Genomic DNA, 57,522 nt, shown 5'->3' with positions numbered 1-57,522 from the left:
GATGCCCCGCAGCAATATTCCCATTCATCGCTGGATAGCAGCCCCATGCCATCTTTCTCCAATTGCTTGCGCATTTCTGCATAAGTTGTCTGGTAAGGCGCGTATACGGTGTACGTATCCAAATCTTCATTCTGCCTCAGGAAGAAGGCATCGTTTTGGACCAGATGCGCCGGAAAATCCGCAAATACCGAGGATCCCGTAGCGCTTGGCATCAAGGCCTGGTGGATGTCTTTCTCGTGTATGCTGAACCAATCGGCCTGGCCTTCAAATTTCCCGTTTATGACTGCATAATTCCCGACTTTCGTCATTCCCGCATAAGTCGGACTGACCTCGACCAATAACGGAGGAATCTCTGTCGTCCGGAGCTGCGACATTTGGCTGTTGACCAATTCTTCCAATTCATCCAAAGAATGGATCGGTTCGATTTTCTGCTTCATCCAATGATCGTCATGCAAAAACTCGGCGCCTTGAACAGATAGTTTCAGGCAATTTTCGATGGCGAGGTACATCTCTTTCCTGTCGGAGCTGATGTCCAACGGGTCCAGGCCATTGATTCCGCTGTCCCATCCGAGGACGGCTTCCTTATGCCCAGGCACAAAAACAAACGGGGCACCGTTGATCTCCACTGTAAACGTCTCGGTCTTGATTCCTCCCATCTGGTAATACGCCGGACGGATATCCGCGACAGGCAACAGGGGATTCACAAAATAACGGACAACGCTGCTGGCCAGAACAAGCTTGTGATCCATCGGGATGTTCTTCCAGTTCGGATTCATCAATTGATCAAATAGTTCCATGATACCACTCTCTTCTTGTAGCTGTATTGGAAAACCAGTAAATTGCTTTACTGTCAGTATAGCAGAATATTGAGTCGGCGAGTAGCTTATTTCTTTTGCCGAATCGGCCGGCTTTGGATGGGACCTTGATTGGAGCATTCTGCGCTGATTGATTTTCTGACAGCAGAAAAGTCCGCAGACAAATTCTTCATTGTCTGCGGACTTCTCCCGGATTATTTTTCATTCATGAAAGTTTCCGGTGTTATATTTCCCATGCCGATCATTGGATCGATACTTCCATCCGAGATCTGTCCGATCGTCAAATGGTAGACGGGTATTATTTTTGGAGACTCTTTGTTTTCTGGATTTCGGGTTGCGGATTCGGTATTCGACCCACCGACTTCATTCCCGGCGCTGGGTGCCTTCGTTTCCTTGCTCTCGGCGGGTTCTTCCGCAGTGAAGACTTTTTCATTGTTTAGGTTGCGTTCCAGTTTTTCATGCAGCATCGTTTTCCGGATATCGCCGGTGCTTACGACTGCCGTTTCGAAAGCTTCGTAATCCCCGCACAAAATCAATTTGCTTTTGCTCCTGGTGATGGCTGTGTAAAGCAGATTGCGGCGCAGCATCCGCCCGTACTGTTTCACCATCGGCAGAATGACCATCGTAAATTCGCTGCCTTGCGATTTATGGATGGAACAACAGTACGCCAGCACGAACTTGTTCCAATTATTACGATTATAGGTAACCTCGACGGTATCGAACAGGATCGTGATCTGGTCGACTTTCTCTTCCGTTTCCTTGGCGAATTGGATGGCAGTGATTTCACCCATGTCCCCGTTGAAGACATTATTTTCCGGTTGGTTCACCAACTGAAGCACCTTGTCGCCTACCCGATAGACGACATCAAAAAAAGCGACTTCCCGTCTTTTCTTGTTCCCTTTCGGATTGAAGATTTCCTGCATCATCGTATTGATGGCATCAATGCCGGCAGCGCCTTTGTACATCGGCGCCAGAATCTGGATATCCTTTGCGGTGAAACCTTTTGACTTCGCCTTTTCGACGACTTGGCGGATCACCAGTTCGATCTGGTGCGTTTGGCACGGCAGAAACGACCGGTCCGCTTGATTGTTCCGGAAATCGCGCGGGAGGATGCCGTTCTTGATTTCGTGAGCCAATGGGATGATCGATGAATCGCCGGATTGCCTGAATATCTCATTCAGCTCGACCTGCGGCAACGCTTTGCAGTTCAGAAGATCGAACAACACTTGGCCTGGACCGACCGACGGCAACTGGTCCTTGTCCCCCACAAACAGCACTTGCATGCCCGGCGGCACGGACTTCAGGAGCCTGTGCATCAACCACGTATCCACCATCGAAACTTCGTCGATGATCAACAGCTTACCTTCCAACTCTTGGGTATAAAGCTCCTCGGATTCCTTTTCTTGGCCCGTCAAGCCCAGCAAGCGATGAATCGTGCTGCCGGGCAGCCCGGTCGTTTCCTGCATCCGTTTTGCAGCCCGTCCGGTCGGAGCGGCAAGCAATATCGGGAAAAGTCCGTCTTTGTAATCGTGAGGGTCTTCCGGCAGATCGTTCAATTCGGAGAACATGCGCACGATCCCTTTCAGAACGGTCGTTTTGCCGGTACCGGGTCCCCCGGTCAGGATGAAGAACGGTGAAAGCAAAGCTGCTTTTATCGCTTCAATTTGGGAGGCGCCGTAGCGGATCTGCAAGTTTGATTGTAGCTGCTCGATTTCCAGATCCAAATCCACTCCCGGATAAGCAATGTTCGTCTTTCGTTTCAGAAGCCTATCGATCGATGATGCGATGCCCTCTTCTGCGAAATAAAGGGATGGGATGGCAAACCGACTGTGATCCTCGACCACTTTCATGTCCATCACCATCTCCATCAGCGCCTCGATGACGGGCGCATCCTCGATGATGAAGCGCCGGCTTTGTTCAAGCAAGTGGATCGTCCGCTCAAGCAAAACGGTCCCGTCGGCATAGGTGTCCCCGTTCGAGAGGCAAAGTTCCTGCAATGTCGCAAACAAGCCACCCTTCAGCCGGCTTGTGTGATCCGGAGCGAAATTCAACTCCTCCGCCAATTGATCGGCCTTCTTGAAGCCGATGCCTTCAATGTCCTCAAGCAGTCGGTAAGGATTTTCATTAAGGACAGTCAGCGTTTCGGTGCGGTAAAAATGGAAAATATTCGCTGCCTGATTATTGGAGAAACCATAGTTCCCCAAAGCGATCAGGATCTTCTCGGTCCCTTGCGTCTGCATCAGGACATCGCGCATCATTTCCCTTTTTTTGGGTGTCATACCGCTGATGTTTTTCAGCGCCTCCGGGTCATCGAGGATGACGTCGACCGCTTCCTCGCCAAAAGTCTCGACGATTTTTTCGGCTGTCCGTTTACCGATGCCCGGGAACCGTTCCCCCGACAAGAAAGCAATCAACCCATTCTTGGAGGTGGGTTTTTCCTGTTGATAGGAATTGGCTTGGAATTGGACGCCGTATTTTGGATGCTCCACGACCTCACCGAAAAAGCGGTAGGCTGTATCTTCGGTTATCTGCCCGAAGCTTCCGGTGACAACAATTTCATCATTATTTTGCGGGAGATTTGATTCACTGACTGAAATCAGCATGACTTTGTAGAAATTACTCGCGTTTTCATAGAAAATCGCTTTGATTTCTCCAACGATATAGCCTTGTTCTGTATCCATCCGGATGTTCCCCTCCCTTTTTCTCAATTATTCAGACTTGTTACAAGATTCCTTAAGAACGATACCACAATTCCCGCCCAAATTAAAGAGAGGCCGGAGAAAAAACCGGCCTCTCACTTTGTATTCAGATGTACTGCAGGACGCGCTCGGCTTGATAAGCCTTGTCGATCGTTCCCCCACCCAGACACTCCATGCCGTCATAAAATACGACTGCTTGGCCTGGCGTGATGGCGCGGACCGGTTCAGCAAATTCCACACGGGCGGTCGTTTGGTCTTCGTTCAGGTAGACAGTGACCGCAGTATCTTGTTGGCGGTAACGGAATTTAGCCGTGCAGGTGAAGACGGATGGTTTCTTGCCTTCGGAGGTGAAATGGATATCGGTCGCATCCAGACTGTCGGCATACAGGTTCTCATGATGGTAGCCTTGGCCCACGTAGAGCGTATTGGTTGCCAGATCCTTGCCGATTACGAACCAAGGATCATCGGATTCCCCGCCGCCGCCGATTCCCAAACCTTTTCTTTGCCCGATTGTATAGTACATCAATCCGGCATGCTCACCCATCACATCACCGCTCAAAGTGACCATTTTGCCCGGGATCGCCGGCAGAAAGTTCGTCAAAAACTCTTTGAAGTTCTTCTCACCGATGAAACAGATGCCTGTCGAATCTTTTTTCTTGGCTGTCGCCAAACCCGCTTCTTCAGCGATGCGGCGCACTTCCGGCTTTTTGATTCCGCCCAGCGGAAACATCGTTTTGGAAAGTTGCTCTTGGGAAAGTTGATTCAGGAAATAGGTTTGGTCCTTGTTGTCGTCCACGCCTCTGAGCAGATGAGCAGTGCCATCTTCGTCACGGATGACTTGCGCATAGTGCCCGGTTGCAACATAATCCGCCCCCAGTTCCATCGCATAATCCAAGAAAGCCTTGAATTTGATTTCCTTATTGCACATGACATCCGGATTCGGCGTCCGCCCCTTCTTATATTCGTCCAGGAAGTATTGGAAGACCTTATCCCAGTATTCCTTTTCGAAATTGACGGAATAGTAGGGAACACCGACCTGCTGTGCAACGGCTTGCACATCCTTGTAATCTTCGGTTGCCGTACAGAATCCGAATTCATCCGTATCATCCCAATTCTTCATGAAAATGCCGATGACGTCGTAGCCTTGTTCCTTCAAAAGCAATGCTGTGACAGAAGAGTCAACACCACCGCTCATTCCGACCACCACGCGTATTTTTGAATTGTCTTGCATGCCTATCACACCCTTACTTGATTTGTGTATTTAATCACTTCTTACAATATATAAGTTAAACCCGATACAAAAAAACAGTTTACACCATCCCGGCGCATATTTCAAGCTTTCCTGCTCATCAGCAAACTACCTGCCCTTTACATCAGCCTGGCGATAAGCATCAAGATAACTTGATGGATAGGATAATAGGCATAACCGGCCCATTTCGGCAGCGGTCTGATCTGGAAATTGACCGGCAGAAGCATGGGAATGAGCGCCACTGCAGCGAGTGCCTGCAACGAGGGGAATTGCAAGGCATTCACCAACAAAAACAGGGCAATTCCCGCTGCGACATGTTTTTCCGACAGCACATAGATGGTCCATCCCATCAACAAGCCATACAAGCCGTATTCCGTAAACTGGACCAAAAAGATTGCCGGCAAGATGAAACGGTAGTCTTTGATCGATAAGGCAAAAAGTGCCAAGGTAAAAAGGATATTGAATACATTCCCTGTTTGGGCGGTTATCGGCATGCTGATGACCCCGGTAAGGACCAGCCGAAGCAGATACTTGCGGAAATCACGCGTTTCCCTTACCCCTTTTACCGTTGTGTACAAAAAGCAAGGAAAGGCGATCCGCCCGATGACACGCAGAAAGAGGAGCGAAGGGAACGGATAATAACCGATATGATCGATCGTCATAGTGAGGATCGCAATCCATTTGATGAGTGCCGTTTTGTTGTTGTACGCCATTCCGTCACTTCCGATCTTATTGAATTGTGTGCGTTTCAAAAAAATTCTGCAATAAAGAAAACAAAGCAGAAAACCTTGGAAGGATTTCTGCTTCATTCTCAGGGAAACTTTCGATCAGACTGTATAAGGCTTCGCATCCATATTCAGGTGTGCCAAAGCTTGCTCGATGTCTTCGATGATGTCTTCCACGTTTTCAAGCCCTACTGAAAAGCGGATCAGGCCTGGTGTGATGCCTGCTGCCGCCAATTGTTCATCGGTCAGCTGTCTGTGGGTAGAACTTGCCGGATGGAGCACACAAGTCCGGATGTCGGCCACATGGACTTCATTGGACGCCAACTTCAGGCTGTCCATGAATTGGATGGCATTTTCTCTGCTTCCTTCGATCGAAAGCGAAATGACACCGCACGTTCCGAGCGGCAGATATTTATTTGCCAATTCGTGGTACTTGTCTCCTTCTAAGCCAGGATAATTCACAAATTCGACTTTTTCGGATTGCTTGAAATATTCAGCGACTTTCAAGGCATTGCTGCAATGTCTGTCCATCCTCACAGGCAGCGTTTCAAGCCCCAGATTCAACAAGAAGGCAGCATTGGCGCTTGGGTATGCCCCCATGTCCCTCATCATCTGCACCCGTGCTTTTGTGATGTACGCAGCTTTCTCGAAGCTTTCCGTATAGACGATGCCGTGGTAGGATTCATCCGGTTCGGTGAATTCCGGGAAATTGCCGTTCTTCCAGTCAAAATTGCCGCTGTCGACAATGACCCCACCCATCTGCACAGCATGGCCATCCATGTATTTCGAGGTGGAATGGACCACGATGTCTGCTCCAAACTCGAACGGTCGGCAAAGGTACGGCGTCGGGAACGTGTTGTCCACGATCAAAGGCACGTTGTTTTTGTGCGCGATCGCTGCCCATTTTTCGATGTCCAGGACAGACAAAGCGGGGTTTGCGATGGTTTCGCCGAATACAGCTTTCGTGTTCGGTTTGAACATTTTTTGGATTTCTTCCTCAGGCAGTTCTTGATCGACAAATGTGCATTCGATTCCGAATCGCTTCAAAGTTACGGCAAACAGATTGATGGTTCCGCCATAAATGGAGGCGGTGCTGATGAAATGATCGCCTTCCTTGAGGATATTCATCAAGCTGATCATGGTGGCTGCCTGTCCGGAAGTTGTGCATAAAGCCCCTACGCCACCCTCCATCGCCGCAATTTTCTCTTCCACGGCCGCAACAGTAGGATTGGAGATGCGCGAATACATGTGTCCGGCCGCCGTCAAGTCGAATAATTTACCGATATGCTCCGTCGAGTCATATCTGTACGTGGTGCTTTGGTAAATCGGAAGCGCACTTGGCTCACCGTTCCCTGGGTGATACCCTTCGTGTAAACATTGTGTTTCAATTCTCATCATTGACCCTCCTCATTAAGATAACGCTCATAATCTCATGTATATTTAACATTTTACCACAATTCCAAAAGGCTTTGTGGAGATATTGAGACGAAATTGAAAGATCCTGAGGAACAAAAAAAGACAGAGGGTGTCTGTCTTCCGGACTTGCTATTCTTCGATGAACTGTACCGTACCGTTTTCAAAAGCCTTGATGCGCGCCAATGAATAGACATCCATGCCTTGCTCTTCCAGAATTTTTCTGCCTTTTTGGAAGGATTTCTCGATGACGATGCCGACACCGGCAATCTCCGCTCCAGCCTGCTTGCAGATCTCCATCAAGCCGTTGGTGGCTTGTCCGTTCGCCAAAAAGTCATCAATGATAAGGACAGAATCGTTCTCATCTAGATATTGTTTGGAGATTGTGATTTCGTTGGTGACATCTTTCGTGAAAGAGTACACGGTGGCCGAATACAAATTATCTTTCATCGTCAGACTCTTTTGTTTTCTAGCAAAAACAACTTTCACTCCCAGTGCCAAGCCCGTAAATACCGCGGGCACAATGCCGGATGTCTCCACCGTCAGAATCTTGGTGATTTTCTTGTCGGCAAAATACCTTGCGAATTCATCCCCCAATTGTTGCATCAATACCGGGTCGATCTGATGGTTCAAGAAATTGTCCACCTTCAACACGTTGTCCCCCAAAACGATGCCGTCCTTCAATATGCGTTCTTCAAGTAATTTCATAAAAAGTCCTCCTTAATCACATTTCGTTCTATCTATCAGCCGCTTGCGACAGTCGGCTGGCATGACTTATTTCCGTTAACAAATAACAGTAAAACAATACAGATAATCTTCGCTTTTGTCAACCATCCGTAGGCGTTGTCGCCGGTGGGGGCAAGCATCCACCCGGAAAAACGAACAAATTTCAATTCGGACAGTTTTTTATCCGCAGACGAAAAAACGAGAAGGATCCGGCTATCGGACCCTTCTCGTCTTCAGTTGTGAAGCTTAGTCAACGTACACTTCGGAATCTTTGTTCATCCATGCGTACAGTAAACCGATGATCAATCCGCCGCCGATGTAATTGCCGATCATAGCGAAGAACCAGTTCGTCAGAACGCTGCCGACTGTCATTCCTGGCAAAGCGCCGCCGAATGCGAAAAACGCAAGGCTGAAGGACGAGAAGTTGGCGATAACGTGCTCAAAGCCTAAAAATGCAAAGATGAAGATGATGAAAATGGTCGAGAAAAGCTTGCCGGCGTCATCCTTCATATGCGCGCTCACAAATACAGTCGTATTTACGATGACGTTTGCGAAAATACCTTCGGCTACCATCTGGATAGGTGTTTTGAGCAACTTGCCTTCAACTGCATGGAAAAGGAAGTGCTCAGCCGGTAAATCTTGGAAAATATTCGTGAATGACATGACGAATGATGCGATTGTGCCACCGATAAGGTTAAATAGGATACAAGCGAATAAAATTGCTAAAGCTCTTTTTGGTGCCAGCACCTTGCGGTAAACGGCTGCTGTCATGTACATCATGTTGGATGTACCCAATTCTGTGTTCATGTAATTGATCATGACCAAAGACCATGCAAACATGAATGAGTAGAAAAATTTCCCGCTACCGGGCAGCATGTGTTCTGCTTTTTCAGCGACCATAACAGCGATTGATGTACCCAACGTCAAAAACATACCAGCAAGCATACATCTGATGAAATATTTTACTTGTGAAGTCTCAAATAAATGTGACTTCTTGAGGGCGCTTTTATCAACTGTAGTCATGGCTGCGCCTTGATATTTTTGTTCCACTTTCTTCATCTCCCGAATTGTTTGTGCGATTCTGAATAAGTATATCATATTTCATAAGAATTGGAATGAAAAAAACAGTGGATTGTATAATTATATTAATGCACTTATAGTGTGCATCGTGTTCTTTTGATGCACATGGATCTAAGCAGGTTACGTTTTTCAATTGGATGCAAAAAAAACCGGCCGTAAGATTAACTCTTACAGTACCGGTCCGTTGTTTTCAGATATCACAAATAAGTTTGGATCACTCCGACACTTCAGCCAGGACGCCATTTTCTACCAGGCTGTCCAAAATGTATTCCAGCTGCTCTTTCGCAGCCGACATGGTTTCCTTGCCATAGACCTCCACTGTCTGCAATCCGTTGCTCGTCGTTGTGGAAACTTTCAATGTTTTCAGATCGGCAGCGACGACAATTTTCACTTTGATCCCTTGTTTATGCAGCACGCTGTTGTCCAAATCGCGGACCATTTGGAAATTTCCGTTTTTGGTTTCTTCAAAACCATTGTCGCGCAAAGTGTAGCGTTTCACCTGTTCATTCAAATGAAAGGTTTTTCTGGATCCCTTTAAAGATACATTTTTTTCGAATGCCATATGCAGTCCTCCAAGATAACGTTTTCTCTATCATAACACATTTTTTTCTTTCGTTCAGCCGTTCTTGTATTGCTTATTGTGGATCTTTTCCAGCAATGCGATCAGTGTGTCCGCTTCATCGGTAGAGTTATCCGGTCCGAACGAAATGCGCAGAGATTCGGTTGCGCGTGGGTTACCTTTTCCGTACATCGCTGCCAATACGTGACTCGGTTCAAGACTGCCGGCAGTACAGGCGGATCCGGCCGCCAGCATGATTCCTTTGAGATCGCACTGGATCAGCATTTTATCGGAGCGCATGCCAGGTAGCCAAATGTTCAAGATGTGCGGTACCCCGTCAGTGTATACACCGTTGCATTCGAATGGGATACCGCTCTTTTCAAGTCCGCTCAGGAAATAATCGCCTAATTCACGCTTCTTACGGTTGCTTTCTTTGCGTTCTGCTTCCATCAGAGTGACTGCCTCAGCAAACCCCCTGATGTAGGGCGTATTTTCCGTACCGCCACGGTGGTCGTTCTCTTGGCTGCCGCCATGGATGAAATTAGGCAGATGCAGGCTATTTTTGCGGTATAAAAATCCGATTCCTTTTGGGCCATTGATTTTATGTGCGGAAACGGATAAGAGGTCGATATGTTGTTGCCCGACATCAATCTGCTCGCTGCCGTATGCCTGAACGGCATCGGTATGGAAAAGGATGTTCTTCTCGGCCAAAAATGCGCCGATTTCGGCAATCGGATTGATGCTTCCAACCTCATTGTTGGCATACATCAATGAGACTAGGATTGTATCCTCGCGAATCGCAGCCTCCACGGATTGAAGCGACACTTTCCCGGTATCGTCCACCGGCAGATAGGTCACCTCAAAACCTAATGTTTCCAGATAATGCATCGGATGCAGGACTGCGTGGTGTTCCGCTGCAGAAGTGATAAGATGTTTGCCCTTTTCCTTCAGAGCCAACGCAGTCGGTATGATCGCTGTATTGTTGGATTCGGAACCGCAGCTTGTGATGATTATATCAGCCGGGTCTGCTTGGATGGAAGCCGCAAAAATTCTGCGCGACTGGTCGATATGCTGTCTTGTTCGTCTTCCCAGAGCATAGGTGCTGGAAGGATTCCCGTAATCTTCGATAAGCGATTCCTGAATGACCGACACAACTTCAGGTCGCACCGGAGTCGTAGCGGCATGGTCGAAATAAATCAATTTGGTACCTTCTTTCTTTGACAAGTCTTTCTAGTGTTCAAAATAACTGTTCAGCCAACGGATTACAAGCATTTCTATATTGTTATCCATTCCCTCGGGGGGATTTTCTGCGCCTGCTGAAACCTGTTTCAGTAATTTCTTCGCTTCTTCAATATCTACACGACAGAAAAACGCATAGGCCGCCCTTATTCTGTTGTTTGCATACCAGTACCTTTTCAACAATGGGTGGGCTTGTATTTGGATGTATTTTTCCTCAGCGTTAGTGAGCCGACCGAACAGCGCATCGCAAAACAAAGATTCCATCACATAAATGGGCCAATAGACCGACTCTTTGACTGGACGATGGGCTGAAAAAGCCCGCAACAATGAATCGGCTTCTTCAAATTCCAGTTCCCCCAAAGCGCGGACATACGCGACCATGTAGAAGTAGTCAACCAGGAAGGTTTTTTGATACTGAGCATCTTTTAAGTCTTCGAAATAGGCGTCCGGCAAGTCCGCAAAAGGGACTTTGCCTTCGATAAGCCGCGCCATTTCCAATTGTTGGAACAGGAGCCTGCGCGCGGGCAAAGATCGGCTAACTTCCCTCAGCACGGCTCCATCATTCTGCCCTTTCGGCAGCAGGTTCGATAAAGCCATCCAGACAGGCACAAAACTCAACAAAACGAACAGGGAGCCTACTTTCGGCTCCATCAAAAAAGCCGAGCTGTACAAGGCTGCCCCCGTCAGAGCATTTGCCAAAATCCCACCCAGCAGATAACCGCGGTATGGCAATTCCGCATAGTCCCCGTTCGGTGGCGCCATCAAGCATTGGCCCGCCAGCAAAGGGGAAGCAGCCTGCATATGATGCAGGCTGTGATCCGCTTGGCTGTACTTGAAACGTCTGACTTGAAAGCTGACCAGCCGATAACCGCTCAGTTTTCCGAAGAGAAAATGTCCCCCTTCATGAAGAAAAATGTGCACATAGATGGATAAGAACAGGCCGGCCAACAATATGGGAATGAGGATCGGATCAAACGACAACAGTTGCCCCAAATTGTCGAATCCCTTCGCAATCATGTACCTGTATAGCATGATGAAGGCAATTGTAATATGGATGGCAATTCTCAGAAATGACTTTTTCATGAAGTTCCCCCTACTCTTCCTCCAGCTGCATTTCCGGGAACAATAAGCGCAGGATTTCCATCGTCAAACGTCGGCTTTTCCCTTGGTACGGATAAATGTGGATCAGCATGGCTGGGTTGAAGTTCGCCTCGATCACCCCGTAGTTCGGCTCCACTTTCGTGGCCGGGACTGAATGGTCCGGGATGATGATGTCCACTCCACAGACTGCAACACCCAGTGAGGCTGCCATCTGCACAGCCAATTGCTTGTAACTGTCGTCCATCTGATCCGTAAAATCAATCGAATCGCCGCCGGTACTGATGTTTGAATTATCCCGCAGACGGACAGTCGTGCCTGCAGGCGGGATACTGTCGAAAGTATACCCTTGTCCCTGGATCGTCAATTTTTCGAGCTCACCGGTCGCTATCAGTTCCAATGGGGAACGGTGATTTTTCCCGCGGAGACTGTCTTTATTCTTCTCCTCGACCAATTGACGGATCGTGTGGCTGCCATCGCCTACCACATTGGCCGGCACACGCAGCAATACGGCTTTTGTTTCATTGCCGATGACAAAGAATCGGTATTCGGTTCCGGCCAAGAAATCCTCGACCAATATATCTTCGTCCTCTTCAAATGCGATGCGTACCGCTTTTTCGTAGTTTTCAAATGTTGCGCCGTCCTTGAAGATGGAAATTCCTAAACCGTAGTTCGTTGACTTTGGTTTGACGACGATGCCTTTCCCGGCAAAGATAGAATAATCGCGCAGGGCTGCTGCCACAGAATGATACTCGCCGCTGTCCGGCACCGCGAATCCGTTCTCCGCCAGTATTTTTTTGGTGACGACTTTGTTTTCCATAATGAGCGGGCCGATATAGCTGTCCTTTGCCGTCATATTGCCGTTCTTTACGTATTCGCGATGGTTCTTGTAGGTCAGCGAGATGAATTGGTCATAACGGTCAAGCATGTTGATCTTCAAACCTTTTTGGATGGCATCGAACATCAGAATCTGCGTGGAGAGTTCCATGTCCTCAAAGCCCCTCAAGGCATACGGCCGTTTCCAGGCAGCTTCTTTGTACTTTTTAGCCAATGATGCGGCCCAGGTAGTTTTGTCTTCCCCGGCTCCCAATGCGTTGACCATCTGGCCCGCCACTGTTTTCTCTGGATTGTGGAATGCTTCGATTTTTTCTTTGACGATTGCGCTGATTTTCGCTTCTGCGCCGATCGCTTCCAGCATTTGCAGCATCCCTTCCATGACGGCTAGCCCTTCCGCTTGGAATGCGGATGGCTGCAAAGGATTCTCCAAAGCTGTGCTGTAATTCATTTCTTTCCCAATTTTCATCTCGTCTTCGCTGGCATCCTTCTCGATCCACAATAAATAGAGAAGGAAATAATGAATAAAATACATATCCTCTTTATGCATGCCGAACTCAGCAAATGGGTTCAGATCGAACAACCTGAATTCGAGATAGGCGATTCCGTTCGTCAGCAAATCACGCGCTTTGTTAGCCCCTCTGAAACGGACAGTGGAATAAAATTCTTTTTCGGCAATGAGCTTGCCGGTTGTCACCATTTCTTCGATATCCTGCACGTAGGCATCAATCGATTCAAAAGAAACATGCACGTCCGCTTTATTGACGTATCCGTACTTGCTGCTGCGGATGCTTCTTGTGTACCTGTCCAGAGGCAAATCGTGCTGTGTTTCTTTTTCAAAGTAGGAGCTGCCGGCGGATATGGATCCTCCCATAAGATAGGTCATGATCCATTGGTGACGGATGAAGTTATGCGCCATCTTCAAGTAGACATCCGATTGGAACGACTTAAGCGTCCCGGCAGACCCGGAAAGCTGATGAAGTTCTTTGATGAGAGCAGGATTCAACTCGAAGTTGAAGTGGATGCCGCTGACCATCTGTTTCTTGTTCCCGTAAACAGAGACCAAGTACTCCCGGTATGCCACATCATCCCCACTGTCCAACTTGGCTACTTTAATTTCTTCGCTCGCTGGCATGGTCGGCGGGATGCTGCAAGGCAACAGATATTCATCTTCCGGCAAGGAACGTAGCACGACATCATGGATAGCCGTCAGCCATTCATGCGTTTCCTCGATCGACTGCATCGGCGGTGTGATCAATTCAGGTTGGCTTTCCGCAAAGTCAGTCTGTATGTAAGGATGGAAACTGCGATTCCCGAATATGGTCGGATGGTTTGTCTTGGCGATCGTGCCTGCACCCGTTATACGTTGGCTTTCTTTTTCGATTCCAAAAGAGGCTTTCGAAAATAATGCCGATAATTTATGTGTTAAAATAATCTCTTTGAAATCTGTCATCATATACGCTCACTTTCTGTTTCCAATTTTCAATGTATTCATTATAGCTTTTCTGCTTGTAAATAGTAAAGATGTTGCCTGCCTTTCTTTTCAATCAATTTTCACGAATCCGCAAAAAATAACCGGGCGAATGTTTGTTCTTTTTTATCAGATGGCATATAATGGATAGAGAAAAAGGAGCGGAGATCAATGAAACAACCTTTAGCATACCGTATGCGTCCCGTCCATATCGACGAAGTCATCGGCCAAAGCCATCTGGTCGGCGAAAATAAAATCATCCGCCGCATGGTCGATGCCAAGATGCTTTCTTCCATGATACTGTACGGCCCACCGGGAATCGGCAAAACCAGCATTGCGAGCGCCATCGCCGGATCGACGCATTCGGCATTCCGGCAACTGAACGCCGCCACCGACACAAAAAAAGACCTGCAGATCGTCGTGGAAGAAGCCAAATTTTCCGGCCAGGTCATCCTTTTGTTGGATGAGGTGCATCGGTTGGACAAACCCAAGCAGGATTTTCTCTTGCCGCACCTTGAAAGCGGCCAAGTCATCCTGATCGGCGCCACCACCGAAAATCCATACATCAGCATCAGTCCCGCTATCCGGAGCCGGACCCAAATTTTCGAATTGAAGTCCCTTACCACCCAGGATGTCATATTGGCGCTGGAACGGGCCATTGCGGATGAAAAACGCGGTTTGGGGAAAGAAAAGATCGTGATCGACGAAGATGCCTTGCTTCATTTCGCAAGAAGCACGATGGGTGACGTGCGTGGCTCGCTGAACGCCTTGGAGTTGGCAGCCCTATCCACCAAACCGGATGCAGATGGCACCATCCATATCACCTTGGAAATCGCTGAGGAGTGTGTCCAAAAGAAGGCATTGGTCCACGATAAGAACGGCGATGCCCATTACGATGTCATATCAGCCTTCCAAAAATCGATCCGCGGCAGCGATGTCGATGCGGCTATGCATTATCTGGCCAGGCTGCTGGAAGCAGGCGAATTGCTGATCGCCTGCAGACGTTTGATGGTCTGTGCCTACGAAGACATCGGCTTAGGCAATCCGCAGGCAGTATCCCGGACCGTTTTGGCCGTTCAGGCTGCTGAAAAATTGGGCTTACCGGAAGCCCGCATTCCCTTGGCCAACGCTGTCGTCGATCTGGCCCTTTCGCCGAAATCCAATTCGGCCTATCTTGCCTTGGACAGCGCTCTGGCCGACGTGCGCGCCGGTAAGTCCGGCGACATACCGGATAGCCTGCGCGATGCCCATTACAGCGGCGCAAATAAGCTGGGCCGCGGCATCGGTTATCAATACCCGCACGATTTCCCGGATCACTGGATCAAACAACAATATTTGCCTGATTCGCTGAAAAATCGCCGCTACTACGAGCCCGCTTCGACCGGAAAATATGAACAAGCCTTGGCCAGCCAATTGCAGCACCGCTTCAATAAAGATTCCTAAGGATTGTTTGGCAGCGTTTAACCTGTTGCTGCTATACTGTTTCCGGATTGAAACTCTTGTGTTTTGCTTGCCAACGATTGATTAGTATGCTACTATACGTATATAGATTTCTGAGGTGTTCGACATATTCTCAATGTGTTGACCGAACAATTTATTACTACCTTGGGATCCTGTTTATTCCGGTGGATAACACGCCTTATCATTTGGTAGTTAGAGACTGGATATTGGAGCCCACCTGCTTATATGCGGGTTCAAAACTAGTAGAATATAACTCACCGGCACCATCGGATTTCTAATAAAGTTTTATACTTTTGGAGCTGCTCTTTGAGCAGCTTTTTTTGCAGACTAAAATATACGGGAAAGTACTTCTTGATCCATTATCCCGCAATTTCCTTGAGGAGGACGCACTTTGGTTGAATTGTTGATTGCCTTTTTTTCATTATTATTGGTTTCGACCGGACTTTTCATGACATTGAAAGGACCCACTGTCTTCGTGTTGGCTCCGGACCGGATCACCGAACAGCAACGCCATCAGATCTGGCTCTTTTTCCGTAACGGTGGAGCCCTGTACATGTTGATCGGTTTTCTCTGCCTGCTGACGATTTTCTTCAGGAGTACCCTGCTTTATGCATTTGCCGTTCTGATTGCCTCAGGGTATACAGCACTCTTCAGCATCCGGCTGGCCGGCATGATGAAAGATCAGGGCCACTGACCAAGAAATTCCCGGAAAGAATCGCATACGCTTTCATTTTTATGGAAAGTGAAGTAAAATAAACTTGTAAGCGATACTAGTTTAGAGGAGTGGTTAATATGTTTCAAGAGTATAAGAAAATTTTGATACCGGTTGACGGATCGAGAGAATCAGAATTATCCTTCCGTAAAGCAGTGGAAGTGGCCAAACGGAATAAAGCAGCCATCATCATCACTCATATTATCGATACAAGAGCCATACAAACCCCGACAGGTTTTGAAGGCAGCTTCACGGATGAAATCGTCCGCCAATCCAAAACGTTGATGGAAGAATACAAAACCTATGCTACGAATGAAGGCATAACCGATGTTCATACCGTCATCGAATATGGTTCACCAAAAGCCATCATCGCAAAAGATTTGCCTGCCGAATACGGCGTGGATCTGATCATGATCGGTGCGACCGGCCTTAATGCCGTCGAAAGACTGTTCATCGGCTCCGTATCCGAGTACGTCATCCGCAACGCACCCTGCGATGTGCTGGTCGTCCGGACCGACCTCGAGAATAAACCAAAAGCTAAAAAATGATAGGCAGCAGCTTCCCCCCTGCCTCAGAAAAAATTCAAAATAAAAATTCCGTTATGCCAGTAGTTGGCATAACGGAATTTTTATTTTGAATGAATATTTTTAGCTGAAGCGTACGACGTCGCGAGCGATCATCATCTCTTCATCTGTAGGGATCAACAATACTTTAACTTTTGAATCGTCGGTTGAAATGATTCTTTCAACGCCGCGGACATTGTTCTTTTCGTCGTCGATTTCGCAACCGAACCAAGAAATGCCATCGATGATGATTTTACGTGTCTCTGCAGAATTTTCACCAACGCCGGCAGTGAAGACGATCGCATCCACACCGTTCATAATTGCAACGTATTGTCCGATGTATTTTTGAATACGGTTGTAGAAGATATCCAATGCAATTTGAGCTTGCTCGTTGCCTTTTTCTGCGGCTGTCTCAACATCGCGCATATCGCTTGATACGCCGGAAAGTCCCAACAGTCCAGATTTTTTGTTCAGGATGTCAACAAATTCATTGATATCCGTGATGCCCAATTTGCCCATCAAATAAGCGATCAAAGATGCATCGATGTCCCCTGAACGTGTTCCCATCGTGATGCCTGCCAATGGCGTGAAGCCCATGGATGTGTCGATTGATTTTCCGCCTTGGACAGCAGTGATGGAGCCGCCGTTACCGATATGGCACGTAACGATCTTCAACTCTTCGATCGGTCTGCCCAGCATTTCGGCAGCGCGTTCAGCTACGTATTTGTGGCTTGTTCCGTGTGCGCCATATTTTCTGGCAGCATATTTTTCGTAGTAATCCATCGGGATGCTGTAAAGGTAATTTACTTTCGGCATCGTTGTATGGAAAGATGTATCGAATACGGCAACACTTGTGATCTCAGGCAACAATTTCTTGAATGCACGGATACCGGTAGCGTTCGCTGGGTTATGCAGCGGCGCCAATTCAGCCAATTCTTCGATTTGTTCCAGGACAAGATCATCCACTCGCGCAGAATCTTTGAAGATTTCGCCACCGGCAACGACACGGTGGCCGACGCCTGTGATCTCATCGTAGCTTGAAATGATGTTTAGTGCTAATAATTGATCCAGTAAGTTATGCACCGCGATCTCATGGTTCGCAATATCTTCCGTTACTTGGAATTTTTCGCCTTCTCCGTGTTTGATTGTGAAGACGGAATCGTTCAAACCGATTCTTTCGATAATTCCTGTTGCAAGAACTTCCTGATCAGGCATAGCGTATAATGTAAATTTCAAGCTTGAGCTACCAGCATTGATAGCGATGATTTTTGACATTTTTTTCTCTCCTTTAAATTGACTGATTTTTCTTATATCTCCAATAAATATTATATCATCTTTGCGCTCCAATTGTGGAAAATATCCAGGAAAGATTGCATCTTTTGTGCGTTTTTAAGATCTGGAATTTCCCCCAAAAGCACTTGTTCGGCTTGTATCGATTTTTCACCATTTTTTTGAACAATAATGATTGATTTTTTCATTCCATTTTTATGGAACAGACCTTCCGGAAGGCTCAAAAACGCCTGTATATGAACGGTTTCCTTCAGCCACCCCATTAATACAGATGTTTTATCTGTTTCAAAAATGTCAGATGGTACGATAAAAACCCCCCAACCGGATTCTTTCAAATAGTTCACATTTTGTTCAAACATTAGGAAATGCGCAAAAGAATTTCCTTCCGAAAAAGCCGTTTTGTAGTTTTTTGCGCGTTCATTTACCGGATAATATCCGATTGGAAAATCGGATACCATGATATCCGAAGGCGCAACCAACAGTTCCTGCAGGCTGTCTGAATGGGTATAATGGATTTTTTCGGACAATCCCATCAAGGAGCCGCTGTTGGCCGCGACACTGATCAACAGGTCGTCGTTGTCAACTGCTTCCGCAGTCACTTCATTGCCACGGCTTGCCAAATGCGCCAAAACGATATTGAGAAGATTCCCTGTTCCTGCTGCCAGGTCTGAAACATGCAGTTTTTCTGTCTTATCTTTTTTTATTTCTCCGATGAAATAAGCGATCAGATACGCAATCGTGTCCGGAGTCATTTGATGATTCATCTGGAGCTTGTCTGCTTTCGTAGCTTTGATGAAAGTCAGTTGTATGCTCTTGCGGATGATTTCTTTGTCCAATGCTTCCAAATTCATCTTTTTGTAGAGGCTGTTCAGGCGTTCGATTGCCTCATTTGAGGGCAAACCTTCCACTTGTTGTGCTTTCCCTTCAAAGGAAAGATTTTCCAGCGTTTCGGACAACGCTTCTACATATGAAAGTTCAGCTTCCGTTTGAAGTAATTTGATGGCTTCATCCATTAAACCGAAAAGACTCTCAACATTTGTTGCTTTCAAGTCGTTCACCGTCCCTTACTTTTTGTTGTTCTGTAAAATACAAAAAAACCTGCGAAGGAAGTGACTGATCATTTGCCCCCGCAAGGTTTTTTGTGTGTATGTAATTGGTTGATCGGCAAAAGTACAAGTATTATTTAGCTGTAGGGTATACAGAAACTTGTTTTTTGTCACGGCCTAAACGTTCGAAACGAACGACACCGTCAACTTTTGCAAATAGAGTGTCATCTCCACCGATACCGACGTTAGTACCTGGATGGATTTTTGTTCCGCGTTGACGGTACAAAATCGATCCGCCAGTTACTGTTTGTCCGTCTGCACGTTTAGCGCCTAAACGTTTAGATTGGGACTCACGTCCGTTGGTAGTAGATCCGCCCCCTTTTTTGTGGGCGAACAATTGTAGATTCAATTTCAACATGTGGTTTGCACCTCCTTATTAAGTAGTACAGTTTTTATTGCATTTTTATGGTCACATAATCTGGATATGTCTGAGCGACATCTTCCAGCGAATAGAATAGATGCTTCAGTAAAATCTGCGTAATGTATTGCTGTTCCGCTTCCCTTTCAGAAAGTATTTCCGCATAGAGATACCCGCCTTCATCATTTGCTTCATCAACAAGCATCTGGTAACCGGCTAAACGTTCAACGCTATTCACAGTTTCGATGGCCAGTACAGAAACAGCGGCACAGATAATATCTTCACCTGCTACCCCATACCCGGCATGTCCCGTAATCTCGAAAGAAAGCAGGTTGCCATGGTCATCTTCTTTAAATTTCACTTCAATCATGTTTATTCACACTCTTATGCTTTGATTGCGTCAATGATTACTTTTGTATAAGGTTGACGATGACCTTGCTTGCGGTGTGTATCTTTTCTTCTCTTGTATTTGAAAGTAGTTACTTTCTTTTCTTTGCCCTGTTTTTCAACAGTGCCTTCTACAGAAGCACCTGTTACGAATGGAGCGCCAATTTTGGTTTCTTCTCCACCTACAAATACGATTTCATCAAAAGTTACTTTATCACCAGCTTCAGCATCTAATTTTTCAATGTAGATTGCTTGTCCAACTTCAACTTTTAATTGTTTACCACCTGTTACGATAATTGCGTACATATTCTCTGCACCTCCTTATTTTACTTAGACTCGCCAAACGAAGTGCCCTTTAAGGTCTTATGACTCCCATTCGTGCGGTTGTAGCTGTGGTGCGCACATTTACAACATTAATAGTTTATCAAAAACCAAGCCTCAAGTCAACCCAAATCAAAACATTCGTCAAATAAGGCGCCATTTGCCCCACTGATACCCCACCGAGGAGCAAAAATGGTAAAACAAAAAACAAGGCAGCTGCCCTGTTTCTTGTTCGGACTGTCCAATTTTCTGTGAACATGCCCTAATATCTAAACTGTTTTTAACGGTTCATGACGAATTCGCTTGAGGAAACAATCCGGGTGCCGTATTGTTGCCCGAACTCGGTATCATGCGTAACAATCAGGATACCGGTTCCTCCAGCAGCAATTTCCTGGATCAGCTTACCGATGCTGTCGGAAGATTCGCGATCAAGCGCAGAAGTCGGTTCGTCAAAACAAAGCACGCGCGGATTCAGCATCATCGCCCGGGCGATCGCAACCCTTTGCTTCTGGCCTCCGGATAAAGTCGACGGCATCGCATTCAGTTTGTCTTCCAATCCCATTTGCTCCAATAATCCAGCTGCCTTCGCCGCCAACTCTTCACGGCTGCCCAATTTTTGGGCAAGCGGCGCTTCCAGCAGATTTTCCAGCACAGTAAGGTTCGGGAACAAAGCGTAATCCTGAAACACCATGCCGATTTTATTTTGGTAAAGGCGCCTTTTTTTGCGGTCCGCATATTCTGCGCCCTTCAATCCTTGTTTGCACAAGATGGCATCCTCGATCGAAATGGTGCCTTGGTCTGCTTTTTCCAGATTGTTGAGCAAGCGCATCAAAGTTGTTTTACCCGTTCCGGAACGTCCCACAAGCACAACGATTTCGTTGGAATCGATGTGGAATGAAAAATCATCGATAACGGTTATGTCATGGTAAGACTTATTTATATTCATCGCATTTAATAACATGATTGCCGCTCCCCCCTAAAAGTTCCCTTTGGATTCAAGTTTATTCAGCAGCACCGTAATGACAGCCGTAACGGATAAATAGACGATGCCCACTGCCAGGAAAGGCACTAACGAGGCATACGTATTCGCAGCAATCTGCCCTGCGCGCAAGAGCTCCCCGAGGCCGATGACATAAACCAAAGATGTATCTTTTACCAGCGCAATCACTTCATTCCCTACAGATGGCAATACGATCTTGGTGACCTGCGGAATGATGATTTTGAAAAACCCTCTGACCTTACCGATACCCAACACCGAAATGGCCTCGAACTGTCCTTTCGGAACAGCCGTAATACCTCCACGGAAGATTTCCGCATAATAGGCAGCATAGTTGATCATATATGCCAAAATCGCGGCCGAAAAACGATCCAACGTAATGCCTATCAGCGGCAAACCGAAGAAAACAAACATCAATTGCAACAGCAATGGCGTTCCCCTCATGATGAAGACATATATCTGGATCAGAAAACCCAGCCACTTAGGTCCGTAAACCCGGATGACGGCAATCAGAAATCCTAACGGAATGCTGGAGATTCCTATGATGAAGAACAACTTAAGTGTCATCTTCAAGCCGTCAAGCAATGATGGCAGTATCGTCTGTATCAAGTCCATTTCATAAACCTCTTTCTTACCCTATATTTTCATTATTCACTATAAAACCATTTGTCGTATATTTCATCGAAGGTTCCGTCTTCCTTCATTTCGGCCAAAGCTGCATCGACACGCTCCTGCAAGTCCGTGTTGCCCTTTTTGAAGGCAACCGCCATCTCGTCTTCCCCGAAATTATCCTCCAGTACACGGTAGATGTCTTTGCCGGTCTGCTTCATGTAGTAACGCCCGTAGACTTCACCGACGACGATTGCATCCACGCGGCCTGATTCCAAATCGCTGAAGGAATTATTATTGGAAGGATAAAGCACCAGATCCCCACCCAACTTTTCAAATATCCCTGATGCATCTTCCATGATCTTATCCACTGAGCTGGAAGATTGTTGTGTCGAAACCAACTTCCCTTCCAAGTCGGCTTTCGTTTGGATGTCGCTGTCCTTCAAAACGATGATGGATTGCGCATCCACGATGTACGGCTTGCTCAAGAGAACTTTTTCAGCCCTTTCCGGCGTGATGGCATAGCCATTCCAGATCATGTCGATGTTCCCGGAATCCAATTCGGTTTCTTTCATTGCCCAATCAATCGGCTGAAAAACCATTTCGGCCCCGATCCGTTCACCGACCTCTTTCGCCAGATCGACATCGAATCCGATGATTTCATTATTGTCATCACGGAATCCCATCGGCGCAAACGTGTCATCCAAACCCACGACCAGCGTTTCCTCTGCAAGAGCTTCCGAGCTGGCGGAAGCGTCATCAGCAGCCCCGCTGCATCCAACCAACAACAATAAACCCATTCCGATCAAGGCAGCTTTTTTTAGTTTATCCAACATGCGGCTTTCCCCCTCAACAAACAATTTTATTATTCAGCGAACCAAGTTGCGTAGATTTCATCGTATGTTCCATCTTCACGCATTTCATTCAACGCTTTGTCAATCGCTTCTTTCAGTGCGACATCTTCTTTGCGGACACCCACACCATATTCTTCATCGCCAAAATTATCGCTAAGGACGGTATACTTTCCCTCGCCTTTTTGTTTCATAGTGTAACGGCCCAACACTTCATCAACAACGATTGCATCACTGCGGCCGCTTTCCAGGTCGTTGAACACATCATTGAAGGTAGGGTACAAGATTGGCGTGCCCCCATCAAACTTAGCAGCAATTCCCGTTTCATCGGCGTTGATGGCATCGAATGCTGCGGATCCTTGTTGCGTCGCGACGACTTTCCCGGCCAAATCGGCTTTTGTCTTGATAGCACTGTCTGCCATTGTGACGATGATTTGGCTGTTGTTCAGATAAGGTTCTGTGAAGAGCACTTTTTCCTTGCGCTCATCCGTGATGGAATAGCCATTCCAGATCATGTCGATGTTACCGGAAGCCAATTCGGTTTCCTTCATTGCCCAATCAATCGGCTGGAAAGTGATTTCAACATCCAAGCGTTCAGCGACTTCTTTCGCCAAGTCGACGTCAAAGCCGACGATTTCGCCGCTCTCATCTTTGAAGCCCATCGGTGCAAAAGTGTCATCCAACCCCATCACCAATGTTTCTTTGATCCCTGAATCTTCCGATCCGGTTGCAGCAGAATCCTCAGCAGCTCCTCCACCGCATGCAGCCAAAAAACTTGTAGATGCCAACAACATTAATGCTAACTTTTTCATATTCTTCTCCTCCATATATGTGTACTTTTTTATTACCGTATTTTGTGGTGGCTCCTCATCAATCCGTTTCCAATAAAAAAAGCCCTCTAACTTCCTGCTGAAAGTTAAAGGACGATTGAAGTCGTGGTTCCACCTTTGTTTGCGGCATCTTCACAGAAACCGCCTCATAACGTTCCATTCGAAACGTCAGTGCTGTAACGGGCACAACCGAGTCAACCTACTGAGAACAGCAGCTGCTGTCTTTTCGGCATTCTTGCTCAGAGACGTGATTTCACTGCATGCTATTGTTTGCTCACACCACCCGCAAACTCTCTGGAAATAGGCAAAAGTTACTTTTTCTCTTCATTGCATTTAGAATTTAAGACAATAATACCACAGCGTTCGTTAAATGCAAGCATTTCATTAAAAAAAATCTCATTCATTTCTCATCATGTTCAGTCGTACATCCAGCCCACAAGTTTAAACAATGGGTAATAAATGACAATGAACAGCACAATGTTCAACACGATGGTCGGTCCCAGACGTTCTGAAGCGAATGCGCTGAAATCAAGCTGCGTAATGTCAATCAAGCTGTAAAAGCCAAAAACGAATGAATCAACCATAACGATCGCTAAGATGAACAATAGGGCCAACACGAAAACATTTTCCGTCAAATATTTCTGCATTTTCTTCACGAAGTACACGATCACCGCAAAAGCGACTGCGTAAACGCCCAAAATGCCGCTGTAATAACTGTCGAACAACAGCCCGAACAGAACTGCGTACAACTGCATCGGCTGTTTGGGGAAGTAGTAGGAAAAAATCACGAATCCGAACAACGCCAAGTGCGGCACAAGGATATACTCTTCACTGACGAACTGGCCCGGGAAGGCATTAATCAAAAACCCATCCAAAATCAAAAGCAAGTAAAGCATCACGGGGATGAAATAAGTGTGATGCAAAGATCTGTTCTGCACCATCACTCACCACTCCCGCTCAGCCGTTTGATGACCGTCACAAAGCGGATATTATAAACCTCTCCGGCAGGCTCGATCGTCACCTGTTTGAACAGGCCATAGCTGTCCATGGATACTTCTTTGACGGTTCCGATCAACAAGGCGCTTGGCGAAACGCCGCCCAATCCTGATGTGATCACACTGTCGCCAGGATTGATCACTGCGTCCGGGGCAATCTGGGACATGGAAAGCATCTTCGTGTTCTCATCATAGCCATTGACAATGCCATGAACAGGTCCGGATTCCGTTTGGATTTCAGCTGACACACGGTTAGTCGTATCGTTTGAAGTGGTCAACAAAAGCACTTTCGCGCTGGTCGAATTGACTTCGGATACACGACCGATCAGACCGTTTCCAGCCATCACCGACATGTCGACCTCTACCCCGTCCTGGGATCCTTTATCGATGACGATCTGGTTCAGCCAACTGTCCGGGTTGCGGGATACCACAGAAGCATTGATTTGTTCATATTCTGACAAAGTGCTTTTCAGTTCAAGTTCTTCCTGCATCCGGGCATTTTCTTGCTCCAGATTATAGACTTTCACTTGCAGTTCATAAACGGTATCAATTTTACTTTTTAAAGATTGGTTTTCTTCATACGTATTCATCAGGTTATCGACTGAATCAACAAAATTCGCCACTACTTCCGCTGGCTTAGAAAATATTCTCGCAACGGAGCCTGTCACATCGTTCCCTACTTGTTGCGGTATCGATGTGTCTTCCCTGTTGTTTGTAAGAGAATATGCTATCAAGCTGATAAAGGTGATCACACTGATCAATAGGATAATCAATTTTTTATTGTTAAAAAACTGATTCACATTGACACCTCATTTCGCACATCACTTTCAATTACATTCATTATCTTAATGCCTTAAATTTTTACGTTTGTACACGTTGATATTCTTCAATGTTTCGCCTGTCCCGATGGAAACGCAATCCAATGGATCGTTGGCGATAAATACAGGTACTTCCGCTTCCGCCGAAATGACTTCAGCAATGTTCTTCAACAAAGCCCCGCCGCCTGTCAAAACGATGCCATGATCGATGACGTCAGCAGATATTTCGGGAGGCGTCTCTTCCAGCACTTCCCTCACGGAAAGGATGATGTTCTCGACCACATCATGGATCGCAATCGCTACATCCTCGGCATGGATCTCCAAAGTCTTGGGCAGGCCGTTGACCATATCCCGGCCCCTTATTTCCATGGAGCCGTAGGAAGCTGCCTTTTCGATGTCGGCACAACCGATTGTTATTTTGATGTTCTCGGCAGTCCGCTCGCCGATCAACAGACCGTACTTTTTGCGTATGAACTGAATGATTGCCTCATCCATACGATCGCCAGCGGCTGTGCTGGAACGGCTCGTAACGATTCCTCCGAGCGAAATTGTCGCGACATCCGTCGTCCCGCCACCGATGTCCACCACCATATTGCCTGTAGGCGCATGCACCGGAAGTCCGGCACCCACCGCGGCAGCAAAAGGCTCCTCTATGATGAAAGCTTCTTTGGCGCCGGCTGTCCGGGTGGCATCAAGAACTGCCCGTTTCTCGACTTCCGTCACACCACTTGGTACGCAGACCATCACGTATGGTTTGACGAATGCATTTCCAGTCGCTTTTTTGATGAAATATTTCATCATTGCGACAGTTGTATCATAATCCGCAATGACGCCTTCCTTCATCGGGCGGGATGCCACAATGGTGCCGGGTGTCCTGCCAAGCATCTGGAAAGCCTCTTCCCCAACGGACAGAATCTCCCCCGTATGGATATTTTTGGCGACGACAGAAGGTTCTCTGATCACAATGCCCTTGCCGGCTATGAAGACGATCGTATTGGCCGTACCTAAATCAATTCCGATGTTTTTACCCTTAAAATTCAAACTTACCAAGTACTTCTCATCCTTCCGTCTGATTGACTACAAACTCTCCCACAAACAAATTCTTTTCTATTTTACCACAAACCGGAACAAGAAAAACATCAATGTAACAAACAAAAGAAAGAATTAATCTATTTGACAGGAATGCCGTCGATCGGTAATGCTGACGTAAATAATTCACCCTAATTGACACAATATGTCTACACGAACCACAGCGACTCCTCCAGCAGGTCGGCATTTAAAAAGGGTCCGAGACAGTGTCCCGGACCCTTTGATCGTTTAAGTTAAGGAAAATTAGATTTTTTCTACGTTAGAAGCTTGCGGTCCACGGTTTCCATCAACGATTTCGAATGAAACTGCTTGTCCTTCTTCTAATGATTTGAATCCGTCGCCTGAGATAGCTGAAAAATGTACGAATACGTCGTCTCCGCTTTCGCGTTCGATAAATCCAAAACCTTTTTCTGCGTTAAACCATTTTACTGTTCCTTTTTCCATGAAAAATTCCTCCTCGTGCAAAGCACTGAAAATGTGATTCTTGCTTGTGGTACGATAGGAATGTTCAAGACAATCTTTTCTTTACCAAACAAAAACACTAATATAATGATATATCAGGTTTTCCGATATTGCAAGTTTTTTGCCATCAGATTTTCATTTTGCTTTGCGGAAATGGAGACTAAATGATGCCGTATTCCCGCAGACTGAGATAATCATCGACCCCGATGATGAAGTGATCGAGGATCTCAATCCCCATCATTTCTCCGCATTCCACCATCCTGCGGGTAAAAACCAAATCAGCTTCCGATGGATCGGGGTTCCCGGAAGGATGATTGTGCGCAAGGATGATCCGCGCCGCCGCAAACCTTACCGCCTCCCGGAAAATTTCGCGCGGATGCGCAACCGAACTGTTCAGGCTGCCGATGAATATTGTCTTCTTCTTGATGATTTCGTTCTTTGTGTTCAGATAGACAGCCACCACGTGTTCCTGCTGGAGATCGCGCATCTCTTTCTGCAGGAGTGTTCCGGCGCTTTGCGTCGAGGTGATCGTACCGCTCTTCAACTGCGTCGCATTGGCTACGCGGACACCCAATTCGACACAGGCTTTGATTTCGATCGCTTTGGTTCGGCCGATTCCGTGGATTGAAGTCAGCTCTTCCAACGATGCCATCTTCAAGGAATGCAGATCTTCGAACTCGTTCAGCACCCGTAACGCTAGCTGCATGACATTGCTGTCCCTGGGGCCTGTCCGAAGAATGATCGCCAATAATTCATGCGTCGCCAGGGCTTTTTCTCCAAATTGATCCAATCTTTCACGCGGGCGTGAGGCCTTCGGAACCTCCATCAGCAGATTTGTTTCTTGCACCATCCTGTTTTACCCCTTTCCTTCCGTCTACTCAATAGATACGCAGGAAGGAGCGGAACAGGTTATTTCTCTTTCAGCCAATCCATGACCGCATGCAGGTCCGGCATAATGGCAATCGTTTTTGCTTTCGCTTCGTCATCCGGAACGATCAGATCCGGAATCATGATCACTTCAATGCCCGCATCATACGCCGCGCGGATGCCGTTGAGCGAATCTTCCAGGATCAGACAGTCCTCTTTCGGAATGTCGAGGGGTTTCCAGGCGCTCAGGAAAATTTCCGGATCCGGTTTGGCGAAGGATACTTCATCTCCGCAGACTTGGTAGCGGAAATATTGCGAAATATCAGCCAATTCGAGGTAGAAGCTCACTTCTCTCCTCCGGCTGCTGGAAGCAACGACGCACACCACGCCTTCATCCTTCAGAAAGCCAAGCAGATCATAAAGGCCTTTTTTGATCGGAAGCCCTTGCTCGGAGGCGATGGCTGTCTGTCTCTTCTTCATTTTTCTCAGGAATCGCTCCGCCAGTTCAGCGTCGCCGAAGTCGGATGCCAATTCAGGCATCACATCCTTATCGGATCGCCCTACTTGTTTCAGGTAATAATCGAAGTCGAACGCTATCGGCAAGGCCAGCTCTTCCGCCAACTCACGTTGTGCCTGATAGCCCAACGTTTCCGTATCGAACATCAATCCATCCATATCAAAAATGACCGCTTTTTTACGCATCTCAAAACCCCTTATTCTTTAATAAATAATGTCTCACTTCGGAAAGAAAATACAGTGAGCCGGTAATCAATAACATGCCCTCTTCGGATTGCTTCGCCTTCAAATCATCGATAGCAAAGCGCCAATCTTCATAGGCCGCAGCTTCTGGTACGCTCATCCGCTCGCACAATTCCTTGACAGATGCAGCCCTTGGGAAATCGAAACTGGTCACGTACAGCTTGCTGTCCGGGATCGACTTGATCAACTGGCCCATTTCCTCCAAGTCCTTATCCGCCAACGCCGCCAACAGAATGGTGATATCTTTATCAGAAAATTTCTTCTTGACCGCTTCAGTCAGCACTTCCATAGCCGGGATATTATGGGCACCATCCAGCATGACAAACGGTTTTTGCGAAACGATCTCCATCCGGACTGGCCAAGCTGTCCCCAGAAGTCCTGCTTTGATTGTGGTCTCCGAGTAGCTTAAAGCGTATTTTTTGCAGAACAGCAAGTAGGTCTGCAGCGCAGTGGCCGCATTATCGACTTGATGGCCACCCATCAATGCAATTTCAAGGTTTTCAAAAGTGCCCAATGGAGAGGCAAAATCAAAGACTTCATGGTAATCGGAACCTTCATGCCAATTGGTGACGCTGAAGTCCGGTCCGAATGCATACAAAGGCGCTGCCTGTTTTTCCGCAGTGTTCCGCATCACCGACAAAGCCTCTTCAGGCAGTCTTCCGATGACGACAGGTGTCCCTTTCTTGATGATGCCCGCTTTCTGATAGGCGATCTCCGCTAGGGTATCCCCGAGAATATTGCTGTGGTCTTTGCCTATCGTTGTGATGAGCGCCAAATCCGGCTCGGCAACATTCGTGCTGTCGTACAAACCACCCAGACCGACTTCCAACAAAACGACATCGCACGGATAGGAGCCAAAATAGGAGAACATCATGGCGGTCACTACTTCAAATTCCGTCAACGGCCCCATATCCGTCCGGCCGATTTCCTCATAGAGTGCGTAAAGGATGTTCGCTTGCTCCAATACGTCTTCATCGGGGATGTTCGCTCCATTCACGCTGATCCTTTCATTGAAACTGACGATATGCGGAGAGGTGAAGGTTCCCACCGTATAGCCAGCCGCCATGAACAGGCTTCTTAAGTAAGCGACATTCGACCCTTTTCCATTCGTTCCGGCAATATGGATGGATCTGAATTTACGTTCCGGGTGATCCAGTTTTTCCATCAACCATTTCATCCGGACGATTCCCGGTTTAGGGCCCATGCCTTTGCGGGTATGGATCCATTCCATCGCTTCTTCATAAGTTGCAAACATCTACCACTTCACTCCATTTCCATTTAAGAAGAACCCTATCTACAAAGGAACTTGCCAATAGGGTTCTTCTTGTTCAATTCGATTCACTCATTAAGCTAACTGTTCTTTTAAGGCAGCAATGCGTTCTTTCACAGCCGCCAATTTTTCGCGGTATTCCGTTCCTTTTTGTTTTTCCCCGTCGATTACAGCCTGCGGGGCTTTGCTGACGAATTTTTCGTTATTCAATTTGCTTTCCACCCGATCGACTTCTTTGGTCAATTTCTCCGCTTCCTTTTCGAGACGGGAAATCTCATCTTCCAATTTGATCAGACCGGCTAACGGCATGTAAACCTCTCCGCCTGAGAAAACTGCGGTGACAGCGTCGCTGGCCGCCTGGATATGTAGACCGATTTCCAGCGTATCCGGATTGCAGAAGCGGAAGATGTACGATTCGTTGGCGCGGAAAATCGCCTCGGTCGCCTCGTCATTCACTTTCAGCTGCATCGGAACTTTCTTGGACAACGGTGTGTTCATTTCAGCTCGGACATTGCGGACGCCGCGGATCAATTCAATCAGTTTTTCCATCGCTTCCTCAGCTGCCTCATCGATATAGCTGTGATCCGCTTCCGGATAGGCTGCCGTCACGATGGAATCGCCTTGATGCGGTACATTCTGCCAAATCTCTTCGGTGACGAACGGCATGACCGGATGCAATAAGCGCAACACATTATCCAAAACATACGCCAAGATGCTGCGGGTTGTCTGTTTTGCCGCTTCATTTTCCCCTTGCAGAACTTCTTTGGACATTTCGATATACCAGTCGCAGTAATCATCCCAGATGAAACGGTACAACAAGCGGCCGGCTTCACCGAATTCAAATTTCTCGAACAGGTCCGTCACTTTAGTGATGGTCTTGTTCAGGCTGGAAAGGATCCATTTATCGGCGATCGTCTTTTCCCCTGAAATGTCGATAGCGTCGAATGTCAGATCTTCCAAATTGAGCAGCACGTAACGGCTGGCATTCCAGATTTTGTTGATGAAGTTCCAGGATGCATCCATCTTCTCATAGCTGAAGCGGACATCCTGACCAGGTGCGGAACCGTTCGCCAAGAACCAACGCAAAGCATCCGCCCCGTATTTTTCGACCACATCCATCGGGTCGATCCCGTTTCCGAGCGATTTGCTCATTTTGCGGCCTTGCTCGTCACGGATCAGACCATGGATCAGCACATTCTCAAACGGACGCTTTTCGGTGAACTCCAGACTCTGGAAGATCATCCGGCTTACCCAGAAGAAGATGATGTCATATCCGGTAACCAACGTGCTGGTAGGGAAATAGCGTTTGAAATCTTCCGCCTCTTCATCCGGCCAACCCATCGTCGAGAACGGCCAAAGTGCTGAACTGAACCACGTATCCAGAACATCCTCATCCTGCGTCCAGTTTTCGCTGTCGCTCGGAGCTTCCATGCCTACGTACATTTCGCCGGTTTCGTTATGGTACCAAGCCGGGATTTGATGTCCCCACCATAATTGGCGAGAAATAACCCAGTCATGGACGTTGCCCATCCAAGTCAGGAAAGTATTCTCAAATCGTTCAGGATAGAAGGAAACTTTTTCTTCTGCCGATTGATTTTCGACCGCACGCTCAGCCAATGGTTGCATTTTGACGAACCATTGCGTCGAGATGCGCGGTTCCACAATGACGTTTGTGCGTTCCGAATGTCCGACGCTGTGGGTCATTTCTTCAATTTTGACCAAATAGCCCAGTTCTTCCATATCTTTTATGATCGCTTTGCGCGCTGCAAAACGGTCCATTCCTGCATATTTTCCGGCTGCTTCGTTCATCGTCGCATCATCGTTCATGACGTTCACTTGCGGTAAATCATGGCGCAAACCGACTTCAAAGTCGTTCGGGTCATGAGCGGGTGTGATTTTTACGACCCCGGTACCGAAGTCCATCTCGACATAATCATCAGCGATGACTGGGATTTCCCGATTCACCAGCGGCAACGTCACGGTCTTACCGATGAACTGCTGATATCTTGCATCTTCCGGATGAACCGCGATGGCAGTATCGCCCAACATGGTTTCTGGACGGGTAGTCGCCAACTCCAGGAAGCCTGAGCCATCCGTCATCGGATAGCGGAAGTGATAGAAGGCGCCCTGAACGTCCTTGTGGATGACTTCGATATCGGATAAGGCTGTTTTCGCTTTGGGATCCCAGTTGATGATGTATGCGCCGCGGTAGATCAAGTCTTTTTCGTACAAGCCGACGAAGACTTTGCGGACCGCATCCGACAGACCCTCATCCAGCGTGAATCGCTCGCGGTCATAATCAACGGAAATACCCATTTTTCCCCATTGCTCGCGGATGACACTTGCGTAATCCTCTTTCCATTCCCATACCTTGTCGACAAAGGCTTCGCGGCCCAGGTCATAACGGGTAAGTCCATCCTCGGCTAATTTCGCTTCAACCTTGGCTTGGGTGGCGATGCCGGCGTGGTCCATCCCTGGCAACCACAGTGTATCGAATCCTTGCATGCGTTTTTGGCGGATCAACATATCCTGCAGCGTCACATCCCAGGCATGGCCCAAGTGCAGTCTGCCGGTTACGTTCGGAGGCGGAATCACGATCGAATAAGGTTTTTTGCTCTTGTCGCCGCTAGGTTTGAACAGCCCCGCTTCCACCCATTTTTGATATTTCCCTGATTCCACTTGCTGGGGTTGATACTTTGTCGGCATTGCGTCTGCTTTAGACATTCAGCCACTTCCTCTCTCTTTTACATTGATTTGTTGCGAAAAAAAATCGCCCTGCATACGAATATGCAGGACGATATGAATCGCGGTACCACCTAAATTACAGGAATCGGATCCCTGTCTCTCTTTTTGATAACGGAGAATACTCCGAGCTGCGCTACCCAGTCCATGGACCTTCACGCAACTTGCTCACAAGCTACTTCACTTTCCTTCCCCAAAAAAGCTTTCACCAAATGCTTTTCTCTCTTATGTGGTTCCGGGTAAGCTACTCTTCTTGATCGACGCTTATTTATACTTCACTAGTTTAGCACCTTTTGATTGAAATCTCAATGCGCTTAAAGCAATTTTTTTGCAGCCGCCAATGCTGCCGCTTCATCCGGTTCCGTCGCGATTTCAGGGACAATTTCACTGTAGGAAAGAACCCCTTCTTTGTCTATGACAAAGACACTGCGGGCCAACTTATTGTCCATTTTCGGAATTTTAAGTCCATAAACTTCTCCAAATTCGCCTGCATCATCATGCAGCATCTGCATATCGATGCCGTTCGCCGAGCACCAGCCGGCTAATTCTTCTTTTGTATTTTTCGAAACCGACAACAAGGTCAAGCCTTCGATATTCGCTGCCGTCTCGTTGAATGTGCGTGTTTGTTTATCACAAACGCTCGTGTTGATGTCCGGGAATACGCTGATCAAAACAACCGATCCGCGCAAATCATCCAAAGATACCTTTTCGTCTTCAATGTTGTACAAAGAAAATGCCGGTGCCTTCTCCCCAACTGTTGGTTGTGTCCCTAAAACTTCAACCGGTTCACCCTTTAATGTCACTTGCATAAAAACATTCCCCCTTATCCGATAGTACTCTCATTATACAGATAAGCGGTGATTTATGGTAAGGATACGCTCTTGCAGGGCGGGTTAAAGCAAATCCGAAAACAGAGCTTCATCTTGGCTCGCGGTGTCCTCCCGGCCGGTTATGCTCGTCACGACAATGCCCGCAACCGCGCGTGCCACGAGCGGTTCCACATCGAGGATCGCTTCGAAACGTCTGGCCTTGTCCAAATGCGGTTTCGTTTTGGGTGATGGTGGCGCAAAAATCGTACAGCAGTCTTCGAACGGTTGCACCGATAGATCAAAGGTATCGATTTTCTGCGCCAAGTCGATGATTTCCAATTTGTCCATCGTTGCGACAGGACGAATGATCGGCGTCGTTGTGACATCGTTGATGGCAATCATGCTCTCCAGCGTCTGGGAAGCGACTTGGGCCAAAGATTCCCCATTAAAGATGGCCAGCCCCTTGCGTTCGGCTCTGATGGCATCGGTAATCCGCAGCATCATCCGGCGCGTGATCGTCATCAGATAATCCGCCGGCACTTTCTCTTTGATTTCTTCTTGGATTTCCGTGAACGGCACTTCGATGAACTGGATTTCACCGCCGAATTTAGTCAATTTGGCGGCCAGATCTTTGGCTTTCTGCAATGCTTGCGGACTCGTGTACGGTGGGCTGTGGAAGTGAACCGCCTCGATCTTCACGCCGCGCTTCATGGCAAGATAACCGGCCACCGGCGAATCGATGCCTCCGGAAAGCATAAGCATGCCTCTGCCGCTGGAACCGACAGGCAATCCGCCAGCCCCTTGGTAGGTTTGCGTGCTGAGCATGATGCCATTGGTCTTGATGTCTACGCGCACAAGGATGTCCGGCTGCTTCATTTTGACCGAAATGCCCGGGAAAGCCTCCAGTACGGTTGCCCCCAGCTCGGCATTCATGAAGGTCGTGTCATGCTCGTAGGCGTGATCCGCGCGACGCGTGGCGATCTTGAATGTCTTTCCGGCAGTCTCCATTTTGGCAAGCAACTCCACCAATACCCGTTTCACTTCATCGAGATCACGCGAAACGAGATAGACCGGTGAAAAGTTTTGGATACCGAACACATGCTGCAGACGCTCGATAATGATGGCTTCGTCAGCTCCGTTCAGATTCAACAACATAGAATCGTGCTCGGGTTTGATTTTGATCTGCGGATGATCCTTTGTGACCATCCTGACATTTTGCGCCAACTGCTGGACAAAACGTTTTTTGTTTTTCCCTTTGGTCGACATTTCGCCAAAGCGGATTTGAATGTGCGTTTCCATTTATGTTCTCTTCCTATCTGTCAGTTATTCTACTGTATTTTTTTGAACTGTTCATGCAGCGTCCGGAAATGTTCAATGAAGGCTTCCGCTTCCGACTCCGTATTTTCGCCGGAAAGGCTTATCCTGACAGCACACTGGCTCCAGGAAACGGGCACACCCATCGACCCCAACGTATAAGGCGTGCCTTTCTTTCTGCTCGAGCAGGCGCTGGTTGTTGAAATGAGAATGTCATGGCTTTCGAAAGCATGGACCATCACTTCGCCCCTGACGCCTTTCATGGCAAAACAGAGGATATGGCCGGCGCCATCTTCAGGTGAAAAGATTCGGACATCCTCATATTCCGAAAGGGCTGCAACCAACTTACTCCGGACTATCCGTTCTTGTTTTCGGCTTGATTCGCTGCTTTCAAGATTCATGCGCAAGGCTTTTGCCATCGCTGCGACTCCCCCGACATTCTCCGTCGTGCTGCGCATGCCGGCTTCTTGCCCGCCTCCCGTCAACAACGGTGCAATCCGTTTGCCATGTTTCTTGTAGAGAATGCCTACGCCTTTGGGGCCGTGGAATTTATGCGCTGAAAGCGACAGGAGATCCACTCGTGGGTGTCGGATCAGCGGCTCGCATTCACCGACAGCCTGCACGGCATCCACATGGAAATGGACCCAAGGATAATTTTCCAGCAGCTCTCCGATAGCCTCGATTGGCTGGATGCTGCCGACTTCATTATTGATGGCCATGACGCTCAGCAGGATCGTATCTTTCCTTATGGCTTTCGCTAGCTCCTTGATAGATACGATTCCGTTCGCGTCGACAGGCAAGTAGCTGATTTCAAACCCTAACTTTTCCAGTTGCTCCAATGATTTGGTGACCGCCGGATGTTCAACCGAAGAAGCGATCATGTGCTTCCCTGCAGCGAACTTCTCAATCGCAGTGCCTTTGATTGCCCAGTTGTCGCTCTCCGTACCGCCGCCCGTGAAGAAAATTTCATCCGGCTGGGCACCCAGTAAGTGTGCAATCTGTTTGCGCGATTGCTGAAGCAGAGCATCGGCTTCATTGCCTAATCTGTGCAGACTGGAAGGATTGCCAAAAAATTGTTCATTGACCTTCCGGTAAGTATCCAAAGCTTCCGGATACATTTTTGTCGTTGCACTGTTGTCAAAATAAATCATCTTTATCTACACTTCCTTACTAACTTTGCACTCTCATCGGGACATCCTATCCATTATATAGAAAATGCCTGACCATTAAAAGCATGCGGCTGAATTTTATTCTTTTCTCATAAAAGATGGTCCAAAAAAGGGCCGAGACAATGTCCCGACCCTTGCGTTTTGTTTGTTCTGTATTTAATAGTAGCGACGATTTTTTTCTTCTTGATAGGATTCTTCCACTTTGCGGGAAGCACCTGCTTCGACGCGATTCAGCGGAATTTTGACAGCCTCCAACGCACCTTCGTAGTCATATTCGCGATGGAAAAGCACCAAAGCTTTGTTGATGGCATTTTCGATTTCCACATGCGAATGACGGAAACGGTTTGCGTACTGGATCATATACTCCGTCAGCATCGCATTGTCCACGATCGCTTGCGTTTGGTTATCCAACATTTCGATGTCCTCTTCGCACATCTTGGAAATGGCATCGATTTCGTCCATGTCGATCTTCACGCGGTTCAGCTTGGAAGCCAAATCCTCGATGCGATCCGTGACTGAGAAGAATAGATCTAAATAGATTTTCGGCAAACCCGGCAGATGGTATTTCTCGATGGTCCGTTTCATGTTGCGCATATCCAACTCGTACAGATCGATGCTGTCCTTGATTTCTTTTTCGCGGTTGCGCAGATCACTGAGATTGCTGACCAATTCAGACTGTTCCTTGTCGATTTCGGAAAGGCGTTGGCTGATTTTTTCGTAATATTCGCGGACAACCGAGTAGGAAATTTCGTGTTCCTTCATCATCTTATCGTAATAACGCAAAGCTTCATTTTCCTTCAGCAACTGCTCTTCGAACTCTTGTGCACGGCCCAATTCATTCTTGTTCAAGAAATAATTCTGGGAAACGCGGTCGATTTCAAGCAGCACATAGCGGTTGCTCTGCAGGACATGATCCATTTTCTTCTGCAGATTCGCCGTATGACGGCCCACAAAATCCTTGGCTTCCATTTCTTTTTCCATGATGGCATAGACCGCTTCGATATCGCGTTCGACCTTATCCATCTTTTTGCCTGCTTCATTGATATCAGCAAGGCCGATGGAATCTTTTGCTTCCTGGATTTCTTTTTCGACAGCAGCTATCTCAACGGACACATCCACACCTTCGAAAATGTACTTCTCATCCAACAGGCGTTGGTAGCCGTCTTTCAGATCATTCACTTGTTCTTCATACTCTGTTTTGATTTTTTCGTTCAGCTGAGGGATCTTTTCAACGACTTCTTCCATAACTAGCAAATCCTGCTCGATACGCGACAAGATTTCTTTGGCTTCCATATGATCGCCTTCGTTCGTCAATGAATTGAATTTCGTGAAATCCAACTCCATGTAATTCAGGTTCTTCTCCAACGTTTCGATGGCTGGACCGAATGTAAAGCTGTGCGCCAATAATTGTTTGCGGATTTTATTATAGCGTTCCTGGATTTCTTCCAACTCTTTGCGGTTTTCCTGGGCACTTTCCAATAGTTTTTCGAGTGCCTTGTTCACTTTTTCGACGCTGTTTTTTGTTTCGTCGATCAGTTGATCCGCTTGCGAAATGGCTTGCTTCGCCTTGATGAAATTCATGCGTTGGATGTATTGTTCGGCACTGACCAGCGCCGCCTCGATTTCAGGATACTGAAAACGCGTGATGGTCTGCCATGTAGCTTGCCAACTTTCATAGGTGCGCTTCGTTTGGCCTGTCAAATTCATATTTTTCAATGTGAACAGGTTATCAGCCACAGGGATGGCCATCGCTTTTTGTTTCTTCTCATCAATCGCCTTGATCCGATTCGCTTGTTGCCTCGTCAAATACATGATCGCACCGTACCCGATCAATACTAACAATATTATCGCTACTAACCAGTATATAAACTCCATCAATAAATCCTCCACCTATTCCGACAATTTCGTTTATTTGATCTTAAAATTGAAAACGCCCAATATATCTCATTTTTTAGTATAACATAGAAAGAACCAATCAGAAACCAGAAAATAATAAGGGAACTGAATTCCTTTACTTGGGACAGTGAAAGCGTTCCGCTGCTGGGCAAAGTCCGTCAAATATCACCTTTCCATTGCATTAACTGCTGTTGTTTGGTACAATAACCTTTGTGTAAAATAATGCAGCGAGAAAGAAGCACCCGCGTCAACAGTTCATCGCCATCGTTAGATGGTTCAATTGCGTACCCTTGCGGCTGCATAAGGTGAAGATTGAAGGATCAACTGCACGCATTGCTGACTTATCATTCTTATTTTACTCCAAAAATCAAACATTTATTGGAGGAATTTTATTATGTCACGTTATACAGGACCAAGTTGGAAACAGGCTCGTCGTTTAGGCATCTCCCTATTGGGAACAGGTAAAGAATTGGAGCGTCGTCCATACGTTCCAGGTCAACACGGCCCTAACAACCGTAAAAAATTATCTGAATATGCTATGCAATTGCAAGAAAAACAAAAATTGCGTCACATGTACGGCATGAACGAACGTCAATTCGCAACTTTATTCAAAAAAGCTGGTAAAATCAAAGAAGGTAAACAAGGTGTTAACTTCATGATCTTATTGGAACAACGTTTGGATAACGTAGTTTACCGTTTAGGTTTAGCTTCTACTCGTCGTCAAGCACGTCAATTAGTTAACCACGGTCACGTAACTGTCGATGGCAAACGTGTTGATATCCCTTCATACGAAGTGGCTGTTGGCCAAGTAATCGGCTTGCGCGAAAAATCTAAAAACTTGGTAGTTGTTAAAGCTGCTGCTGAAGCTTTGTTCGGACGTCCGGACTTCATCACCTTCGACACAGAAACATTCGAAGGTTCATTGAACCGTCTGCCAGTTCGCGAAGAATTGCCAGCTGAAATCGATGAGTCATTCGTAGTAGAATACTACAACAAATTAGGCTAATCTCCCCGGAGATCAGCTTCAAGGAAACGGCAAAGCAATTTGCCGTTTTTTTGTATAAGGAAAAGGACTGAACAGCGATCACAATCCCGCTGTTCAGTCCTTTTTAGTTTGTATTGGGTTACGCGATTAGCGGTAGTGTTTCATGCAGGCCTGGTAGATCGGCAGCAGTTCACGGAAAGTGTCCTCCATAACCGCCAGTGTACCTGCTTCAGTCGCTAAGCGCAGATCGGCTGGCGCCAACTTGCGGCCGATCAACAGCTCAGCTTTCTTTACATCCCGCAATCGGATCAGTACAGACTCCCAATTGACTGCCTCAATCGGAAGCACATCCGGCACGGTATGATCGACCGAAACGACGTAATCACGCGGCAATCTTTCCAGTTCTGGAATCCGTTCCAATAAAGCGGCCGCCATTTCTTTCTCTTTGACGGGTTGGTCGATCAGACAAAGGTAGAAGCTGACCCCTTCCTTCGCAATGCCGATCTGGAAGTGCGGATATTTCTTGTAGCCCCTCGCATCTCCACCGATGGCGCACCAGGTATTCTCGGGCGCATATTTTGTGCGGCGCAGATGTTTGGCGACATGTACAGGCACCGACTCGGGACCTGCTTCCGAAACGATGAGGTGGGCACCTACTTCCGCAAAATGCCGGAACTTGGGCTGAATCCGGTCGCGGATGCCTGCCATCCTTTCATCGAGTCCCTGAATGTCAAAAACGTTGAAGTCTGCCTTATCGAAATGATAACCTGCCAAATTGTGCACCTCTTTCTGATTTGCTTCCATCATTATAGACAAAAAATCAGAAGCTGGACAATTTTTTGCTTACTGGTAGCCCCCTGCGATCTCTTCGACCATCAGATGGATCGATTCTATCCCGCCGCCGGAGAGGTACCACAAATCGGAGGACAGGTTGATGATTTTGTTCTGTTTGTAAGCATCCGTTTGATAGACGAAATCATTCTCCAATAGCGCCGCGTTTTCATCGGATGCTGTCCCGATCGCCGCTGTGCGGTCGACAACAAACAAGATCTGCGGATTGATTTCCAGCAACCCTTCATACCCGACTGACTGCCCATGCGTGGAATCCTCGATTGCCGCATCAACAGGCGTGAAGCCCAATGTATCATAGATGAATCCGAAACGCGATCCAGTGCTGAAAGCGGACATGCTGCCATCGTTCAAGAGCAACGTTACTGTTTTCTCGCTGATTCCGGCTGTCTTCGCTTGCACGGCCTCAATCTCTTCGTTCAAGGCAGCGACGGCTTCATCGGCTGCAGACTCTTCGTCAAAGATCGTCCCTAAGGTAGTGATGTTCTTTTGGACCGAACCCCAATAATCCGTGTAATCGACATTGAGCACGACTACAGGCGCGATTTCCTCCAATTGTTCCGCAAAGTCCACCAATCGGTTCGAAATGATGATAAGCTCCGGCGCCAAATTCGCCAACGCCTCCACATTCGGTTCCTTAAGTGTCCCTACATTCTCGAATTGATCTGCCGTATCCGCCAGATAAGCCGGAATGTTTTCGGTCGCCGTACCCGTGACTGCATCCTCTTTACCCAATGCGATCAATGTGTCCAAATGTCCAAAATCCAAAACAGCCACGTTTTTCGGGTCTTTAGGCACTTCTACGGAGCCGCGTGCATCCTCGATGGTCACCGTCGCTTCGGATTCCGTAGTCGAAGTCACTGTTGTTGCATCTGCCGCATCGGCAGCCCCTTCTTGGGCGCCGCAAGCCGCCAGGGTAAAGATTGAAGCCAAACTTAAGATTGATTTTTGCCATTTTTTCATTTCTCATTCTCCTCTATGTCAAATTGCTTGATAGGTGCAATGTTTTTTTCCATCCGCAGTCGTGATGACTTCCAATGGCACTTCATATAATTCCTGCAAAACTTGTGTCCGAATGACTTCCTCGACTGTACCGCTCCGGAACACCTTTCCGTTTTTCATGGCGATGATGTTGTCAGAAAACACGGAAGCGAAATTGACGTCGTGGATGACGACCAGAATGGTTTTCCCCAATTCATCCGCCAAATTCCGGATGGTCTGCATCGTCACGATGCTTTGTTTCAGGTCGAGATTGTTCAGCGGTTCATCCAATAAGATGTACTCAGTATCCTGCACCAGTATCATCGCGATGGCCGCCCGCTGGAGTTGCCCCCCAGACAACGTATCCAAATAGCGGTTGGAGAATTCTACCAGGTTCAGATAGCCCAAAACCTTATCGATCATAGCATGATCTTCATTGTTCAACCTGCCCTTCGTATAGGGGAACCTGCCGAACGAGACTAGTTCACGGACCGTCATACGCACTTGATAGGCATTCTGTTGTTTCAGGATCGAAAGTTCCCTCGCCAGTTCATCGGATTGCCATGCCTCGATTTCTTTCCCGTGTATAGTCAATATGCCCTCGTCCTTTGTCAACAGACGGCTGATAACCGATAGGAGCGTGCTTTTGCCTGCCCCATTCGGACCGATGAAAGCCGTGATTTTGCCTTTCTCGATCGCCAAAGAGATGTCATCCAATACTTTTTCATCCTCGTAGGCTTTGCTGACGTTAGTGATTTTCATAGTTTGCCCCTTTCCTTCCATAATAACCAAAAGAAATAGATTCCTCCGAACAGTTCGACCAGAATGCTTAAATTCGTCTGCAGCTTGAAGATTTCTTCTGCCACGAATTGTCCGGCCACGACCATCACAAAACTGAGTAGACTCGCACCAGGCAACAGGTAGTTCAGGCAATACGTTCTGAATAGCCGATAAGCGATGTTCGCCGCCACAAAACCGAGAAACATCATCGGTCCGACGAGCGCTGCGGAGACTGTCATCAATAGGATGACATGCATGAAGGTGAGTTTCGTCTCCTTTTCAACGGCGACCCCTAAATTTTTGGCCGTTTGTGTACCCAGTCCCAAAACTTCCAATACCTTCCGCTTGCGCCACAAACTGAGGATCGAAAACACGGCGATCGGAACAGCTAAAATAAGTACGGAATCATTGATGTTCTGAAAACTGGCATACAGCTTCGTCTGCAGTTTGTCGTACTCATTCGGGTCCATCAGCACTTGCATGAAGGAACTAATGCTGTTGAAGAAGGTCCCCATGACGAGTCCGATCATCAGGATGACCTGCATATCATAATTTTTTCGGTTCCAAGAAAGCCGGTACAGCAAAAAGTAACTGCCCAGCATCAGTAACAGCAGGAAAATGAACTGCCATTCCGCATTCAACTGGCTGCCCAACAGCGAGAAACTGAAAAACATCAACACTGTCTGCAGGAGGCGATAGAAGGATTCGACCCCTAGAATGCTGGGGGTCAAAAAATTGCTGTGCACGACAGTCTGAAAGCTGACCGTTGCAAAGGCAGTGCTGATGCTGATGACCGCAAACGTCAAAAGCTTCGTGCTCCGCAACTTCATGATGAACATATTACCGTTTCCTTGGTTCCAGAAAAAATAAACGAAAGCCAAAGCCACTGCAATCATAGCCAACCGTTTCATGATGATGCGGTTATTCAACACGTTTTTCATGCTGTCCGCCCTCCCTTCAGCAACAGCCACAGGAACAAGCCCCCGCCGAAAACTCCCAGCACCGTTTCCACCGGAATTTCGTACGGTGGAATGACCGATCGCGCAAAGACGTCGCACAGCAACAAGAAAATTGCTCCGAACAGCGCAACCTTACCGTGTGTATTGCGGATATTGTCGCCGAAGCGCAACGACACGAGGTTCGGGATGATGACGCCCAAAAATGGCAGATTTCCGACCGTGCTCAGGATGACCGCCACAGTCAATGAGACGAACAGTGTCCCGATGAACAAGACAGCTTCAAAAGGCAGACCGAGGTTTTTGGCCGCGTCTTTCCCGAAGCGGGCAATCGTAAAATGATCGGCAAAAAAATAAAGTGCCAAAAACAACAGGAAAATGAGGTACATCCCCTCATATTGTCCTTTGATGACCAATGAAAAATCCCCTTGCATCCAGGCGGAAAGATTTTGCGTAACGTTGAAGCGGAAGGCAAAAAAATTGGCGATCCCTCCCAAAATATTTCCGTACATCAGCCCCAGCAAAGGGATCGTCATCTGGCTCTTGAAAGGCAAGCGATTCACGACCACCAAAAACAGGAAGGTCCCGGCCGCCGCAAAGAGGAAGGAAAGAGTCATCTTCCCCACAACCGATAAGCCAGGAAAGAAAATCATCCCGAACAGCATGCCTACCCTTGCCGCATCCACCGTACCCACTGTATCGGGAGCGGCAAATCGGTTCTGTGTCAATGATTGCATGATCAGCCCGGATAAAGACAAGCCCGCTCCAGCCAAGAGAACCGTAATCGTCCTAGGCAGCCTTGACGACAATAGTATCAGACGGTCCGTGTTGCTCCCGACAAGAAACTGTTCCACCGAAAATGCAGCGGTCCCCACTCCGAGGGAAAGCCCGATCACTCCTGCCAACGCCAGAACAAGCAGTAATTTCTTCAACATCTATTCACCATCTTCCAAAAGCAACTCCTTAATGATAACGATTCTAATTGAGAATCATTCTCAATTAATGGTATAGGTGCTATTCTACTTGATGCGGAAATAAAACACAATACCAAATATGAGATTTTCATGAAAAAAAGTAAGTGTCTTTAGAGGAAGCGTTTTCGTTTTTTCGGATCATCCGAAAAAACGAAAACAAAAAGATCAGCCCTTGTGGGACTGATCTTTTTGGTCTGTCTTCATTTTTTCAGGATACCCAAAATACCGCGGGAAATGACCCGACCGACTTCCCTGCCTACTTGTGACATCAAATTTTTCGTGAATCTGTCCATCGTCGAATCGCGGGAACTGCTCGACCTTTTTTGCTGAGTCTGTTCTTTTTTGGGCTCTTTTTCGAGCTGCTTCAACTGTTCGGCTTTTTCCCTGTCCCTTGCGGCAAGCTCTTCATTTTCCTCCAACTCAATCGCCTTGATTTCCGACAGTCGTTGCAGTTGTTCGTAGGAGGATTCCCTGTCGATTGTCTCGCTGTATTTATAATACAGCAAGGAACGGTTGATTTTTTCTTCTTTGATGAGCGGATCCAGGATGCCCATTTTGCTCTCCGGAGGATAAATCATGACTTGTTGAACATAGCCGGGAATCCCTTCCGGATCGAGAAAGGAAACCAACGCTTCACCGACCTTCAGCTCCGTCAATTTCTTGTCCAATTCTTCCCCTTCCTGCTGCCGGAACGTTTCGGCGACCGCTTTGACGGTCTTCTGCTCCTTAGGCGTAAAGGCTCGCAAAGCATGTTGAATTTTGTTGCCCAATTGGCTCAAGATAGCATTCGGCAGATCGGTGGGATTTTGAGTCACAAAATAAACCCCGACTCCCTTGGAACGGATCAGCCGGACAATGAGTTCGATTTTTTCCTCAAGCACATCCGGAACGTCCTGGAAAAGGACATGCGCTTCATCAAAAAAGAAGACAATCTTTGGTTTATCAAGATCACCGACTTCCGGCAATTGCTCATACAGCTCCGAAAGGAACCACAGCAAGAATGTCGAGTAGAGTTTTGGCGACATGAACAGGCGGTTCGCCATCAGAATGTTCACATAACCGCGCCCTTCCGCATCGGTTTTCAATAAATCTTGGATATCGAACATCGGCTCACCGAAGAAGAGATCGCCTCCCTGTTCCTCGATGACCAATAAACCTCTTAAGATCGCACCGATCGATTGCTTTGAGATATTCCCGTATTCCCGGCGTAGCTCCGTGGCGTTGTCTCCGACGAAATTCAGGATCGCCCGCAAATCTTTGATGTCGATGAGCAGGAGTTGTTTCTCATCCGCAACTTTGAACGCGATGTTCATGATCCCTTCCTGGGTTTCATTGAGTCCCAACAGCCGCGACAACAGGATTGGACCCATATCGGAAATGGTTGTCCGCACCGGTACACCGTTCGATCCGAAAATATCCAAGAGTTCAACGGGGTATGCGCGCGGCTCAAAATCCTCCGGCTGCAGCTTCGTTACCCTTTCCATTATTTTTTCGCTCAACTCACCCGGTTCCGCGATGCTCGCCAAATCCCCTTTGACGTCCGCAAGGAATACCGGAATCCCCGCCTTGCTCAATTGTTCCGCTATCACTTTCAAAGTCACCGTTTTCCCCGTACCGGTCGCTCCGGCGATTAAGCCGTGGCGATTCAGCTTATCCAGATGGATGATTGCCGGTTTGTCCCCTTTCCCGATCACCAGTTCTTGGCGCATCCAAAACCCCTCCTTAGCCTGACATTTCATTCTTATTGTACAATATTTTGAAAACAGCATACAACCGTAAGCTCTCTCTTTTTTGCAGTTCCAGCATCCTGCTGGCACAGAAAGAAAAAACCACTCAGCCGTTTTCGGTTGAGTGGTTCGGGCAAGCGATCGACAGCAAGTCGTTACTGCCGGTTTCCGCTATTCTTCGGTGTTTTTCAATAATTCGATGACCATTTCCGCGGATTTTTTTCCGGCTTCGGCGATGAACTCGTCGAACGTCAGCGCCGCGCCATCGCTTGCTCCGTCCGAAATGGCACGGATGATTGCGAATGGTGTGCCCAATACGTAACAAGCTTGGGCGATTGATGCGCCCTCCATTTCGGTCGCATAGGCATCAGGGAAATGTTCCTTGATGCGGCTTGTGCCGCTTTCCGAAGCGATGAAAGAATCGCTTGAAACAATCGTCCCTTGCACAGCATGCAAACCGACTTTTTCAGCTGCCCGCGTTATTTGTTCAACGATTTTTTTGTCAGCCGTATAATAATGCGGCATCTGCGGCACTTGTCCCACAGAATAACCGAATGCCGTAGCGTCCACATCATGGTAAGCAACCCTATCGGCTACGACGACGTCCCCCACATGCAAAGCTGCGTTTAATCCCCCGGCTGAACCGGTATTGATGACGAAGTCGGGACGGTAACGATCGATGATGAAGGCGGTGGCTATGGCCGAGTTGACTTTACCGATGCCGGACTGCACCAATACTACATCCTGATTTTCGATTTTGCCTCTTGTAAAAACGAGGTGGAAATGTGTTTCTTCTGTTTTGTCTGTCATATTTTCCAATAAAATACGGTTTTCTTCTTCCATTGCTCCAATAATTCCGATCATAAGTGTTTCCTTCCTTGTAGCTGCATTGTCAGGTCATAGGACGAAGGCTATCGCAAAAACCAAGATGATCAATAAGATGACGATCAGGATGGCTTTGTTCAGATAGTTGTCCAGTTTTCTGCCTCTTTCTTTGTCCGTCAGACGCTCCACCTTCGTTGAAGATGCGGATTTATCGGCCTTCCGGAACAGCTTCGCCTTTGGCTTGGCTGTCTTGGCTTTGTTGCCGTTTTCCGACCTTTTCTTTTCGGTCGGAATACTGCTTTTCTCAATTTTAGAGGGAGAAGGCTGCTTGGTGTTTTTTTCCGTTGCCGGCGCGGAACGCTCTGCGTCTTTTGCCTGCGGAGCGACTTTCTTTTCAGGTGTCCCCGGTTTTGTTGTTTGGTCCCGTTTGTACTGACGATAACGTTCCCGGGTGATCAGCGGTTTCTTTGGTTCCGACATACTATCCCTCTATTCTTTCCCGCAAAAGACGCATCTCCCAATACAGCATGGCATAGATTGTTTTCGAATCGCAGATTTCTCCGGATTCCTGCAAGGCTTTCGCTTCGTCGTATGTCAATTCCAAAATTTCGATGAATTCATCCTCATCCATCGGCAAAGAATTTTCGACTTTCGTCAAACCTTCCGCTAAATAGATTGTGATCCGTTCATCCAAATAAGCCGGTGTCGGATAAAAAACCGTCAATTCGGACCAATTCTCCGCACGGTAATCGGTCTCTTCCTCGAGCTCGCGGATCGCTGCCAGCAAAGGTTCCGCATCGGATGTCTCCAATTTGCCGGCCGGGATTTCGACTACGGTCCGATCCAAAGGTTTCCGGAACTGTCTGACCATGACCATTTTCCCATCGGAAGTGAATGGTATCATCGCTACAGCGCCCGGATGCCTGATCATCTCTCTGACTGAAGTTTTCCCGTTCGGCAGCAGCACTTCTTCCCTAACCAAATGCAGCAAGACACCATCGAATATTTTTTCGCTTTTCACTGTTTTTTCTTCAAATTCCATTTTATGTTCCTCCCAATCTACTATCCTGATCATGTATTATCATAACCTATCTTTTCGGCTATTTACAAGAGCCGCGAGAGAATCGGCCAAATCGGGAGTTGGCGATGAAAATCATCCTTTCGGCCGATAGGTGTCCATAATGCTTTTATGCTAGAATAATAGCATAAGCACAGACAAATTGAACAGCATGTTATCAAAGGAGGAAAAATTTATGTGGAGCAACATCAAAGACATATTGAAATACACGTTTTCCAGCGTCATCAGCCTGATTGCACTAGTGGTATTCTTTTTCATATTCGAGTTTGATTTCTGGACTTCGATCGGCCTGACCATCGGCTTGGGCGCCTTCTTATACTACGTCCAATCCGGAGGAAGGATGCAATGGTCGCCTAAGGCAAAAAAACAAAGAGGCACACTGGGAAAAGTGAGCGCCGACAAAGAAGCCTTCTACCATTCAAAAGGGATGACCAAGGAACAGATCGCCTATTTCCGCAGCACAATGGATCAAGCCAAAAATACGATCCAAGATATCGAATCCAATCTGCAGCAGCGCTCAAAATTGAAGGCTATCGCGGCACGCAACGATACGGTGGATATATTGCAGGATTTCTTCAAAAATATCGTCAATCAGCCTAACCGACTGCACGAAGTCGATAAATTCCTATACACCAATCTTCCCAACCTGAAAGAGCTGGCGGAAAAATACATCGCAATCGATGGCCACGTTTCCAAAACGAAAGAAACCTACACAGCCTTGGATAACTGCGCCAAAACAATCGATGATATGTGCCGTCTGATAGCTGAAGATTACGTGCGCTTCATGTCCAATGATATCGAGGACATGGATATCGAGTTGGAACTTGCAAAGCAAGTTTTGAAAAGGGATAATGAAGGAAAGCGCAACGAAAATGCTTTGAACGAAGAGCTATAGGGGGAATACTGATGGACCAATTTGATGCTACCGAAAAAAATGAACAAACTGACAGCAAGGATGTCAATCAAGAATTGGACGATTTGCTGGCCAATCCTTTTTCGGATCCGTTTGCCCAACCAGCAGTGGTTGCCGATAAAACCACAGTCGCCAACGAGGTGATCAACCCGGATCGGCTGATCGACCGATTGCCGGAAGAAAGACAAAAACAAGCTCTGGCATTAGCCGGCCAAATCGATGAAAACAACATGCAAGCCATCATCAGTTATGGCGCTGCAGCTCAAAAACAATTGGGCGAATTCTCCCATTCGATGCTGGACCATGTTCAGAACCAGGACACCGGCGAAATCGGCGATTCCCTGAATGATCTGATGTATCGCCTCAACGAAGCCAAACCGGAAGACCTGCGGGCAGAAGACAACAATGTCTTCCGCAAAATCTTCGGCAAGGTAAAACAATCCGCCTATGAAATGACGGCAAAATACCAGAAGATAGGCGCCCAAATCGACAAGATCGCAATCAAATTGGATAAAGAAAAGAATGGCCTGCTCAACGACAACGTCACGCTGGAACAGCTTTACCAAAAAAACAAGGATTATTTTGAGGCCTTGAACATCTACATCGCTGCCGGTGAAGTGAAGATGGAAGATCTTCAGAAAAATGCGATCCCGAAAGCGATCCAGACCGCTGAAGTTTCCCAAAGCCAGATGGATGTGCAGATCGTCAACGATCTGAAACAGTTCCTCGACCGTCTCGAAAAACGCACCCATGACTTGCGCTTGACCAGACAGATGACGATCCAACAGGCTCCACAGATCCGATTGATCCAAAACACGAACCAGGCATTGGCTGAAAAAATCCAATCCTCAATCCACACGGCCATTCCCTTATGGAAAAACCAAGTGGCCATCGCCCTTACCCTTCTGCGCCAAAAGGATGCAGTAACGGCGCAAAGGCAAGTATCTCAGACCACGAATGATCTGATGCGCAAGAATTCCGAAATGTTGAAAATATCAGCCATCGAAACCGCTAAAGAAAATGAACGGGGTGTGATCGATATCGAAACGCTCAAACAGACGCAGCAGGATCTGATCGAAACTTTGGAAGAGACGCTGAAGATCCAACAAGAAGGCCGGATCAAACGCAGAGAAGCCGAAAAGGAACTGTCGCTCATGGAAAATGATCTCAAAGTCAAACTGTTGAATATCCATCAACAGGAACAGCAACTTCACTAATACTAGAGGCTGCCTCTTTTTGAGAGGCAGCCCTTCATTTTCAGAAAACCTCTCATCCCGAGGGCTTATTATTTGTAACGTGACTCATTTTATATATAATAAGGGTATAGTTAATTAGAAATAACTATATTGTTACTGCACTCGTATTAGAAAAAGGAGGAAGAGAAATGGGCTTAATTTGGTCTTTAATTGTCGGTGGTGTCCTAGGCGCTTTAGCAGGATCGTTTATGGGTAAAGATATACCCGGTGGCATTATCGGAAATATCGTTGCTGGTTTCATCGGTTCTTGGTTAGGAACAACTTTATTTGGAGCATGGGGTCCTGAAATCGGAGGATTCTATATCGTTCCTGCATTAGTCGGAGCAGTTATCCTGATTTTCATCGTATCCTTCGTTATGAGAAGCATGAAGAAGTAATCTCTCCCTAGCGAGCATAAGCAGACAGTTGTCTGTTTTCTGATTGAAGCGTTGTTTTGCAATCCTGATGTGGATTGTCAAAACAACGTTTTTTTGCATGTAAAAAGCGCACCAGGAGTAATGAAACTCCCGATACGCTTTGAATTCGCTAATGTTAAAAAGAATAGGATTATAATTTTACAACGTTAGCTGCTTGAGGACCACGGTTGCCGTCAACGATTTCGAATTCAACATCTTGGCCTTCTTCTAATGTTTTGAAACCTTCGCCTTGGATAGCTGAGAAATGTACGAATACATCGTCTTTTCCGTCAACTTCGATAAATCCAAAACCTTTTTCGCCATTAAACCATTTTACTTTTCCTTGTTCCATAATCGTATAATACCTCCAAAAATTTCATTGGTAAAATGCTAATACAAATATTTACTATCATATTAGTACAAGTTACTAATATAATTATAACGAATATCTTATCCGATTTCAAGAGGAAGTTATGCGCTTTCTTTGAAAAAATTATCAACGGTGGATAAAAACTGCACCTTTGCCCTAAAACAAACAGAAGCACGCAAGAATGACGTCAGAAGCCGTCCGCTTGCGTGCTCTTTACTTATTGTTTACATAATTTTAACGATTTTATTCAAGGCGGGATGGGTTATGCTTCTTCCTGCACGAGTGCCTCCGGATATTCAGATCTCACAATATCTGCACAGCGTTCGCATAAGGATGTTGCGTCCTGGATTGTTCCAACCTCTTCTTTGATGGCACGGCATCTTTCACAAGTTTCCCCATGTGCGTGTTCCACAAGGATCGCAAGATTATCGAACTGCATCGCTTCAGCTGGAGCAGCTGCCAATTCTTTGATGTCAAGCTGTGAAACGATGAATAATTGTTCCAGGTTCGCATCAAGGGACGAGAATAATGCTTTTGTATCTTCATCAACAAACAAGGACAGATGCGCTTCAAAAGATTTTCCGATCGTCTTTTCATTACGCGCAACTTCCAAGGCTTTCAAAGCCGCATCGCGGATATCCATGAATTTTTCCCATTGGCTTAAAATCTCTGCTTGGTTTTCACCGACGCTGCTTTCCGGCAATTCAGCCAGTTGGGCGTATTGTTCCTCTTCCTTCAGGAAACTCCAGATTTCTTCTGTTGTGTGTGGGATGATCGGCGTCAAAAGTTTAGCCAATTTAACCAACACTTCGTAAAATACGGTCTGCATGGCGCGTCTCTCTAGATTATCCTCTTTTTCGATATAGACAACATCTTTCGCAAAATCAAGATAGAATGCCGACAAATCAACTGTACAGAAGTTCATGATTGTTTGGTAGATGGTCGAGAACTCGTACTCCTTATAGGCTGTCACACATGTTTCAACGACTTGATCCAAGCGCGCCATCATGTACTGATCGACACTGCGCAGCTCTTCGTAGGCCACTGTATGTTCTTTTGGTTGAAAATCTTCCGTATTCCCGATCAGGAAACGCATAGTGTTGCGAATCTTGCGGTACGTTTCGGAAACTTGTTTCAGGATGTCATCGCTGATTCTGACGTCGGATTCGTAGTCGACACTGGACACCCATAGACGGACGATGTCAGCGCCCATGTTCTTGACGACTTTTTCCGGCAGGACAGTATTGCCCAATGATTTGCTCATTTTGCGGCCTTCTCCATCCAAAACAAAACCTTGGGAAAGGACTGTTTTGTAAGGTGCTACTCCGTTGATCGCAACGCTGGTCGTAATGCTCGAATTGAACCAACCACGGTATTGATCGGAGCCTTCCAAATACATATCAGCAGGGAATGTCAAATCTTCCCTTGCACGAAGCACCGCTTCATGCGAAGAACCGGAATCGAACCATACGTCCATGATGTCCATTTCCTTCGTAAATGTGCCGTTCGGGCTGCCAGGGTGGGTGAATCCTTCAGGCAGCAGGTCTTTCGCTTCTCTTTCGAACCAGACGTTCGATCCGAATTCACCGATCAATTTCGCAGCGTGGTCGATCGTTTCCGGTGTGATGACAGGTTCTCCATTTTCCGCATAGAAGATCGGCAACGGAACGCCCCACACACGTTGGCGGGAAATGACCCAATCGCCGCGATCGCGGATCATGTTGAACAAGCGGACTTTGCCGGATGGGTGCAGCCACTCTACATTTTCGATTTCGTCCAGGATGTCTTGACGGAATTTATCGATGGATGCGAACCATTGCGGTGTTGCGCGATAGATGACCGGTTTCTTTGTGCGCCAGTCATGCGGATAGCTGTGGACGAAGAAATCCAATTTCAGCAATGCGCCTTTTTCAGCCAACAATTCGGTGATCAGTTTATTGGCTTTGTCGTAGAACACGCCTTCGAAACCTGGCGCTTCAGCCGTGTAGCAACCTTTGTTGTCGATCGGTGATAATACTTCCAGACCATATTTTTTGCTGACCAGGTAGTCATCCTCACCGTGTCCAGGAGCGGTATGGACCAATCCTGTACCTGCTTCAAGCGTTACGTGTTCGCCTACCATGACCAAAGATTCGCGATCATAAAACGGATGCTGGACAGTCATGTACTCCAACTCCGAGCCTTTCAGTTCTTGCAGGATTTCCACAGATTCCCATCCGATGGCTTCCTTGACTGTGCCCAGCAATTCTTTTGCGACAACAAATTTTCTTCCGTCAGCGGAAACAACCACATATTCGAAATCAGCATTAGCGGAAATGCCTAAGTTTGCAGGCAAAGTCCACGGCGTAGTCGTCCAGATGACGAGTGCAGTATCGTTATCCAACAGGCCTTTGCCGTCTTTGATCTGGAAAGCCACATAGATGGAAGCAGACTTCACATCTTTATATTCGATTTCGGCTTCTGCCAGAGAAGATTCGCTTGAAGGCGACCAATAAATCGGCTTCAGGCCTTTATAGATGTAGCCTTTTTCCGCCATTTTTCCGAACACACGGATTTCGGCTTCTTCATATTTCGGCAATAAAGTCACGTATGGGTTTTCCCAGTCGCCTGCGATGCCCAAACGTTTGAATACGGTTCTTTGTCCGTCGATCTGTTTCCAAGCATAATCTTCACACAATTTACGGAAATCGGCCAAGCTCATCGCTTTGCGGTTCACGCCTGTATTCGTTAAGGCTTGTTCAATCGGCAGACCATGCGTATCCCAACCCGGGACAAAAGGGGATCGGAAGCCTGACATGGATTTCGAGCGGACGATGATGTCCTTGCTGATTTTATTCAGCGAGTGTCCCATGTGGATAGCGCCATTCGCGTACGGAGGGCCATCATGCAGGACGAACGTCGGTTTCCCGGCATTCAATTCCTGACGTTTTTCATAGATTTTCTTTTCTTCCCAATCCTTTTGCCATTCCAATTCACGGACAGGCAGATTGGCTTTCATTGGAAAAGCCGTTTTCCCTAGGTGCAGCGTTTCTTTCATTTTCATTGTCGGAAGCTCCCTTATCATTAATTTTTTCTACAAAAAAAGACCCGTCTCCAAAAGGGACGAAGTCTTCGTGGTACCACCCAAATTTAAAGCGACAACGGCCGTAACAGGCGATTATGCTTCCTCATTAAAACCGTTAACGCTGTTCAGGCGACCTTTTTTACTTATGTTTGTTCAAAAAGATTCTCATGGAGGATCCTTAAAATAGAGGGACTTATTGGCCTTTCACCATTCGCCAATTCGCTGGAAGTTTCTTTTTTTCGGGTGTTCCATTCTTCAATACATAGATTTTACTTGTTTTCTTCCGGAATTTCAATAGCTTCCACAGCAGCTTCCGCAAGTTTCTCTTCAGCTCTGGCTTCTTCGGCCAATCTTCCGCCGATTTCGAATTCGGCTGCATCTTCAGAGTTGGCGACCAATTCGTCGATGATGCGTGTGCGGTTGGACAACACTTCATTCAAGGTTGGCGTTGAAACTTGCCCTTCCGGCGAAGCGTTCAACAAGTTATTCCACTCATCATTCATGATGAGGTTCAATTGCGACTCAACCAAAAGTTGCAGTTTCTGTTTGAAGTTGCGGCTTTCCTTGCGGACGCCGTCAGTTTCTTCATTGATTTTTGTCGCTTTTCCAGCTGCTTCATGCAATAAGCGATCCGCACTCTTTTCGGCTTCGAACAAAATGATTTCTGCCTCTTTGCGCGCATTTTCTTTCAGTCTGTCGGCAGCATCCTGCGCCACTACGATCGACTTGTTCAAAGCATCCTGCAGGTTGCTGAAATACTGAAGTTTTTCTTCGGCAAATTTCAGTTGCTTTTGCAGGTCTTTATTTTGTTTGATGACTTCTTCAAATTCTTTTGTGACAGTATCCAAAAAGTCATTGACTTGTTCTTTATCGTACCCTTTTATTTTGACAGGGAATTCCTTGTGTTGAATATCTAATGGAGTCAAGCTCATCTTATACACACCTTTCGTTCTTGTCATTCTTATTTGTACAATACGCCAAATTCGACGCGCCATTTGTCTTTCTTGGACTTTCCTTCTATAGCTTTTATCTGAATCCGGCCATAACCGCGGATGGACACGATATCCAACAGCCCCAATTCGAAATCGGGACGTTCAAATGCGGCCCAATTCAATTTCACTTTTCCGCTGCTCACCAATTCTTTTGCGCGTTGTCTCGATATGTTGTAGATGGCTGCAATCACTGTATCCAATCGCAGCGAGCTGACCGTGTCATGCACGATCGTCCAATCATCGATAGGTGTGATCAGATCAGTGTAGGTCCGATTTTCCAGGCGGACACTGACCTTGCCTATCTTAGTGACTTGCGAATGCACATAGCTTGCTATGTTTGACGCCAACAAAAATTGCCAGCGGATACCATCAGACAGGATATCTCCGAAAAGCTCCCTTTTCATGCCGGTTCCGATAAGCGTCCCCAGTATTTTCCCATGGGTCAGACTGGCGAATTTCGATGGGTACACTACTTCAGTAAGCTCCATTTCAAAGTCGCTTTGCGTCGGACTGAAATACTCAGGGCAAATGATTGCCCGCTTGCGCTCCGCCGCTTCGTAGCCCCCATAGAATTGGACATGAATTTCACCTTTTTTCCCGACCATCATCTCAAGGATGTACTGCTGTCTCGGATCCAAAAAATCCGTCAAATAAGGTGAATAGGTTTCCTCCGCTTGCGTAATCCAAGATTGGGCACTATCAATGAATGGCTGCTCTTCCTTGCGGAAATGTTGATAAACTTCTTGCATACGAATCCCTCACTTTTTCGTTTGATGAAAAAATGTCCGTCAATTCAGCAATCTGATCAGGAAAAAGATAACGACCTGCGCTCCATACTCCACCAAATTCAGGAACAGGATGCCCGCCACTACACTGAAGCTCATCATGCCTACAGATGGGATCAATCTTCTGAATATATCCAGGTAAGGCTCCACAATACTGGAGATAAAATAGCCGAATTTGGAACTTCTTGCACCCGGCAACCAACTCATCAATGCGTATACCAGCAGGACGGTTGAATATGCCGATATGCCCCAACGGATAATCTGTAAAAGCCAAATCAATATTTGTGTCATTTTGTTTCCTTTCTAGTAGAACGAACGCTCTTCCTCCAGTGTTTCGGCCAGTGCGCCTTCGACTCCGACTGAAGCGGGGGTGCATAAAAATATTTCATCGCCAACGCGTTGGATTTCTCCCCCGATCGCATACACCGTTCCGGTCAGAAAATCCACGATCCGTTTTGCTTGTTCCGCATCTATCCTTTTGAAATTAAGGAGGACTGCTTGGTTCTTCAGCAGATTATCGGCAATCTTCTCCACCTCGGAATAGACTCTCGGCTCCACAACATGGATGCTGGCTTTTTCGGTCATTGCTTGTTGATTCATAGGAATTACCTTTGCTTTCGTCGATCTTTTTTGGGTGCTCCGATAGGACGGAGCCCCTTCTTCATTGCGCTCGGACCTGCGGACTGGAACGACAGCCGATGGTTCATCGACTTCCTCAAATCCATCTTCCTCATCTTCAATGACAAAGTACTTTCGGAATAAATCTTTCAGACCCATAAGACCCCTCGCTTCTTCTTCGTCTATGCTTCTGTTTCAGCAAAGAACGCCGATCCGACACGTACGAAGGTCGCACCTTCGGCAATCGCTACCGGATAATCTTGGCTCATGCCCATGCTCGTCTCCGTACATGGCGCATAAGGCAAGTTCAACGCCGCTACTTGCTCTTGCATTATTTTCAGATCTTTAAAGCATTGACGCAACTCCACGTCTGTCGCATCAATGGGTGCCATCGTCATCAATCCGACAACGATGATATTCGGAAAACTTTCCAGACTCTGGATGAAAGGCACTGCCTCGGATGCGGAAAGCCCATGTTTTGAACTTTCACCTGTAACGTTGACCTGCACGAAGCAAGAAACAGGCTTTTCCGCCCGCTCATTGATTTCCTTTGCCAATGACGGACGATCCAATGCGTGGAAGTAGGCGATGCGATTGATCACCTGCTTCACTTTCCTTGTCTGTAAGGTACCGATGTAATGCCAGCTGATATCTTCTTGCGGAAGAGCTTCCTGCTTTTCGAGCAGACCTTCGAGGCGATTTTCTGCAAAGTGGCGGTAGCCCAAGCGGTACAATTCCTCCACTTGCTCTGCAGGTTTCGTTTTCGTGACGGCGATGACCGTCACATCTTCCCGATTGCGTCCGGCTGTCAAGCAGGCTGCTTCCACAGTTGACTCCACTTTCCGGCAATTTTGCTCAATATTCATTCTTATCTGCGTCTCTTGCGGAAGAAAGGTGGTGTATCCAATGAATCCTCTCCACCGTTTTTATCTTCTTTATTTTCGTGATAACGTGGATAATTATTTTCTGTTTGTTTGACAGGGTATTCTTCCGGCTCAGGTTGGACCGATTGGGGCGCCTGTTCTCTTACGTTTGTGTCTCTGCGGATATCCCAGTCGCCGAATAGGTCTTTGGCTGGTTTTTCTTCTGCTCGTTCAGTCGGAAGTTGTTTCTCCGGGTACGAAACAGGTGCGTTCCCTACTTCTTTACGCCCCTTAAAAGCACTGCCTCCGCGATTAGCGGTTTTTTTTTCATCTTTTTTTTTGTCATCGATTCCTGTAGCGATTACTGTAACGATAACTTCGTCGCCCAAGTTTTCATTGATTGAAGTACCGAAGATGATGTTCACTTCGGATGATGAAGCTTGTGCTACGATATCACTTGCATCTTGTGCTTCGAACAACGTCAAGTCTGAACCACCCGTGATGTTCAACAAGATCTGCTCGGCGCCATCGATGGAAACTTCCAACAATGGGGAAGAAATAGCTTTTTTGGTTGCTTCTGCTGTACGGTTTTCACCTGAAGCGATACCGATACCCATCAAAGCAGAACCTTGATCTTTCATGACGGTCTTCACATCAGCAAAGTCCAAGTTGACATATCCTGGAGCTGTGATCAAGTCTGAGATCCCTTGAACGCCTTGACGCAATACATTATCAGCTTCACGGAAGGCTTCCAGCATAGGCGTCTTTTTGTCGACGATTTCCAACAGACGGTTGTTTGAGATGATGACCAATGTATCAACGTTTGCTTTTAAATCAGCGATACCTTCTGCAGCATAACGGCCTCTTTTAGGTCCTTCAAAAGTGAACGGACGCGTCACAACACCGACAGTCAACGCGCCAAGATCCTTGGCGATTCTGGCTACGATAGGGGCTGCACCAGTACCGGTACCGCCGCCCATTCCGCATGTGACAAAGATCATGTCTGCTCCAGCCAAGGCTTCAGAGATTTGTTGTTCGCTCTCTTCTGCAGCTTTGCGGCCTACTTCAGGAACTGAGCCTGCGCCCAATCCTTTCGTCAATTTAGGCCCGAGTTGGATTCTTGTTTCCGCACTTGATGCATTCAAGGCTTGTGTGTCCGTATTGGCCACGATGAATTCAACACCTTTAACGCCTTCTTCGATCATACGGTTAACGGCATTGCTTCCTGCCCCACCGACACCGATAACTTTAATTTTTGCTCCATCACTCATGCTTGAATCGAATTCCAATTCCATTTCATTTCCTCCTATTTCATACCATTCTTTTTATGTTCAGCGTGATTATTCAAACAGATTATTGAACCAACGTTTTAATTTCCCGACTAAGCTTTCTTCGTAATGATCCTCATCGGCATAAGTCTCCTGTTCATAGACAGGTTCTTCGATGACTGTCGGTTGTTTCGGAGCTTTCGATTGCAAAGGGATCACTTTTCCTGTCACCTGTATTTTCCCTTTGGCAACACGGTAAA

At 47.0% G+C, this 57,522-nt stretch carries 57 protein-coding genes, 1 other RNA gene and 3 other annotated features (2 of these 61 only partly in view); of the genes, 8 read left to right on the top strand and 50 right to left on the bottom strand.

Annotation, left to right across the window (positions count from 1 at the left end):
- The 11 genes from C8U37_RS00885 to gshAB all read right to left on the bottom strand — a co-directional run.
- Positions 1–797 carry the 5' portion of a DUF7278 family profilin-like fold-containing protein gene (locus C8U37_RS00885; RefSeq protein WP_108031416.1) on the bottom strand. The gene continues 310 nt to the left of window position 1, outside the view, so 797 of the gene's 1,107 nt are visible here — the first part of the coding sequence; the start codon lies at positions 795–797; the stop codon falls past the left edge of the window.
- A 212-nt stretch (positions 798–1,009) separates the two neighbouring features.
- Positions 1,010–3,496 carry an SF1B family DNA helicase RecD2 gene (gene recD2 / locus C8U37_RS00880; protein WP_108031415.1) on the bottom strand — a complete coding sequence of 829 codons (2,487 nt, stop codon included), beginning with the start codon at positions 3,494–3,496 and terminating at the stop codon, positions 1,010–1,012.
- Positions 3,497–3,620: 124 nt separating this feature from the next.
- Positions 3,621–4,745 carry a tRNA 2-thiouridine(34) synthase MnmA gene (gene mnmA, locus C8U37_RS00875; RefSeq protein ID WP_108031414.1) on the bottom strand — a complete coding sequence of 375 codons (1,125 nt, stop codon included), beginning with the start codon at positions 4,743–4,745 and terminating at the stop codon, positions 3,621–3,623.
- Between the two features lie 137 nt (positions 4,746–4,882).
- Positions 4,883–5,515, bottom strand: coding sequence for a TraX family protein (locus C8U37_RS00870; protein WP_170100138.1), 633 nt, complete (start codon positions 5,513–5,515; stop codon positions 4,883–4,885).
- A 75-nt stretch (positions 5,516–5,590) separates the two neighbouring features.
- Complete coding sequence (locus C8U37_RS00865; RefSeq protein WP_108031412.1) at positions 5,591–6,883, bottom strand: O-acetylhomoserine aminocarboxypropyltransferase/cysteine synthase family protein; 1,293 nt, start codon at positions 6,881–6,883, stop codon at positions 5,591–5,593.
- A gap of 150 nt (positions 6,884–7,033) precedes the next feature.
- On the bottom strand, positions 7,034–7,609 hold the full coding sequence (locus tag C8U37_RS00860) for a xanthine phosphoribosyltransferase (protein WP_108031411.1): 576 nt from the start codon (positions 7,607–7,609) through the stop codon (positions 7,034–7,036).
- 264 nt (positions 7,610–7,873) lie between these two features.
- On the bottom strand, positions 7,874–8,650 hold the full coding sequence (locus tag C8U37_RS00855; RefSeq protein ID WP_108031489.1) for a formate/nitrite transporter family protein: 777 nt from the start codon (positions 8,648–8,650) through the stop codon (positions 7,874–7,876).
- A gap of 271 nt (positions 8,651–8,921) precedes the next feature.
- Positions 8,922–9,269 carry a cysteine desulfurase gene (locus C8U37_RS00850; RefSeq protein ID WP_108031410.1) on the bottom strand — a complete coding sequence of 116 codons (348 nt, stop codon included), beginning with the start codon at positions 9,267–9,269 and terminating at the stop codon, positions 8,922–8,924.
- A gap of 54 nt (positions 9,270–9,323) precedes the next feature.
- Positions 9,324–10,466, bottom strand: coding sequence for a cysteine desulfurase family protein (locus C8U37_RS00845; protein ID WP_245879734.1), 1,143 nt, complete (start codon positions 10,464–10,466; stop codon positions 9,324–9,326).
- Between the two features lie 30 nt (positions 10,467–10,496).
- Positions 10,497–11,588 (bottom strand): hypothetical protein, encoded by a 1,092-nt coding sequence (locus tag C8U37_RS00840; protein ID WP_108031406.1) that lies wholly within the window; start codon positions 11,586–11,588, stop codon positions 10,497–10,499.
- Positions 11,589–11,598: 10 nt separating this feature from the next.
- Positions 11,599–13,893: a bifunctional glutamate--cysteine ligase GshA/glutathione synthetase GshB gene (gshAB, locus tag C8U37_RS00835; RefSeq protein ID WP_425445650.1), complete on the bottom strand. Its 2,295-nt coding sequence runs from the start codon at positions 13,891–13,893 to the stop codon at positions 11,599–11,601.
- A 186-nt stretch (positions 13,894–14,079) separates the two neighbouring features.
- Between gshAB and C8U37_RS00830 the strand changes: the two genes are divergently transcribed.
- From C8U37_RS00830 to C8U37_RS00815, 4 genes are all read left to right on the top strand, one after another.
- Positions 14,080–15,351, top strand: coding sequence for a replication-associated recombination protein A (locus tag C8U37_RS00830; protein ID WP_108031404.1), 1,272 nt, complete (start codon positions 14,080–14,082; stop codon positions 15,349–15,351).
- Between the two features lie 104 nt (positions 15,352–15,455).
- Positions 15,456–15,646, top strand: a non-coding RNA gene (gene ssrS, locus C8U37_RS00825) — 6S RNA.
- A 114-nt stretch (positions 15,647–15,760) separates the two neighbouring features.
- Positions 15,761–16,063, top strand: coding sequence for a hypothetical protein (locus tag C8U37_RS00820; RefSeq protein ID WP_108031403.1), 303 nt, complete (start codon positions 15,761–15,763; stop codon positions 16,061–16,063).
- Between the two features lie 98 nt (positions 16,064–16,161).
- Entirely contained in the window at positions 16,162–16,629 is a 468-nt protein-coding gene (locus C8U37_RS00815; protein ID WP_108031401.1) for a universal stress protein, read from the top strand.
- A 99-nt stretch (positions 16,630–16,728) separates the two neighbouring features.
- Here C8U37_RS00815 and C8U37_RS00810 read toward each other — a convergent pair whose 3' ends face one another.
- From C8U37_RS00810 to C8U37_RS00710, 21 genes are all read right to left on the bottom strand, one after another.
- Entirely contained in the window at positions 16,729–17,919 is a 1,191-nt protein-coding gene (locus C8U37_RS00810; RefSeq protein WP_108031399.1) for an acetate/propionate family kinase, read from the bottom strand.
- Positions 17,920–17,969: 50 nt separating this feature from the next.
- Positions 17,970–18,983 (bottom strand): class I SAM-dependent methyltransferase, encoded by a 1,014-nt coding sequence (locus C8U37_RS00805; protein WP_146161790.1) that lies wholly within the window; start codon positions 18,981–18,983, stop codon positions 17,970–17,972.
- Positions 18,984–19,113: 130 nt separating this feature from the next.
- A complete protein-coding gene (gene rpmA, locus C8U37_RS00800; RefSeq protein ID WP_068560128.1) occupies positions 19,114–19,398 on the bottom strand; it encodes a 50S ribosomal protein L27 in 285 nt (94 codons plus the stop codon).
- Between the two features lie 34 nt (positions 19,399–19,432).
- Positions 19,433–19,768, bottom strand: a complete 336-nt coding sequence (locus C8U37_RS00795) for a ribosomal-processing cysteine protease Prp (protein WP_086985390.1) — start codon at positions 19,766–19,768, stop codon at positions 19,433–19,435.
- A gap of 14 nt (positions 19,769–19,782) precedes the next feature.
- A complete protein-coding gene (gene rplU, locus C8U37_RS00790) occupies positions 19,783–20,091 on the bottom strand; it encodes a 50S ribosomal protein L21 (RefSeq protein ID WP_086628296.1) in 309 nt (102 codons plus the stop codon).
- Positions 20,092–20,107: 16 nt separating this feature from the next.
- Positions 20,108–20,181, bottom strand: a sequence feature (ribosomal protein L21 leader region).
- 205 nt (positions 20,182–20,386) lie between these two features.
- Positions 20,387–21,067, bottom strand: coding sequence for an amino acid ABC transporter ATP-binding protein (locus C8U37_RS00785; protein ID WP_108031395.1), 681 nt, complete (start codon positions 21,065–21,067; stop codon positions 20,387–20,389).
- A 15-nt stretch (positions 21,068–21,082) separates the two neighbouring features.
- Positions 21,083–21,718 (bottom strand): amino acid ABC transporter permease, encoded by a 636-nt coding sequence (locus C8U37_RS00780; RefSeq protein WP_108031393.1) that lies wholly within the window; start codon positions 21,716–21,718, stop codon positions 21,083–21,085.
- A gap of 32 nt (positions 21,719–21,750) precedes the next feature.
- Positions 21,751–22,548 (bottom strand): amino acid ABC transporter substrate-binding protein, encoded by a 798-nt coding sequence (locus tag C8U37_RS00775; protein WP_108031391.1) that lies wholly within the window; start codon positions 22,546–22,548, stop codon positions 21,751–21,753.
- A 29-nt stretch (positions 22,549–22,577) separates the two neighbouring features.
- Positions 22,578–23,375, bottom strand: coding sequence for an amino acid ABC transporter substrate-binding protein (locus tag C8U37_RS00770; protein ID WP_211306089.1), 798 nt, complete (start codon positions 23,373–23,375; stop codon positions 22,578–22,580).
- Positions 23,376–23,479: 104 nt separating this feature from the next.
- Positions 23,480–23,730, bottom strand: a binding site (T-box leader).
- Positions 23,731–23,809: 79 nt separating this feature from the next.
- The gene (gene mreD, locus C8U37_RS00765) at positions 23,810–24,334 is read right to left on the bottom strand and encodes a rod shape-determining protein MreD (protein WP_108031387.1); all 525 of its coding nucleotides are present in this window, start codon (positions 24,332–24,334) and stop codon (positions 23,810–23,812) included.
- Positions 24,334–25,188: a rod shape-determining protein MreC gene (mreC, locus tag C8U37_RS00760; protein WP_108031385.1), complete on the bottom strand. Its 855-nt coding sequence runs from the start codon at positions 25,186–25,188 to the stop codon at positions 24,334–24,336. Before mreC ends, mreD begins: the two co-directional genes overlap by 1 nt.
- A gap of 45 nt (positions 25,189–25,233) precedes the next feature.
- Entirely contained in the window at positions 25,234–26,247 is a 1,014-nt protein-coding gene (locus tag C8U37_RS00755; RefSeq protein ID WP_108031487.1) for a rod shape-determining protein, read from the bottom strand.
- Between the two features lie 291 nt (positions 26,248–26,538).
- Complete coding sequence (gene cspD / locus C8U37_RS00750) at positions 26,539–26,739, bottom strand: cold-shock protein CspD (protein ID WP_108031383.1); 201 nt, start codon at positions 26,737–26,739, stop codon at positions 26,539–26,541.
- A gap of 178 nt (positions 26,740–26,917) precedes the next feature.
- Entirely contained in the window at positions 26,918–27,607 is a 690-nt protein-coding gene (gene radC, locus C8U37_RS00745) for a RadC family protein (protein WP_170100137.1), read from the bottom strand.
- Positions 27,608–27,666: 59 nt separating this feature from the next.
- On the bottom strand, positions 27,667–28,326 hold the full coding sequence (locus tag C8U37_RS00740; RefSeq protein ID WP_108031381.1) for an HAD family hydrolase: 660 nt from the start codon (positions 28,324–28,326) through the stop codon (positions 27,667–27,669).
- 1 nt (position 28,327) lies between these two features.
- On the bottom strand, positions 28,328–29,638 hold the full coding sequence (locus C8U37_RS00735; protein WP_108031379.1) for a bifunctional folylpolyglutamate synthase/dihydrofolate synthase: 1,311 nt from the start codon (positions 29,636–29,638) through the stop codon (positions 28,328–28,330).
- 90 nt (positions 29,639–29,728) lie between these two features.
- The gene (locus C8U37_RS00730; RefSeq protein ID WP_108031377.1) at positions 29,729–32,377 is read right to left on the bottom strand and encodes a valine--tRNA ligase; all 2,649 of its coding nucleotides are present in this window, start codon (positions 32,375–32,377) and stop codon (positions 29,729–29,731) included.
- A gap of 63 nt (positions 32,378–32,440) precedes the next feature.
- Positions 32,441–32,665: a binding site (T-box leader), on the bottom strand.
- 44 nt (positions 32,666–32,709) lie between these two features.
- Entirely contained in the window at positions 32,710–33,204 is a 495-nt protein-coding gene (gene tpx, locus C8U37_RS00725) for a thiol peroxidase (protein ID WP_108031375.1), read from the bottom strand.
- A gap of 84 nt (positions 33,205–33,288) precedes the next feature.
- Positions 33,289–34,503, bottom strand: coding sequence for a tRNA uracil 4-sulfurtransferase ThiI (gene thiI, locus C8U37_RS00720; protein ID WP_108031373.1), 1,215 nt, complete (start codon positions 34,501–34,503; stop codon positions 33,289–33,291).
- Positions 34,504–34,532: 29 nt separating this feature from the next.
- Complete coding sequence (locus tag C8U37_RS00715; RefSeq protein ID WP_108031372.1) at positions 34,533–35,669, bottom strand: cysteine desulfurase family protein; 1,137 nt, start codon at positions 35,667–35,669, stop codon at positions 34,533–34,535.
- A 174-nt stretch (positions 35,670–35,843) separates the two neighbouring features.
- Positions 35,844–37,562, bottom strand: coding sequence for a septation ring formation regulator EzrA (locus C8U37_RS00710; RefSeq protein ID WP_108031370.1), 1,719 nt, complete (start codon positions 37,560–37,562; stop codon positions 35,844–35,846).
- 415 nt (positions 37,563–37,977) lie between these two features.
- Between C8U37_RS00710 and rpsD the strand changes: the two genes are divergently transcribed.
- Positions 37,978–38,589, top strand: a complete 612-nt coding sequence (gene rpsD, locus C8U37_RS00705) for a 30S ribosomal protein S4 (RefSeq protein ID WP_086985403.1) — start codon at positions 37,978–37,980, stop codon at positions 38,587–38,589.
- Between the two features lie 126 nt (positions 38,590–38,715).
- On the opposite strand, the gene C8U37_RS00700 is transcribed toward rpsD, so the two are convergent.
- The 9 genes from C8U37_RS00700 to C8U37_RS00660 all read right to left on the bottom strand — a co-directional run bounded on the left by C8U37_RS00700 (position 38,716) and on the right by C8U37_RS00660 (position 46,702).
- Positions 38,716–39,342, bottom strand: coding sequence for a DUF1054 family protein (locus tag C8U37_RS00700; protein ID WP_170100136.1), 627 nt, complete (start codon positions 39,340–39,342; stop codon positions 38,716–38,718).
- A gap of 69 nt (positions 39,343–39,411) precedes the next feature.
- Positions 39,412–40,380 (bottom strand): siderophore ABC transporter substrate-binding protein, encoded by a 969-nt coding sequence (locus tag C8U37_RS00695; protein ID WP_108031366.1) that lies wholly within the window; start codon positions 40,378–40,380, stop codon positions 39,412–39,414.
- 18 nt (positions 40,381–40,398) lie between these two features.
- Complete coding sequence (locus C8U37_RS00690) at positions 40,399–41,160, bottom strand: iron ABC transporter ATP-binding protein (protein WP_108031364.1); 762 nt, start codon at positions 41,158–41,160, stop codon at positions 40,399–40,401.
- Positions 41,157–42,119 (bottom strand): iron chelate uptake ABC transporter family permease subunit, encoded by a 963-nt coding sequence (locus C8U37_RS00685; protein WP_108031363.1) that lies wholly within the window; start codon positions 42,117–42,119, stop codon positions 41,157–41,159. The genes C8U37_RS00690 and C8U37_RS00685 overlap by 4 nt, the downstream gene beginning before the upstream one ends.
- Entirely contained in the window at positions 42,116–43,069 is a 954-nt protein-coding gene (locus tag C8U37_RS00680; protein ID WP_108031361.1) for an ABC transporter permease, read from the bottom strand. Before C8U37_RS00680 ends, C8U37_RS00685 begins: the two co-directional genes overlap by 4 nt.
- A gap of 239 nt (positions 43,070–43,308) precedes the next feature.
- Positions 43,309–44,817: a helicase HerA-like domain-containing protein gene (locus C8U37_RS00675; RefSeq protein ID WP_108031359.1), complete on the bottom strand. Its 1,509-nt coding sequence runs from the start codon at positions 44,815–44,817 to the stop codon at positions 43,309–43,311.
- A gap of 189 nt (positions 44,818–45,006) precedes the next feature.
- Positions 45,007–45,699, bottom strand: a complete 693-nt coding sequence (locus C8U37_RS00670; RefSeq protein WP_108031357.1) for a 5'-methylthioadenosine/adenosylhomocysteine nucleosidase — start codon at positions 45,697–45,699, stop codon at positions 45,007–45,009.
- Between the two features lie 33 nt (positions 45,700–45,732).
- Complete coding sequence (locus C8U37_RS00665) at positions 45,733–46,140, bottom strand: hypothetical protein (RefSeq protein ID WP_108031356.1); 408 nt, start codon at positions 46,138–46,140, stop codon at positions 45,733–45,735.
- Position 46,141: 1 nt separating this feature from the next.
- Positions 46,142–46,702 carry an NUDIX domain-containing protein gene (locus C8U37_RS00660; RefSeq protein ID WP_108031354.1) on the bottom strand — a complete coding sequence of 187 codons (561 nt, stop codon included), beginning with the start codon at positions 46,700–46,702 and terminating at the stop codon, positions 46,142–46,144.
- A gap of 211 nt (positions 46,703–46,913) precedes the next feature.
- Here C8U37_RS00660 and C8U37_RS00655 point away from each other — a divergent pair, with 211 nt between their 5' ends.
- The 3 genes from C8U37_RS00655 to C8U37_RS00645 all read left to right on the top strand — a co-directional run bounded on the left by C8U37_RS00655 (position 46,914) and on the right by C8U37_RS00645 (position 49,284).
- Positions 46,914–47,633, top strand: coding sequence for a 5-bromo-4-chloroindolyl phosphate hydrolysis family protein (locus C8U37_RS00655; RefSeq protein ID WP_108031352.1), 720 nt, complete (start codon positions 46,914–46,916; stop codon positions 47,631–47,633).
- Between the two features lie 11 nt (positions 47,634–47,644).
- Entirely contained in the window at positions 47,645–48,868 is a 1,224-nt protein-coding gene (locus tag C8U37_RS00650) for a toxic anion resistance protein (protein WP_108031350.1), read from the top strand.
- A 167-nt stretch (positions 48,869–49,035) separates the two neighbouring features.
- Positions 49,036–49,284, top strand: coding sequence for a GlsB/YeaQ/YmgE family stress response membrane protein (locus C8U37_RS00645; protein WP_108031348.1), 249 nt, complete (start codon positions 49,036–49,038; stop codon positions 49,282–49,284).
- Positions 49,285–49,453: 169 nt separating this feature from the next.
- Here the strand turns inward: C8U37_RS00645 and C8U37_RS00640 are convergent, their stop codons facing one another.
- The 9 genes from C8U37_RS00640 to ftsA form a co-directional block, all read right to left on the bottom strand.
- Positions 49,454–49,654 carry a cold-shock protein gene (locus C8U37_RS00640; protein ID WP_068560061.1) on the bottom strand — a complete coding sequence of 67 codons (201 nt, stop codon included), beginning with the start codon at positions 49,652–49,654 and terminating at the stop codon, positions 49,454–49,456.
- Between the two features lie 280 nt (positions 49,655–49,934).
- Complete coding sequence (ileS, locus tag C8U37_RS00635; protein WP_108031346.1) at positions 49,935–52,715, bottom strand: isoleucine--tRNA ligase; 2,781 nt, start codon at positions 52,713–52,715, stop codon at positions 49,935–49,937.
- Between the two features lie 290 nt (positions 52,716–53,005).
- A complete protein-coding gene (locus tag C8U37_RS00630) occupies positions 53,006–53,668 on the bottom strand; it encodes a DivIVA domain-containing protein (protein WP_108031344.1) in 663 nt (220 codons plus the stop codon).
- A 29-nt stretch (positions 53,669–53,697) separates the two neighbouring features.
- The gene (locus tag C8U37_RS00625) at positions 53,698–54,477 is read right to left on the bottom strand and encodes a YlmH family RNA-binding protein (RefSeq protein WP_108031343.1); all 780 of its coding nucleotides are present in this window, start codon (positions 54,475–54,477) and stop codon (positions 53,698–53,700) included.
- A 39-nt stretch (positions 54,478–54,516) separates the two neighbouring features.
- The gene (locus C8U37_RS00620; RefSeq protein WP_108031341.1) at positions 54,517–54,804 is read right to left on the bottom strand and encodes a YggT family protein; all 288 of its coding nucleotides are present in this window, start codon (positions 54,802–54,804) and stop codon (positions 54,517–54,519) included.
- A 12-nt stretch (positions 54,805–54,816) separates the two neighbouring features.
- A complete protein-coding gene (locus C8U37_RS00615; RefSeq protein WP_108031339.1) occupies positions 54,817–55,290 on the bottom strand; it encodes a cell division protein SepF in 474 nt (157 codons plus the stop codon).
- A 23-nt stretch (positions 55,291–55,313) separates the two neighbouring features.
- Positions 55,314–55,997, bottom strand: coding sequence for a YggS family pyridoxal phosphate-dependent enzyme (locus C8U37_RS00610; protein WP_108031337.1), 684 nt, complete (start codon positions 55,995–55,997; stop codon positions 55,314–55,316).
- 2 nt (positions 55,998–55,999) lie between these two features.
- A complete protein-coding gene (ftsZ, locus tag C8U37_RS00605) occupies positions 56,000–57,289 on the bottom strand; it encodes a cell division protein FtsZ (protein WP_108031335.1) in 1,290 nt (429 codons plus the stop codon).
- A 45-nt stretch (positions 57,290–57,334) separates the two neighbouring features.
- Positions 57,335–57,522, bottom strand: partial view of a cell division protein FtsA gene (gene ftsA, locus C8U37_RS00600; protein WP_108031332.1) — the 3' portion only. The gene runs 1,129 nt beyond the window's last position; only the last 188 of its 1,317 coding nucleotides appear in the window; the start codon falls outside the window, past its right edge; its stop codon occupies positions 57,335–57,337.

Source organism: Trichococcus patagoniensis, assembly GCF_003051085.1.
GTDB classification, from domain to species: domain Bacteria; phylum Bacillota; class Bacilli; order Lactobacillales; family Aerococcaceae; genus Trichococcus; species Trichococcus patagoniensis.
The sequence above is the reverse complement of the archived record's forward strand: the minus strand, read 5'-3'. Positions and strand labels throughout refer to the sequence as shown.

What these genes read in the sequence shown, in the direction of transcription:
- recD2 (WP_108031415.1), bottom strand. Translation starts at nt 3,496, where the DNA reads ATGGATACAGAACAAGGCTATATCGTTGGAGAAATCAAAGCGATTTTC.
- mnmA (WP_108031414.1), bottom strand. Translation starts at nt 4,745, where the DNA reads ATGCAAGACAATTCAAAAATACGCGTGGTGGTCGGAATGAGCGGTGGT.
- C8U37_RS00865 (WP_108031412.1), bottom strand. Translation starts at nt 6,883, where the DNA reads ATGAGAATTGAAACACAATGTTTACACGAAGGGTATCACCCAGGGAAC.
- C8U37_RS00860 (WP_108031411.1), bottom strand. Translation starts at nt 7,609, where the DNA reads ATGAAATTACTTGAAGAACGCATATTGAAGGACGGCATCGTTTTGGGG.
- C8U37_RS00855 (WP_108031489.1), bottom strand. Translation starts at nt 8,650, where the DNA reads ATGACTACAGTTGATAAAAGCGCCCTCAAGAAGTCACATTTATTTGAG.
- C8U37_RS00850 (WP_108031410.1), bottom strand. Translation starts at nt 9,269, where the DNA reads ATGGCATTCGAAAAAAATGTATCTTTAAAGGGATCCAGAAAAACCTTT.
- C8U37_RS00840 (WP_108031406.1), bottom strand. Translation starts at nt 11,588, where the DNA reads ATGAAAAAGTCATTTCTGAGAATTGCCATCCATATTACAATTGCCTTC.
- gshAB (WP_425445650.1), bottom strand. Translation starts at nt 13,893, where the DNA reads ATGATGACAGATTTCAAAGAGATTATTTTAACACATAAATTATCGGCA.
- C8U37_RS00830 (WP_108031404.1), top strand. Translation starts at nt 14,080, where the DNA reads ATGAAACAACCTTTAGCATACCGTATGCGTCCCGTCCATATCGACGAA.
- C8U37_RS00815 (WP_108031401.1), top strand. Translation starts at nt 16,162, where the DNA reads ATGTTTCAAGAGTATAAGAAAATTTTGATACCGGTTGACGGATCGAGA.
- C8U37_RS00810 (WP_108031399.1), bottom strand. Translation starts at nt 17,919, where the DNA reads ATGTCAAAAATCATCGCTATCAATGCTGGTAGCTCAAGCTTGAAATTT.
- rpmA (WP_068560128.1), bottom strand. Translation starts at nt 19,398, where the DNA reads ATGTTGAAATTGAATCTACAATTGTTCGCCCACAAAAAAGGGGGCGGA.
- C8U37_RS00795 (WP_086985390.1), bottom strand. Translation starts at nt 19,768, where the DNA reads ATGATTGAAGTGAAATTTAAAGAAGATGACCATGGCAACCTGCTTTCT.
- rplU (WP_086628296.1), bottom strand. Translation starts at nt 20,091, where the DNA reads ATGTACGCAATTATCGTAACAGGTGGTAAACAATTAAAAGTTGAAGTT.
- C8U37_RS00785 (WP_108031395.1), bottom strand. Translation starts at nt 21,067, where the DNA reads ATGTTATTAAATGCGATGAATATAAATAAGTCTTACCATGACATAACC.
- C8U37_RS00780 (WP_108031393.1), bottom strand. Translation starts at nt 21,718, where the DNA reads ATGGACTTGATACAGACGATACTGCCATCATTGCTTGACGGCTTGAAG.
- C8U37_RS00775 (WP_108031391.1), bottom strand. Translation starts at nt 22,548, where the DNA reads ATGTTGGATAAACTAAAAAAAGCTGCCTTGATCGGAATGGGTTTATTG.
- C8U37_RS00770 (WP_211306089.1), bottom strand. Translation starts at nt 23,375, where the DNA reads ATGAAAAAGTTAGCATTAATGTTGTTGGCATCTACAAGTTTTTTGGCT.
- mreD (WP_108031387.1), bottom strand. Translation starts at nt 24,334, where the DNA reads ATGGTGCAGAACAGATCTTTGCATCACACTTATTTCATCCCCGTGATG.
- cspD (WP_108031383.1), bottom strand. Translation starts at nt 26,739, where the DNA reads ATGGAAAAAGGAACAGTAAAATGGTTTAACGCAGAAAAAGGTTTTGGA.
- radC (WP_170100137.1), bottom strand. Translation starts at nt 27,607, where the DNA reads ATGGTGCAAGAAACAAATCTGCTGATGGAGGTTCCGAAGGCCTCACGC.
- C8U37_RS00740 (WP_108031381.1), bottom strand. Translation starts at nt 28,326, where the DNA reads ATGCGTAAAAAAGCGGTCATTTTTGATATGGATGGATTGATGTTCGAT.
- C8U37_RS00735 (WP_108031379.1), bottom strand. Translation starts at nt 29,638, where the DNA reads ATGTTTGCAACTTATGAAGAAGCGATGGAATGGATCCATACCCGCAAA.
- C8U37_RS00730 (WP_108031377.1), bottom strand. Translation starts at nt 32,377, where the DNA reads ATGTCTAAAGCAGACGCAATGCCGACAAAGTATCAACCCCAGCAAGTG.
- tpx (WP_108031375.1), bottom strand. Translation starts at nt 33,204, where the DNA reads ATGCAAGTGACATTAAAGGGTGAACCGGTTGAAGTTTTAGGGACACAA.
- thiI (WP_108031373.1), bottom strand. Translation starts at nt 34,503, where the DNA reads ATGGAAACGCACATTCAAATCCGCTTTGGCGAAATGTCGACCAAAGGG.
- C8U37_RS00715 (WP_108031372.1), bottom strand. Translation starts at nt 35,669, where the DNA reads ATGATTTATTTTGACAACAGTGCAACGACAAAAATGTATCCGGAAGCT.
- C8U37_RS00710 (WP_108031370.1), bottom strand. Translation starts at nt 37,562, where the DNA reads ATGGAGTTTATATACTGGTTAGTAGCGATAATATTGTTAGTATTGATC.
- rpsD (WP_086985403.1), top strand. Translation starts at nt 37,978, where the DNA reads ATGTCACGTTATACAGGACCAAGTTGGAAACAGGCTCGTCGTTTAGGC.
- C8U37_RS00695 (WP_108031366.1), bottom strand. Translation starts at nt 40,380, where the DNA reads ATGAAAAAATGGCAAAAATCAATCTTAAGTTTGGCTTCAATCTTTACC.
- C8U37_RS00690 (WP_108031364.1), bottom strand. Translation starts at nt 41,160, where the DNA reads ATGAAAATCACTAACGTCAGCAAAGCCTACGAGGATGAAAAAGTATTG.
- C8U37_RS00685 (WP_108031363.1), bottom strand. Translation starts at nt 42,119, where the DNA reads ATGAAAAACGTGTTGAATAACCGCATCATCATGAAACGGTTGGCTATG.
- C8U37_RS00680 (WP_108031361.1), bottom strand. Translation starts at nt 43,069, where the DNA reads ATGTTGAAGAAATTACTGCTTGTTCTGGCGTTGGCAGGAGTGATCGGG.
- C8U37_RS00675 (WP_108031359.1), bottom strand. Translation starts at nt 44,817, where the DNA reads ATGCGCCAAGAACTGGTGATCGGGAAAGGGGACAAACCGGCAATCATC.
- C8U37_RS00670 (WP_108031357.1), bottom strand. Translation starts at nt 45,699, where the DNA reads ATGATCGGAATTATTGGAGCAATGGAAGAAGAAAACCGTATTTTATTG.
- C8U37_RS00665 (WP_108031356.1), bottom strand. Translation starts at nt 46,140, where the DNA reads ATGTCGGAACCAAAGAAACCGCTGATCACCCGGGAACGTTATCGTCAG.
- C8U37_RS00660 (WP_108031354.1), bottom strand. Translation starts at nt 46,702, where the DNA reads ATGGAATTTGAAGAAAAAACAGTGAAAAGCGAAAAAATATTCGATGGT.
- C8U37_RS00655 (WP_108031352.1), top strand. Translation starts at nt 46,914, where the DNA reads ATGTGGAGCAACATCAAAGACATATTGAAATACACGTTTTCCAGCGTC.
- C8U37_RS00650 (WP_108031350.1), top strand. Translation starts at nt 47,645, where the DNA reads ATGGACCAATTTGATGCTACCGAAAAAAATGAACAAACTGACAGCAAG.
- C8U37_RS00645 (WP_108031348.1), top strand. Translation starts at nt 49,036, where the DNA reads ATGGGCTTAATTTGGTCTTTAATTGTCGGTGGTGTCCTAGGCGCTTTA.
- C8U37_RS00640 (WP_068560061.1), bottom strand. Translation starts at nt 49,654, where the DNA reads ATGGAACAAGGAAAAGTAAAATGGTTTAATGGCGAAAAAGGTTTTGGA.
- ileS (WP_108031346.1), bottom strand. Translation starts at nt 52,715, where the DNA reads ATGAAAATGAAAGAAACGCTGCACCTAGGGAAAACGGCTTTTCCAATG.
- C8U37_RS00630 (WP_108031344.1), bottom strand. Translation starts at nt 53,668, where the DNA reads ATGAGCTTGACTCCATTAGATATTCAACACAAGGAATTCCCTGTCAAA.
- C8U37_RS00625 (WP_108031343.1), bottom strand. Translation starts at nt 54,477, where the DNA reads ATGCAAGAAGTTTATCAACATTTCCGCAAGGAAGAGCAGCCATTCATT.
- C8U37_RS00620 (WP_108031341.1), bottom strand. Translation starts at nt 54,804, where the DNA reads ATGACACAAATATTGATTTGGCTTTTACAGATTATCCGTTGGGGCATA.
- C8U37_RS00615 (WP_108031339.1), bottom strand. Translation starts at nt 55,290, where the DNA reads ATGGGTCTGAAAGATTTATTCCGAAAGTACTTTGTCATTGAAGATGAG.
- C8U37_RS00610 (WP_108031337.1), bottom strand. Translation starts at nt 55,997, where the DNA reads ATGAATATTGAGCAAAATTGCCGGAAAGTGGAGTCAACTGTGGAAGCA.
- ftsZ (WP_108031335.1), bottom strand. Translation starts at nt 57,289, where the DNA reads ATGGAATTGGAATTCGATTCAAGCATGAGTGATGGAGCAAAAATTAAA.